The following is a 57,671-nucleotide window of genomic DNA, read 5'->3' as shown; positions in this document are numbered from 1 at the left end:
GAACAAACTCATCCTCGGCATTAATAGATTGTAATAAGGGAATTCCAAACGCAGCTGTTTTCCCTGTACCTGTTTGCGCTAAACCTATGACGTCTCCACCTTCTAAAACAAGGGGGATCGCTTTCTCTTGAATAGGGGTCGCTTCTTCAAACCCCATCTCTGTAATCGCTCTAACAATGGGGAAATCGATGTTTAATTCATTAAATGTAGCCATAATACTCTCCTTTACCTATTTAATCTCTGTTCTTATTATTTTCCTAAACACAGAGAGTCATACAAAGAGAAGCTCCCAAAGTGGGAGCTTCTATGCAACCAATCCTTATTCAAACTTCGTTGGATTACCATCAAATGTTTCTTCAGCAATTTTGATGGAATCAGTAGGACATCCCTCTGCCGCATCTTGAAGATCATCTAATAATACATCAGGAATCTCTGCAGTACCTGAGTTCTCGTCAATGATGTTGAATGCTAGACCTTCATCATCATAATCAAAAATATCTGGAGCAGCCGCACCACATGCTCCACAAGCAATACAGGTTTCCTTATCCACGATTGTGTACTTTGCCATTGAATACCCCTCCTACATTTTTAGGATATGTTATATAAGTTGCTGGGTCAATATCATAATACCCGAATGCAGATGAAATTAAACGGTCGTACCCAACAGACTCATACTATGTATCCATTCAAGTATATTATATAGTTCACCCACTATTTTAGTTTATTTCGATTCAATTAGCAAATATTAATTCTTTATAATTCATTGTTTTTTAGTCAATTTACATCCTTTTTCAAGCACAAAAACACTTTTTTGCGGAATAATAGAAGGATCGTTATAATGAATATAAATGATTTACCCTAGACGATACTAAATAATAGCAATCACTTGGAAAGGTGTTTAGAATATGTACGACGTTATTATAATTGGGGGAGGCCCCTCTGGACTTATGGCTGCCATCGCAGCAGCACAACAACAAGCTAAGGTTCTCCTCCTTGACAAAGGGGACAAGCTGGGTCGTAAACTTGCCATTTCGGGAGGGGGGCGTTGCAACGTAACCAACCGTAAGCCTCTGGATGAATTAATTAAAAACATTCCTGGAAATGGTCGCTTCATGCACAGCCCTTTTTCCATCTTTAATAATGAGGATATTATTCAATTCTTTGAAGAGATGGGGATTAAGCTAAAGGAAGAAGATCGAGGACGAATGTTTCCCGTTAGTGATAAGGCAAAAACAGTGGTGGAAACCCTCCTTAGAAAAATCTCTGATTTAGGGGTGGAAATGCGCACCCACACAACAGTCAAAACCGTACGCTATGATCATGAAAAAGTTCTCGGAGTGACCCTTATAACAGAAGAGGAGATTGATTCTAGAACTGTCATTGTGGCGGTTGGTGGTAAATCTGTCCCGCATACAGGCTCGACTGGAGATGGCTACGCTTGGCAGAAAAAGCAGGCCATACGATTACTGAATTATTTCCAACAGAGGTTCCTATCACTTCACAAGAACCTTTTATCAAGGATAAATCTTTACAAGGATTAGCCCTGCGAAATATCCATTTATCTGTCTTGAATCAAAAGGGAAAATCTCTCATTACTCATGAGGGAGATATGCTCTTTACTCATTTTGGAATATCAGGTCCTACAGCTTTGCGCTGTAGTCAGTTTGTCGTGAAAGAATTAAAAAAAGGGGCTTCTCAGGTTCAGATGGAAATCGATCTTTTCCCAGACCTTTCTTTTGAACAGCTCAATCAATCTACCTTAGATCGACTGAAGCAAGACCCTAAGAAAGCAGTAAAAAATGTTTTAAAGCAAGTGGTTCCTGAAAGGCTTCTTCCACTTCTTTTCGAAAAATCAGAGCTTCCACCTGATGTCACCTTTGATCATCTACCAAAGTGGCGTTTCATGATTTTATTCAATTATTAAAACATCTGCCAATTCAAGCAAATGGGACCCTTTCTATCGAAGAAGCCTTTGTCACAGGCGGAGGAATCAACCTAAAAGAAATCCATCCTAAAACCATGGAATCGAAAAAGATGGAAGGGCTTTACTTTTGCGGTGAAATCCTAGATATCCATGGATATACAGGGGGATATAATATCACCTGCGCCTTTTCAACAGGCTATGTAGCCGGAAAAAGTGCGGGAGAACAAAGTCTTCTGTTGGTATAAAATGCTCTTCCCTAAACCATCTTAAAAGAATCAATGCTATGCTTACCTATGATTCAAAAGGAGGGGAAATAAAATGACCCAACAACATAATCAGATGGAACCGGTCTGGATGAATTCCTATCATTGTGTCTTTGATCGCTCATTTGAGCAGTATGTAGACGAGCTCCCTGCACCAGAAAGCCTGATTCATGAATTACAGAGCAGAAAATACATTTTTTGCTGGTTACACTCGCCGCTCATCGAAGAAGTTATGACAGCCCCAGGAGATACGACAAAAATGGAATTAGTGGGAGCTTCTTATTCCAAGGAAAATGGAAGCCCTGTACAAACAGCCAAATACTATCGATTCGGAAGAACAGGTGATAAGGATTTTCTTATGGTGGCAGAGGATGGAGAGATTCAAGATGGACTTACTTTTCAAGAAATGATTGAAGAGGGTTCAAATATCGATCCCATCCAGAATGATTTGAGGTAGGGAATTCCCTGCCTCTTTGTTTTTCTTTATACATAATGTCCTCTATCTCCCTCCTTTCCTATTACAACACTTTTCATGCTTTTTGTATTCATGTACAATAGATACCGTGTGGAAGGAGCCTGACGATCATGACAATAGAAGCAAAAGAAACTCCCTTACTCTGGGAGATAAACGATATCATACATGGAATTCTCACCTTCGTTCCATTTTTGGTGAGAAAATCTTTAAAGTCCCTCTTGATGCCGGCTTTACTTGCCTAATCGAGATGGAGAAATTACGACAGGAGGCTGTACGTTTTGTAGTGCAAGAGGTTCAGGGGATTTTGCAGGAAAAAGACGAGATGATCTCGTTACCCAATTCAATGATGTGCGAAGCCGAATGCACCAAAAATGGCCTGACGCCAAATACATTGCCTATTTTCAAGCCTATACGAACACCTACGCTCCAGCCGAAGAGCTACGTGAGATGTATGAGGTCATGCTAGAGCAGGAAGGGGTTGTCGGTATCTCGATAGCCACACGCCCAGACTGCCTGCCTGACGATGTGGTGGAATTACTCGCTGAGCTGAATCAGAAAACATATCTCTGGGTCGAGCTAGGGCTTCAAACCTATCATGATCATATTGGAGAATTAATCAATCGTGGGCATGATTATCAATGTTATCTAGAGGGGCTAGAAAAACTAAGAAAGCATAATATACGTGTCTGCTGTCACATTATTTATGGCTTACCTCAGGAAACAGAGGAGATGATGTTAAAGACCGCTCACGAAGTCTCCAAGCTAGATATTCAAGGGCTGAAAATCCATCTGCTACATTTAATGAAGAAAACACCTATGGTCAAACAATATGAACAAGGACTTCTTCAGTTTTTAGAAAAAGACCAATATGTAGATCTCATTGTTCGTTCCTTAGAGATCATGCCACCTGAGCTGATTATTCATAGAGTGACTGGTGATGCTCCCGCAGATTTACTAATAGGACCTCTATGGAGCAAGAAAAAATGGGAGGTACTAAACTCTATCGACCGAGAATTTACCAATAGGAATACCTGGCAAGGGAAGAAATGGAACCCTGCTATTCAAGTGGGATCTGGGAAGGGGATATAGAGATGAGCTTACAAGCGATTCTACCGTTCACACGTTCCCTGTTACAAGAAGTCGTAGATCGAGGTGATACAGTTGTTGATGCGACCATGGGCAATGGCTTAGACACGCTGTTCCTTGCTACTCTTGTCGGGAAAGATGGAACTGTTTTTGCCTACGACATCCAAGAGGAAGCGATTCAAAAAACGAAAGAACGTCTAATAAGAGAGGGGCAGCTCACACAAGCCCAGCTTCTGCTTAAAGGACATGAAACCATGGAAGAAGAGCTCAGCCAACTGACTAAGCCCATTTCTGCGGCAATGTTTAATCTAGGCTATCGTCCTGGGGGAGATAAGGAGATTGTCACGTATCCCAAAAGCACGATCCAAGCTCTTCATATTTTATCTCGCTACTTAAAAAAAGATGGGATCATTACTCTCGTTGTCTACTCAGGTCATGAGCAAGGAAAAGCGGAAAAAACAGCCTTATTAGATGAAATTCGTGCTTGGGATCAATCACTCTATAGCATTTTAAAATACGAATTTATTAACCAGCTAAATCATCCTCCCTTTTTAATCGCCATTCAGAAAAAATAAAAAAACATTAGTAATAAAAAACACCTGTAGGGCATGGCTAGCTACTGCCCCCGCAAGGTGTTTTTTATCAATTCAAGTTGTTTAGGAATCCATATTTTGTTTAATACTTTCAACACTCTTCATTGTTTCGTTTAAATGATGAGCAATTTTCTCATTATCTTCATTTAAATTCTGAATCGTAGCATTCATTTCCTCTAAACTAGCTGTTGCTTGCTGGATAATTGCCGCAAAGCTCATCGTATGCTCCTCAGTCGTAGCCGTTTGTTCTTTTACGTTGGTAGCTAAACGTGTAAAAGTATCTAGATTATGATCAAGCGAGGTGAGAGTCTTATGCACCTGACCGATAATGGTATTGACGATATTCGTTGCCTCTAAGTTATGATAGAAGGCTTCACTACTATTTTTCATTTTATCAGAAGCTTGTTCATTCGCTACATTCACTTCATTTAGATTCAGTGTGATTTGCTCTGTCGTCTTCTGTGTCACCTCAGCCAGCTTTCTAATCTCTTCAGCAACCACAGCAAATCCACGACCATGCTCCCCTGCTCTTGCAGCTTCTATAGAGGCATTTAGAGCTAATAGATTGGTCTGTTCGGTAATTTCTTTAATATTATTTGCTAAGATGTTCGTTTCTTTATTTTTCTCAGTCAGCATGGTATAGACCTTACCCAACTCATCAACCTCTAATTTAAGCTGCTGCATTCCTTCAATTAAAAGATTCATTTTCTCTTTACCTTCTGTTGTAATTTGACTTGCCTCAATAGCATCGCTTTTAAGAACCGTTGAGTTTTGATCTACTTCACCCATCGCTCTCATTGTTTCTTGAGCCATGGAAGCAATATCTGTGATCTGATCGCTTTGCTTGACACTGCCTTCAGATATTTCATTTACTGCCAGCATCATTTCACGTTGTGCTCGCAAATTGCTTTGAGATTGTTTATATATTTCTTCCATATTACTGATCATCGTTTTAACGTCATGCTCTAGTCTTTGTTTTTTACGTTCTTTAGCAATCGCTTCTTGCTCCTGTTGCAGCATGATATCGTTGATACTGCTAGACAGAGTTCTATTTATACTCATGGTGACAAACATAATAATGGCAATATTAATAAAGACTAAAATAAGATTTCCTAATTGATCTTCTAAAAGCATCGTCCCTTTCATAAAAGATTGGATATTAATGCCTAGAAGAACCACTCCCATTGTTGCCCCCGAAATAAACAACGGTCGATAAGCATGAATGGAAGAGAGAACCAATAGATAAAAAGGCAAGATCATTCCGGAAAGAGATGCACCTCTAATCAATGTAATAATGGTAAAAACGATAAACAAGACGACAATAACAATATAAGGAACATACCTTTGTACTTTTACTTTGCTGAATTTATCTAAGGCTAATACAAACAATGTAATGAGAAGTCCAGATAATGCTGTATTATAAATGATAGGAGATGTGTTCTGCACAAAATTATTAATATAAGCTGATAAATATGAAATAATGACAATCACATACAATAACGTGTTCTTTTTAATTAAATCCCTCTGCCTAAGTTCAGAAATCTTAGAATTTTCCATCGATGTCCCCCCTAAAATAGATGAATAATAGTGATGCCTAGAATTGACTCTCTATTCAATATATCGGGAAATGTAAAATATTTATTAAATTAATTTTTTGCTATGATCCCTATCCAAATTCCTATGAAAACAACGTTAACATGGTACAATAAAGACATGAAACATTGACCAAATAAAATGAGGTGCATGACATGATATTGCCGTATAAAGGAAAGGAACCACAAATCGCTTCCTCTGTCTTTTTAGCTAAAGGGGTTGTCGTAACCGGAGAAGTGAGCATCGATGAAGAAACAAGCGTATGGTATAACACAGTCATACGTGGAGATGTTTCTCCAACCATCATAGGAAAACGAGTCAGTATCCAGGATAACTCGACCCTTCATCAGAGTCCTTCTTTCCCACTTATAATTGAAGATGATGTAACGGTGGGGCATAACGCCATTTTACATAGCTGTCATATCAAAAAAGGGGCTTTAATTGGAATGGGTGCCATTATATTAGATGGAGCAGAAATTGGAGAAGAAGCGATGATCGGGGCTGGTTGTTTAGTCCCACCCGGAAAAAAAATTCCGCCTCGAACTTTAGCCGTAGGTTCACCAGCCAAGGTTGTCAGAGAATTAACCGAGCATGATTACTCAGAGTTAAGACGAATTCGTCAAAGCTATGTCGAGAAAGGACAATACTACAAAGAATTAGAGCTAAATTGGAACGATTCAAACTAGCGATAAGATCCTTCAAGGATTTTATCGTTTTTTTCTTTTTTGGAGAAGCTATGAAGTAAGGAATTTTTGCAAATTTTTTCTCAAATATAGTATACAATATATTTTTCAATGTGTTATACTATTTTCATTCACAGAGGAATAACTTAAGCATATATAGTAATTATACCTTACTAAAGAAAGGGATGTTGGATCGTGGGCATAATGAGTTATCCCCTTGCACTTACTTCATTACTAGAAGGAAACGCACATATTAATTTATCAACCGCTGAGTTGATTGAACATAGTGTAAGAAAAAACGAAGGAGTACTTACACCTACTGGTGCCTTAAGCACAAAAACAGGGAAATACACCGGGAGATCCCCTAAGGATAAGTTCATTGTCCAAGAGCCTAGTGTCACGAATCATATAGACTGGGGAAAAGTAAATCAACCAATTTCAGAAGATATTTTTGATAAACTATATGTTAAAGTTCTAAAATACTTAAAAGGTAAAGAAAGATATGTGTTTAACGGCTTTGCTGGAAATGATCCGCGTTATAGCCTGCCTATTCGTGTTATTAACGAATTTGCTTGGCACAATTTATTTGCACGTCAGCTCTTTGTTCGTGAGCAAGCGGGCGAATCGCTCCACGAGCCTTTCACAATCGTATCTGCTCCTGGATTTAAAGCAAATCCTGAAGAGGATGGTACAAATTCCGAAGCCTTTATTATAGTTCATTTTAGCAGACGTATCGTCCTTATTGGTGGAACGGAATATGCTGGAGAAATGAAAAAATCTATTTTCAGTGTAATGAACTATCTCTTACCTATGAATGATGTCTTTTCCATGCATTGTTCTGCTAATGTGGACAACGAAGGACATGTCGCTTTATTCTTCGGTTTATCAGGAACAGGGAAAACAACTCTTTCAGCAGACCCACAGCGCAGATTAATCGGTGATGATGAGCATGGCTGGTCAAAGGATGGAGTCTTCAATATTGAGGGAGGCTGCTATGCAAAATGTATCCAGCTTTCAGAAGAGAAAGAACCTCAAATATGGAATGCGATTCGTTTTGGTGCTGTACTTGAGAATGTAGACTTTGACCCTGAAACCAGAAAGATTGATTATGATAGTAATAAATATACGGAAAATACAAGAGCGGCTTACCCAATCGAACATATCCCGGGAGCTTTGAGCCCTGGTGTAGCGGGTCATCCAAATGTCATTGTTTTTTTAACAGCTGATGCATTCGGGGTTCTCCCTCCCATTTCTAAGCTGACGAAGGAACAAGCGATGTATCATTTCCTTTCAGGCTATACGAGCAAACTAGCGGGAACAGAACGTGGAGTAACGGAACCAGAGGCTACCTTCTCCACATGCTTTGGCGCTCCTTTCCTACCACTTGCCCCTCAAGTCTATGCCGAGATGCTAGGAAAAAAAATGGAGGAACACCAAACAGACGTCTATCTTGTTAATACGGGCTGGTCTGGAGGACCCTATGGAGTGGGGAAAAGAATGAACCTCCCCTTCACCCGAGCCATGGTTACCGCAGCCTTGAACGGAAAACTGCAAGATGTTGACTTCGTTCAAGATCCTATCTTCGGACTTCATGTACCGACTCAATGCCCTGATGTACCAAGTGACGTCCTTCAGCCCAGACAAACATGGAATAACGTAGAAGAATACGATCAGAAGGCAAAAGAACTAGCTCAGCTCTTTATTACTAACTTCGAAAAATTTAAAGACATCTCGGTAGATATTAAAAAAGCTGGTCCTCAATTACCTTCTTAAATATCAGAAAGTGGTCTCTGTTTACAGAGCCACTTTTTTTGTGTGTTTTTTAATCAGCTATTATCAACTCAATGGCTGGTTTTGTGACTAGGTATTCACACATTTCTTTCTCCCGGCATAGAATGCATCATCCCCATATCTATGTCAAAGGAGTTGTCAGTTGAAAATGAAGAAGCTTCGCCTTGGTCTTTTCCTGCTTGTTTTCTCATTGTTCTTCACTCTGCCAGCTTGTTCTGGCAGTACAGATAATCCAACCGTTCGAATTGCCGAAGTAACGCGTTCCATCTTCTATGCGCCGCAATATATAGCTCTCTCCCAGGGATTTTTTGAAGAAGAGGGATTAGAGGTTCAAATAACCACGACCTGGGGTGGTGATAAAACAATGACCACGCTGCTATCAGATGGAGCAGATATCGCTCTTGTTGGTAGTGAAACAAGCATCTATGTCCACCAACAAGGCTCCGATGATCCTGTCATCAATTTTGCTCAGCTTACCCAAACCGACGGTACATTTCTTGTATCTAGAACAGAAATGGATTCATTTTCCTGGGATGATCTAAGAGGCAGTGTCTTTCTAGGACAACGAAAGGGAGGGATGCCACAAATGGTCGGTGAGTACGTACTCAAGAAAAATGGGATTCATCCTGATCATGATCTAGAACTCATCCAAAATATTGATTTTGGTAACATTGCGAGTGCTTTTGCCTCTGGTACAGGACAGTTCGTTCAATTATTTGAACCTCAGGCAACCCTTTTCGAAATGGAGGGAATTGGGCATGTTGTGGCTTCTTTTGGAGAAGAAAGCGGACACGTTCCTTATACAGTTTTCATGGCTAAACAAAGCTACTTAGAAAAGAATCCCGAAACAATGCAAAAGTTCACCAACGCTATTTATAAAGCTCAAAAATGGGTCTATGAACAGCCCAGTGAAAGAATTGCAGAAGCCCTCCTTCCTTTTTTTGAGGAAACGGATGTTCATCTAATTACAGCTGTAGTTGAAAGATACAAAAAACAACAATCCTATGACCCGACTCCTCTTCTCGATGAAGAAGAGTGGGATCGACTACAAGATATTATTGAGGAGGCTGGTGAACTGCATAAACGAGTCGATTATAAGACGTTAGTTAATACAGACTTCGCCAAAAAGGCAATGCAAAAATAAGCTTTGTTATCTCAGTATTTTCCTAATGAGGAGGAATGATATGTCTTCGGTCCCGTTTATTCAATTAGATCATGTGTCTCACACTTATGTAACGAATAAAGAGGCGATCACAGCACTGGATAACATTCACTTCTCCATCACCAAAGGAGAATTCGTCAGTTTAGTTGGACCCAGTGGCTGCGGCAAGAGCACCATCCTATCTTGTCTTGCTGGACTAATAAAACCTACCTTTGGGCGTGTCCTCATTGGTGATCAAGAGGTTCAAGGACCTAGTCATCAGGTAGGTTACATGCTCCAATCTGATTATTTATTTGAATGGAGTACCATCATTCAGAATGTCTTGGTTGGTCTAGAGGTGATGCGCATGGCAACAAAGGAACGAGTTCATTATGCTAATTACCTGCTGCATGAAATGGGGCTGTCCTCATTTAAACAGCACTATCCCTCCCAACTTTCAGGTGGAATGCGCCAGCGTGCAGCTCTTGTTAGAACTCTGGTTTCCAACCCTGAAATCCTTCTTCTTGATGAGCCATTCTCTGCTTTAGATTACCAAACCAAATTAAAGCTTGAGGATTTGGTTTCAGAAACACTAAAAAAGCATAACAAAACAGCCATCCTCGTTACTCATGACATTGGGGAGGCGATTGCGATGAGCGACCGCATTCTTATTTTAGATCACTCCCCAGGGAGAATAAAAGAAGAAGTGCTTGTTCCGGAAACGATTCGTCATACTCTCCCCTTTCGAGCACGAGAAGCGAAGGAATATCATGAACTCTTTCAGCATATTTGGAAGGAGCTTGATCAAGATGAAACATGATTCTAGCTCTATTTACAAGCAATACAGGGAACAAAAAAAGAAAGAAAGAATGAAAGTAATTCTTGTACAGCTAAGCTTGCTTATTGGTTTCTTCGCTTTTTGGGAGATGGCTTCACGTAATCAATGGATCAATCCTTTAATTTTCAGTCAACCCTCCAAGATTTGGACTCTTTTTCTTGAAAAAATAATGGATGGCAGTCTTCTCCCTCATGTATCCATTACCTTATTTGAAACCATCATCGGTTTTATCCTTGGAACTGTTTTAGGAACCGTATTTGCTAGTGTCATATGGTGGTTTCCTTTCTTAAATAAAGTGTTGGAGCCTTATTTAGTCGTTTTAAATAGCATGCCTAAAGTGGCTCTAGGCCCCTTGCTCATTGTTGGATTGGGTCCTGGTTTTTTCTCTATCATGGCCATGGCTTTAGCCATTACAGTTATCATCACCACTATTGTGGTCTATACCAGCTTCAAAGAAGTAGACCCTAACTACATTAAAGTGATTCGTACATTTGGAGGGAATAAAAAAGAGATCTATTCACGGGTAATTTTACCTGCCTCTTTTCCAACGATTATCTCTACCTTAAAGGTAAATGTGGGTCTTGCTTGGGTGGGTGTTATTGTCGGTGAGTTTCTCGTTGCTCAAAAAGGATTGGGGTATTTCATTATCTATGGCTTTCAGGTCTTTAATTTCACCCTTGTTTTGCTGAGCATTTTAATTATCGCTTGCATTGCTACACTTATGTATCAGGTTGTTTTCTTTATTGAAAAAAAATTAATTAAAAATCGATCTAGCAACTATTCCACACTTCTTTACCATAAAAAAAGCCATACCAAGAAGATATGACATTTTAAGTATTTATAAAGGATCACCTGTCTGCCAAAGATCAGGGACCATATGAGAAATGGGAGTCAATTGTACGACATAATAAGCAAATTTAGATTCTAGTAGCCATAAATGCCCTGTTTCCCAAGGAATAAACAGAAGAACATGAATGACGATGAGCAGAATAATCAATACTTCCACAAATCCCAGAACGGCTCCCAACCAACGATTGGCAAAATTCAAAACCGGTAAAAAAGTGACAAGATGCAATAGTCGTCCAATAAGCTTTAAAGCGATCCTCGTCCCAAAAAAAAGCAACGCAAAAGCCAAGACAGAATAAAATAGGCTCTCTACATTAAACCACTGAAGAATCGAGGTTGACCCCACCTCTTGATTGGCAAAAGGATAGGGAACCCACGATTGTAAGTGAGGAGAAACTTCTCTAAAGAAACGATACGCTACAAAATAGGAAACAATAAAACTGCATAAATGGATCACTTGTAGGACAAATCCTCTACGATATCCCATCAGGATTCCGATGATGAGTAGAATGAAGATGACGAGATCAATATTCATGGCTTACTCCTTTGTCAATTCTTCCAACAGAGATCGCAGTTCCTCATGCTCCTTTTGCAAACGGAAGAGTTCATCTGCAATATTAATAGCAGTTAGCACAGAAATTTTTGTGGTATCTAAGATAGGGGACTTTTTGGATATTTGATTCATTTTTTCATCCACATAGGTTGCTACCTTCTGAATATGGTCTGTACTGCTTTCTCCCATTAAGGTGTATTTTTGACCGTAGATATCTACGGTCATTTTGTTTTTAGATTGTTCAGTCACAAAAGAGCCCCTCCTTGGACCTTGCTCTATTAATCCTCTCTTGGCAGCCCATTACTTTCTCAATTGAGCTTCCCATTTTTCCTCCAACGTTTTGACAATGCGGTCATGAACCTCTTGTACCTCTTGATCCGTTAATGTTTTCTCAGGATCTAGATAAAGTAAACTAAAGGCTAAGCTTTTCTTTCCTTCCTCTATTCGATCTCCTTCGTACACATCAAACAATTGAACCGCTTTTAAGAGCGGAGCTCCTGCCTGTTGAATGTCTTGAGTGAGATCGCCAGAGATCACTTCCTTCTTCACGACGACAGCAAGGTCCCTCTGTATGCTTGGGAACTTAGGTAGCGTCGTATATACGATATCGTCTTGAACCTGCTCAACAATTTTATCTAAGCTTAGCTCAAAAGTATAGCTAGGATCAATGTCTAATTCTTTTTGCTTTTGTGGATGAATTTGTCCTAGAATTCCAATGGTTTCTCCACCTGCTATGATGCGGGCGGTTCTCCCTGGATGAAAGCCTCAAGAGTAGCCGCTTCAAATTGATAGGAAGCTATTCCAAGCTTCTCCAGTAAGCCCTCGATTATTCCCTTAGCTACATAAAAATCCACCGGAACCTTGACCTGTTGCCAAGGATGGACTTGCCATAGACCAGTCAATACACCCGCTACTAGTTCATTCTCTTGAGGCAGGGTGGTTAGCTTTTCTTCTTCACTTAAAAAGATATGCCCTATTTCAAATAGCTGTGTATCTAGCTGTTTTCTATTCTTGTTATATCCTACTACTTCAAGCAAATTAGGAATGATGGATGTACGAAGATGACTACGCTCTTCACTCATAGGCATGGCTAAGCTGACTGGGTTAGCTTGCTGTGCAAATATTCCTTTCCATTCTACATTCTTTTTGCTTGTTAAAGAATAGGTTATGATTTGATGCAAACCTGCCCCTTGCAGGAATTTCTTGACGATTCCTCTTATCTTTTGTTTTTTCGTTCTTGAGCCCGGAGTCGTGACTCCACTTGGTAAGGTGGTCGGAATCAAGTCGTAGCCATAGAGTCTTGCTACCTCTTCCATTAAATCCTCTTCAATCGTTATGTCTGGGCGTCGTGTAGGAACCTCAACACAAATTTCATTCCCTTTGTTCTCATATTCGAAAGACAGACGGTCAAAGATTTGCGACACCTCTTCCGTTCTAAGAGAGGTTCCTAATACTTTATTTAAACGAACAATATTTAAGCAGATATCCGCTCTCGGAAAATCCTTCACTTGCTCTTCAGCCATACCGCTGATAATTTGCCCACCTGCTAACTCAGCCAACAAGGAAGCAGCTCGGTTAGCAGCAGCTTGGATTCTTGCAGGATCTACTCCCTTCTCGAAGCGTGAGCTTGCCTCCGAACGAAGCCCCAATAGCTTAGAAGTATTTCTTACTGAATGTCCTGCAAAGTAAGCAGATTCAATAATGACATCCTTCGTTTCATTGGTAACCTCCGAATTAGCAGCTCCCATCACACCCGCCACCGCAATGATTTTTTCTGGATCTGTGATCAGAAGCATTCCACTGGTTAAGGCACGCTCTTGGTCATCAAGTGTAACGACTTTCTCCCCATCAGTTGCTTGACGGACAATAATATGCCCTTCTTTGATTTGAGATGCATCAAAGGCATGTAACGGCTGTCCATATTCAAGCATAACATAGTTTGTTACATCGACGACATTATTTATAGGTCTAATTCCCGCAGCGATCAAGCGATTCTGTAGCCATAGAGGGGAGCGACCAATTTGAACCCCTTTGACCATTTTTGCTACATAATATGGGCATTGCTCCTTCGCTTCGATCGTAACCTTCACCTGAGCTGAAATGCTTTCTTTCTCCTCCTGCAAACGAACCTCAGGTAGACGTACCTCTCGATTTAATATAGCTCCTACCTCGTAGGCAACTCCAAGCATACTTAAACAATCGGAACGATTCGGAGTTAAATCCAGTTCAAGAATAGCATCATCTAAATCCAAATGATCAATGACTGAACTTCCGATGTTTAAGTCCTCAGGTAAGACCATGATTCCTTCCTTAAATTCTGCCGCTACGAGTCGTTCCTCTATTCCTAATTCTTGTGCTGAACAGATCATCCCATGAGAAACTTCTCCACGCAACTTGGCTTTCTTGATTTTAAAATTATCAGGAAGAGTGGCTCCGACTTTTGCTACAGCTACTCTCTGCCCCGTATTCACATTAGGGGCTCCGCAAACGATCTGAACAGGCTCTTCTTCTCCTAGATCTACCTGACAGACACTTAGTTTATCTGCATTCGGGTGCTGCTTTCTCTCGACAACATGCCCAATAACCACGTTTTCGATCCCTTTTCTTCTCTCATGAATCACATCAACTTCGATTCCAGCACGAGTGATCTTTTCTGCTAATTCCTTGGCAGAAACTCCACTTAGATCAATATATTGACTTAACCATTTATATGAAACAAGCATTTTATATTTCCTCCTTCAATCTCTTACACTGAGTAATAATGATGACCTTTCCCTTTAGATCCTATTAAATTGCTTTAGGAAACGAGAGTCATTCGTATAGAAGTGTCTGATATCGTCTACTCCATATTTGAGCATGGCAATTCTCTCTACCCCCATACCAAAAGCAAAGCCAGTATAGATTGCCGGATCATAGCCAGACATCCTTAATACATTGGGGTGTACCATACCAGAACCTAAAATTTCTATCCAGCCAGTCTGCTTACAAACCCTACATCCCGATCCCTTACATAACATACAGGATAGATCTACTTCAGCACTAGGTTCAGTGAAAGGAAAGAAGCTTGGACGCAGACGAATTCGTTGATCCTCTCCAAACATTTCTCGGGCAAATTGCAGTAATATTCCCTTCAAGTCACTCATGCTAATATTCTTATCTACATATAACCCTTCAATTTGCATAAATTGATGTGAATGTGTAGCATCGTCATCATCACGACGAAAGACCTTCCCAGGACAGATAATTTTAACTGGAACCTCCCCCTCCATTTTTTCCATCGTTCTTACTTGAACAGGAGAAGTATGGGTTCTTAATAAAATTTCTTCTGTAATGTAGAAAGAGTCCTGCATATCGCGAGCTGGATGCTCTTTTGGCAGATTTAATGCCTCGAAGTTATAATAATCCGTTTCAACCTCAGGACCTTCAGCGATCTTAAAGCCCATTCCCAAGAAGATCTCCTCGATTTGTTCGACAACAGCTGTTAGCGGATGCGTACTACCTGCATGAACGGGTCTTCCCGGCAAAGTGACATCAATCGATTCAGTTGCCAGCTTTTCATTAAGCTTGGCTTCTTCTATCGCCTCTGCCTTTTCCTTCACCGCTTCTTCTATTTCTCCGCGAACATCATTAACTAGCTGACCCATCAGCGGTCTTTCCTCTGCTGGCAGCTGCCCCATTCCTCTAAGAACCTCAGTGATAGGGCTCTTTTTTCCTAAATACTCTACCTTAACATCCTGTAATTCTTTCTCGTGATTAATTTGAGCAATTTTCGCTAAAGCTTCATCCTTCAACTGCATTAATTTTTCTCTCATCTGCCTATATCTCCTTTTCTCATTCGTTAGAAAACATAAAAAAGCCTCTCCCACCTAAGGGACGAGACTTTCGCGTTACCACCCTAATTAAATATTCTGCTCAAACAGAATATTTCTCTTCATTAAAGGATAACGGGATGTTTTTCCCGGTACCTGCTACATCATCCATTAAGCTGAATGGTTCACAGGACAGCTCCAGAGGGAATTCAATCAATAGATTCCTTAAAAGTGCTCACAGTCTCGACACTTTCTCCCTGAAAAGGATCACAATTGATTTACTCTTCTCTTTCCACGCTGTTACTATTATTTGCTATGTAAAACCAAAATTTTTCTCTATTATATGAAATAAGCTAGGAAAATGCAAATCTTTCGTTCGATTTTTTGTTCTAAACAAGCCATTATTTCTTCAGTAAACTCTGGGTATGGTATAGCAGGATTCCTGTTGCAATGGCAACATTGAGCGATTCTGCCTGTCCCCATATGGGAATCTTAATCTTCTGATTCATTTGCTCTAACAGAGCTTCCTGTACTCCCTCCCCTTCGTTCCCCATCACAATGGCAACCTTGGATTCTGGAGTTATTTCTAATTCACGAAAATCTATGGCATCTGTTAAGCTGGTGCCATATATCTGCCAGCCTTCTTGCTGCAATTGCACGATGTATTCCTGAAGCTCTTTTTCAATAAGGGGCAGATGAAAGGTAGACCCCTGAGAAGAACGTAATACCTTACCTGAAAAAGGATCCACCGTTCCTTTTCCTAATACAACCGCATCTACTCCTGCTGCATCCGCTGTTCGGATCATCGTCCCTAAATTTCCGGGATCTTGTATTTGATCAACAAGTAACATTAATTTGGCTTGTTTCAGCCAATCCTCATTTGTTGGACTTGGACGCTTTTTGATCACGGCAGCAATCCCTTGAGGTGTTTGCGTTTCTGATAGCTCTGAGAAAAGAGGGGCAAGGATTTCTATTTTTTCTTGCATCAGTACAGGATATTTTTTCATCCATTCATCAGGTACACGATACTCGCTGGAAACAATAAAATCAACAATCGCCCAATCAGATTTTAAAGCCTCTTCAACAAGATGCTCTCCTTCGATTAAAAAAAGTCCACTTTCCTTGCGTCCTTTTTTGGTATGTAGTTTTTTCCACTCCTTAAATCGTGGATTATTTTTGGATTCAATCATTATCATGCTATGCCTCCTAAGGATCTTTCCTTCTTATTATGTCATTCATACTATACCAAAATTCAGACCATACTAGTATTGTTAAATGTACAAACCGGAAGGAGTAAACAAGATGAATTTAAATTTAAGGAATGCCATTATTAGTAATATAAATGGGAATGATGAAAGTCAAATTAGGGATACCATTGTAGATGCCATCTCCAGTGGAGAAGAAAAGATGCTACCTGGCTTAGGAGTATTATTTGAATTGATGTGGAAAAAAAGCTCCCCTGAACAGCAGGAACAAATCATTCACAATATTAAAGAAAGCTTGAATTAGGGCAATTGCTCTCAAAAATGAAAATATAGGCTGACTCACTTGAAACCTCATTTCGAAGTTTAGAGAGTCAGCCTGTTTTTCATCCCTGTTATCTTGTTAGGGTGTTTCCTTACCCTTGTTTAAGCTGTTGCACTGTAGTCGCATCTAATTTCTTGATGACTTCTACCAATAGCTGTACAGCATATTCAAAGTCATCCCGATGTAAAATAGCTGCATGACTATGTATATATCTTGTTGCGATCGTTATAGCTAAGGATGGAACTCCATTTCCGGTTATATGCGTGCGACCAGCATCCGTTCCTCCACCAGCCATGGTATCAAATTGGTAAGGAATTTGATGTTTCTCAGCTACTTGAACAACAAAATCTCGTAACCCCTTATGAGCAATCATCGAAGCATCAACAAGAACAATCTGTGGTCCTTGTCCCATTTTAGATAGAGCTTCTTCAGGCTTTACTCCAGGTGTATCTCCTGCAATCCCTACATCTACAGCAAAAGCAATGTCAGGCTGTATCATATGTGCAGAGGTTTGTGCTCCCCGTAAGCCCACTTCTTCTTGTACGGTTCCAACACCATATACCTTATTTGGGTGACTCTCTCCTTTTAACCTTTTGAACACTTCAATGGCAATCGCACAGCCAATTCGATTATCCCATGCTTTAGCCATAAGCATCTTAGGGTTTTTCATCACTGTAAACGGGCATATAGGTACAATGGAATCTCCTGGGCGCACCCCAAACTCTTCCGCCTCTTCCTTACTGGAAGCTCCTATATCGATAAACATCTCTTTAATGTCGACTGGTTTCTTTCTTTGCTCTAGACTTAGAATGTGAGGAGGCTTAGAACCAATGACTCCCTCAATCTCTCCTTTTCTGGTCAAAATGGAAACACGTTGAGCTAGCATGACCTGATTCCACCAACCACCAAGCGTTTGAAAGCGTAGAAATCCCTTTTCTGTGATCTGGGTGACCATTAGACCAATTTCGTCTAAATGACCTGCGATCATGATTTTAGGTCCTGCTTCAATCCCTTGTTTTTCTGCGATAAGGCTCCCCAAATTATCTGTATACGTTGCATCAGCTAGTGGTTCGATATATTTATTCATAACATCCCGAACCGCGTGCTCATGACCTGGAGCACCTGGGGTTTCTGTTAAATCTTTAAACATTTGAAGTGTTACATCTAACTCTGTACTCATTCTAGACCTCCTTATTCCTCTTATAAAGTAGACTTCCATCAAATGGAGTTTTTTTCTCCAGCCGATGGTTAGTACGCGAAAAAGGTATGTATACGTTATCAAGTGAAATTATATCAAATGAACATCGTTTTTCCTAGAAAAATTCGATTATCGAAGGATATTTTTCATTAGGAAAAGAGGGGTTCAGCCTCCCCCTCTTTTTTCAGATTACCAGAAATAATAGTAATCTCTGCCGTTATCAAGTTTAATTGTATTGACAGTGTTCGCCATACGGAAGGTAGCAACAGCCATCTGGGCAATGGTTACTTCCTGAGTAGGGCTAAATTTCTCATTAGCTCCTGTTAAGATACCAAATGCCGAAGCAATAGCTACATGTCCTTTGTATTTAGGATCAATCTTATCTGCATCCTTGAACTCCACATGATAGATTTGAGAATGTTTGGCTACTTCATGTAAACGCAGAGCTTTGACATACCAAGCTGCAAGCTCTTCACGCGTTAATTTGGCTTCAAGATCAAATGTCTTTTCAGTGCTGTCTAAAATCCCCATCTGTACAGCTCTATCCACTACTTCAAATAATGGGTGATCAACTCCAATGTTGTCAAAGGTAGCTTTTGGCTCCTCACCTCTGTAATAACTATGTCCTTCCCAGAAACGAGTGAGAGATTTCATGAGGATCTCCAAAGCTTGCCCTTTTGTCACGACGGCATCTGGATTAAAGCTTTCTTTATCCTTAATTGTCAGGATTTTCGCTTCGAGCATAAAGTTGAGCTCATCCTCAGCCCAAGCATGCTTAATTGTTGGTTTTTCTGATTCTTCTTGAGTCACGGGTAGTGCAAATGTAGGGGCTTCCCACTTTCCAGAAACAGCATTAAAATAGCTTGCCTTCGGAGAATGGTTCATCTCGTACACCAATTTATAATCGTTCTTTTTATCTTTGGACCATTCATTAGCATAGACTAGTTTTAACTCTAAATTTTCAAAGAAGGCTGCTTTTGCCACTTCCACATCCACGACTTTTTCAGGGGAAGGAAGCTCTTTATAATCTGTAGATAAATTATTGAATCCTTGCATACTTCCATCTTCAGCAGAAACGAACACCGAAATTTCATCACCTACAAACTCAATTCCATTCTCTACCCGTGGGAAGGAAATCAGATAACTATTATAATATTCTTCTGGTTCTGTTTCTCCTGAAGGATAAGCATATGTATGCATAGAAGAAGGTGCATATTTTTCAACATAGGCTGCCGCTTTTTTTAGAGCTTCATCATAAGAAAGCTTCACTTCAGGAGCTTTGCTATCTACATAAAAATCGTTGAGGTTAACGTTATGGAAATATAGGATTTCTCCTGTGTTCTTGTTGAATTGTATAGAACTACCACGACCAGAGTTTTTTGCTTCATACATATATTCAACAGAATATACGGTTTGGTTTAGGTGGTTCGTATGTTCATTTACACCCTGAATGACGAGATTAATGCCTTCCCGATCTGTTTTTAATAGTTCTTCCGCCATTTTCTTGGCTTCATTTTTGGTAATGGCTTTTGTCTTCACATCTTTTTTCGTTTCACTTAACATTTTGACTTTCTCAACAGCAGGTAAAGAATCCATAAATTTTCCATCTACATACCACTTTCCAGACGTGGCTTGAACTCCACCGATTCCTGGGATAGGGACATAGGAAAGATAGACATTTCCTTCATTTTTACGATAGTCAAATTCGCTCACATATCTTAATTCTAAGTTTAAGTTTTCCTTGATTTGTTCAAGTGCTTTTTCTGCACCAATCAGATTATTCTTAGGTTCAAAATTTAATTTAGAAGAGTGAGCGCTACTCCAAAACCCTACGATCTCTCCATTTCCTAAGACTTCTATATTTCCGCCTAAGCCACGAACAGGTACTTCATTTTGAATTTTTTCAATAGAAAAGCCATAACGTATAGGTTCTGTAAGTGTTTTATTAGCTTGGTAGTGATAGTCAAATTCAGAGTCTACTACTTCATATTTCGTTCCTTTGTTTACCTTATTAACAAACGCTTGTGCCAGCTCCTTAGCTTGATCCTTACTTACTTTTGCCGGGTAGAAGGCATCTTTTACATCCGAGTTAGTATAGTGAAAAGAAATTAATTGTAGGTCAGATCCAACAAAGCCAAATGAACCATAAGCGTAATTTCCTTTAGAGGTCTCCTTATGGAAATAAAGGCCATGACTTTCTTCCTCTTTAAACCCACCATAACGGAAATGGTTTCCTAATTCTACTCTGAAATCAGCCTCATCTAAGAAAGTAAATTGATTTGGAAATAGTTCATGCACTCTTTTAACTAATTGAGCCTTGGGGATACTTCCTATTTCATCTTGAAGGTTCTGAGTATCTTGTTTTTCAATCACTTCAACAGCTGTTTCATTCACAGATGAGGATGGGTTAGCTACCGTTTCTGCATAAGCTGCAGGTGCTACCGTACTCATGGCAATAGCAGCAGTCAACGTTAATACACCGAGTTTCTTGTATTTCATTTTTGTTTCTCCTCCTTCATACTAAGGGGACACCCCCTCTATATTGAATTACCAGAAATAGTAGTAATCTCTACCGTTATCATAATTAATGGTATTAATAGTGTTCGCCATGCGGAAGGTCGCAACAGTCATTTGAGCAAGTGTTACTTCCTGAGCTGGGCTAAATTTCTCATTGGCTCCTGTTAAGATACCAAATGCTGAAGCTAAGGCTACATGTCCCTTGTATTTAGGATCAATCTTATCTGCATCCTTAAACTCCACATGATAGATTTGAGAATGCTTAGCTGCTTCATGTAAACGCAGAGCTTTGACATACCAAGCTGCAAGCTCTTCACGAGTTAATTTGGCTTCAAGATCAAATGTCTTTTCAGTACGGTCTAAAATCCCCATCTGTACGGCTCTATCCACTACTGCAAATAATGGGTGATCAACTCCAATGTTGTCAAAGGTAGCTTTTGGCTCTTCCCCTCTGAAATAGTGCATTTCTCCTTCCCAGAAACGTGTAAGAGATTTCATAAGAATTTCTAATGCGTCCCCTTTTGACACAGTTGAATCTGGGTTAAAGTTTTCTTTGTCCTTAATTGTCAGGATTTTCGCTTCGAGCATGAAGTTAAGCTCATCCTCAGCCCAAGCATGCTTAATGACTGGCTTCTCTACTTCTTCTTTCTTAGATACATAAGAAGGGGCTTGCCATTCGCCAGAAACAGCATCAAAATAGCTTGCCATAGGAGAATAGTTCATCTCGTACACCAATTTGTAATCGTTCTTTTTACCTTTAGACCATTCATTAGCATAGACTAGTTTTAACTCTAAATTTTCGAAGAAGGCTGCTTTTGCCATCTCCACATCCACGGCTTTCTCAGGGGACGGAAGCTCTTTATAATCACCAGAACTGTTATTGAATCCTTGTAGGCTTCCATCTTCAGCAGAAATAGATACTGAAATCCTATCTCCTATAAACTCAATTCCATTCTCTACACGCGGGAAGAAAATGTAATAACTGTTAGAGTATTCTCCCACTTCTTCCTGTATGGAAGGGTAAGCATATTTGTGCATGTAAGCAGGGGCATACTTTTCAACATATTCCACTGCTTTTTTTAGAGCTTCTTCATAGGAAACCTTCACTTCTGGGGCTTTGCTATTCAAGTCGTAATCTCTGAAACTATTAACGTTATGGAAGGAGAGGACTTCCCCTGTATCTTTACTGAATTCGACTGAACTTCCACTACCATAATGTTGTGTTTCATACATATAACTAACAGAATATACTGTTTTGTCATATGGTTCGTATATTCATCAACACCATGAATGACAAGCTTAACGCCTTCTTGATCTGTTTTTAATAGTTCTTCCGCCATTTTCTTGGCTTCATTTTTGGTAATGGCTTTTGTCTTCACATCTTTTTTCGTTTCACTTAACATTTTGACTTTCTCAACAGCAGGTAAGGAATCCATAAATTTCCCATCTACATACCACTTTCCAGACGTAGCTTGAACTCCGCCAATTCCCGGTACAGGTACATAAGAAAGATATACATTTGTTTCCTTTGTAAGATAGTCAAAATCTCTTACATATCTTAATTCTAAGTTTAAGTTTTCCTTGATTTGTTCAAGCGCTTTTTCTGCACCAATCAGATTATTTTTAGGTTCGAAATTCAGCTTGGAAGAGTGATCCCCAGTCCAGAAACGAACGATTTCTCCATTTCCTAAGACATCGATATTACCCCCTAAATCACGAACAGGCACTTCATCTTGGATTCTATCAATAGAAAAGCGATAACGTACAGGTTCTGTAAGTGTTTTATTAGGTCCATAATGATCGTCAAATTGAGAATCTACTATTTCATATTTTGCCCCTTTGGTTACCTTGTTAACAAACGCTTGTGCCAGCTCCTTAGCTTGTTCCTTACTTACCTTTGCCGGGTAGAAGGCATCTTTTATATCTGAGTTATCATAGTGAAAGGAAGTTAATTGTAGGTCGGAACCAATAAATCCAAATGAACCATAAGCATATTTTCCTTTAGAGATCTCCTTATGGAAATAAAGTCCATGCCTTTCTTCTTCATCCTTAAATCCAGCATAGTGGAAATGGTGTGCTGATTCTATCCTGAAATCAGCCTCATCTAAGAAAGTAAATTGATTTGGAAATAGTTCATGTACTCTTTTAACTAATTGTGCCTTAGGGATGCTCCCTAGTTCATCTTGAAGGTTCTGAGTATCTTGTTTTTCAATCACTTCAACAGTTGTTTCATTCACAGATGAGGATGGATTAGCTACCGTTTCTGCATAAGCCGCCGGTGCAACCGTACTCATGGCAATAGCAGCAGTCAACGTTAATGCACCGAGTTTCTTGTATTTCATTTTGTTTCTCCTCCTTAATACTTTCCAATGTATCTCACATGAACCATATTAACACTATTTGGAAGTGAATTTCTATAATTTATTTCGTTTTTTATAAAAATCATCCTTAGGGACTATTTTTATCCTTTTTTGAAACTTTTTTGTGTAGCTTTACGTCTACAATTTATTTGTATAACTGAACCGAAACGAAAAAATGAGAGCAAACAGTCTATCTATCTCTGGAAAGAGAAAAAAGAGTGCAGAGAAACATAAGGTTTCTCTGCACTCTGAGGGAGGGGACATCCCCTCTTTTTTTGGATTACCAGAAATAGTAGTAATCTCTACCGTTATCATAATTAATGGTGTTGATCGTGTTCGCCATACGGAAGGTAGCAACAGCCATTTGAGCAAGTGTTACTTCCTGAGTTGGGCTAAATTTCTCATTAGCTCCTGTTAAGATACCGAATGCCGAAGCTAAAGCTACATGTCCTTTGTATTTAGGATCAATCTTATCTGCATCTTTAAAATCTACATGATAAATTTGAGAATGTTTAGCTGCTTCATTTAAACGTAGAGCTTTAACATACCAAGAAGCAAGCTCTTCACGAGTCAATTTAGCATCAAGATCGAACGTTGTTGCATCACGGTCTAAAATTCCCATTTGCACAGCTCTTTCTACTACTGTAAATAATGGGTGGTCAACTCCAATGTTGTCAAAGGTTGCTTTTGGCTCTTCCCCTCTGAAATAAGGCATTTCTCCTTCCCAGAAACGTGTAAGAGACTTCATAAGAATTTCTAATGCATCGCCTTTTGACACAACTGCATCTGGGTTAAAGTTTTCTTTGTCCTTGATTGTCAAGATCTTCGCTTCAAGCATAAAGTTAAGTTCATTCTCAGCCCATGCATGCTTAATGACTGGTTTCTCTGTTACTTCTTTTACTTCTGGTGCAAAAGAAGGTGCTTTCCACTCCCCAGTAACAGCATCAAAATAGCCACCGAATGGAGTTGGAGAATAGTTCATCTCGTACACTAATTTGTAATCGTTCATTTTATCTTTAGACCATTCATTCGCATAGACTAGTTTTAACTCTAGATTTTCAAAGAAAGCTGATTTTGCTACTTCTAGATCCACAGCTTTATCAGGGGATGGAATCTCCTTATAATCACCAGTGGAATTATAGAATGATTGTAGGCTTCCATCTTCAGCAGAGATAGAAACTGTAATACCATCACCTAAAAATTCAATTCCATTTTCTACACGAGGGAAGGAAATGTGATAGCCATTGGAATACTCATCACGCTCTAGCTTCATTGTCGGATAAGCATATTTATGCATAGCAGCAGGTGCATATTTTTCCACATATTTAACTGCTTTTTCAAGAGCTTCTTCATAAGAAACCTTTACTTCAGGCTCTTTTGCACCTGGTTCAAAATGTCTGAAATTATAGTTATGGTAAGATAGGATTTCTCCCGTATCCTTGCTGATCTCTAAAGAACCGCCATACCCATGATTTGCTGATTCATACATATAATCCACTGAATATACTGTTTTGTTCATATGATTCGTATATTCATGGACACCATGAACGACTAACTTCATGCCTTCTTCATCAGTTTTTAATAATTCTTCAGCCATTGCCTTTGCTTCTTTTAGTGTAATGGCTTTGGTCTTGACGTCTTTTTTCGTTTCAGTTAACATTTTGACTTTCTCAACGCCAGGTAACTCATCCACGAATTTACCGTCTACATACCACTTTCCAGAAGTAGCTTGAACTCCACCGATTCCTGGAACAGGGACATAGGAAAGGTATAGATTTGTTTCATTTTTACGATAGTCATAATCACTAACGTATCTTAATTCTAAATTTAATTTTTCCTTGATTTGTTCTAATGCTTTTTCTTCACCTATTAAGCTTCTTTTCGGCTCAAACGTCACTTTCTGACCATCGTCACCTGCCCAAAAGCCTACAATTTCTCCATTTCCTAATACTTCTACGTGTCCGCCTAATCCACGAACAGGAACACCATTTTGATTTCTCTCAAAAGAGAAATTATAGCGAATCGGCTCTGTAAGTGTTTTATTGGTAGAATCATAGTAATATGGAGATTCTACTACCTCATATTTTGCACCACTTGTTACTTTGTTAATAAAGGTTTGAGCAATCTCCTGAGCTTGATCTTGGTTTACTTTTGCTGGGTAATATGCTTCTTTCACATCTTTTCCAGTATAGTAAAAGTGGCTTAGTTTAAGCTCTGAACCAACAAAGCCAAATGAACCATGAACATACTTCCCTCTTGAAATCTCCTTGTCAAAAGAAAGACTATATCTTTCTACTTCATCCTTGAATCCACCATAGTAATAGTATCTTTCTGAATCAACTCTAAAATCAGATTCCTCTAAAAAAGTAAATTGATCAGGAAAGATCTCATTGATTCTTTTGATCATCTTGTCTTTTGGAACATTATCTAGTAGTTCTGCTTGGATTTCTGGATCTTTTTCAATTGTTTCAACTACAGTCTCCTTCACAGAAGAAGACGGATTAGCTACAGTTTCAGCATAAGCCGCTGGTGCAACCGCACTCATAGCAATAGCAGCAGTTAAAGTTAAAGCGCCGAGTTTCTTAAATTTCATTTTTGTTTCTCCTCCTTGAATACATTTCTATGTATCTCACAAGAACTATATTAGCACTATCTGGAAGGCAAATGCTATGATTTATTTCGTTTTTTTTAAAAATCATCCTTAGGGACTATTTTTATCCTTTTTTGAAACTTTTTAAAGAAGCTGTACGTCTATAACTATTTTGCCTGTCATTTCGACATTCTGTTCGACAATATTTGACTATTGTGCAACTCTTTAGTGGAGGGAGTCTTATCGACAGTTAGAATGGGATAAAAAAAGTTTTTTTTAGAGTTTTTTTTGAAACTTTTCTCCTTCTTTTTCGTATTTAGCTGTATAGGATATACTAATACTGTAAATGAAGTGCTTTAGAGGGAGGTTTCATTTTAATGGCGATTCTTATTCGTTTTGTTCTTTTTTGCTGGATTCTCATCTTTGCTTACTTAGTGTTGAAATATATTTTTAATCCGAAGAGAAAATTGGAGTTAGCACAACAAAATGGGGAGTTATTTCTTTTAGATAACAGTAACAATGTTCGCGAAAATCTATTACTCACATCAAAAGGAGTGCTTTTCGAAGGTGAAAAATACATGGGGACAGCAGATGATGCGTTTAGAATCATTCATATTAAAATGTCGCCACATCAAAAAGATGCGTTAAACGGATTTAGTAAAGATGATTTTTTGGAAATCGAACATAAGATATTTGAACAATATCCTTATGCAACCATTGAATGGACGAGTCCAATAAAAGAGCTGCTGCGTGATTAGATGAATTTGTACATGTGTTGATATTTTGAGTTTTACATTAGAAATATAGAAAATTATGCTTGGTAGCATAGCAGGACCCCTTCTGCTATGCTACCAAGCATATGTTTATTTTTCTTATTGATCCCGTTCTCCCCGTCAGGTGTAGTACAAACTCCATCTGGTGGAAGTCACTTTACCCTTGAGAATGGGCTGTTGAATGTCGGACCTTTAACTCGTGTTTTAGAATTGTTGGTTCTAAATCTGCTTCTTCATGTTCGATCCAATGAAGTAATTTATCCATTGCCTTATACCCTAGCTGATAAATCCCTATGTTCACAGAGGTTAGTGGAGGAGCAGAAACCTTTGCTACGAGAACATCATTCATACTTGCTACAGAGATATGATCAGGGACATGTAATCCCAATTCATTAAGAGCGCTGATCACCCCTAATGCCATCAGATCGTCCACAACAACTAAGGCAGTAGGCGGATTCCCTAACTTAAAAAGCTGCTTAACTGCTTGATAACCTCCTCGATGTAGGAATTCTTCATGAATCGTTAAGAGTGGATCATAAGCAATCCCTGCCTCTTCAAGAGCTTGATAGTATCCAGCCAGTCGCTCTCGAGTCACGACTAAATCTAATGAGCCCCCTACAAATCCAATCCTAGAGTGTCCTAACTGTACCAAATGTTCAGCCGCTTCTTTTCCCACGGCTACGTTGTTGTTGTCTACATAGGAAATTTTCTCTTCCTCTGAAGCCGGTTTACCTACTAGCACAAAAGGGAAGTTCTGTTTCAGAAGATAGGCTTGAAGAGGATCATTATTTCTGGAATAGAGACTGATGACTCCATCTACTCGTCGCCCCTGCACCATATCCGAAAGTGCTCTCATTTGCTCCTCTTCATTTCCTCCTGTTGATAGAAAAAGAGCATATCCTTTTTCATTCGCCCTCACACTAATCCCACGAAGTACTTCAGGGAAAAACGGATTTAGAAAAGCGTTTTCTGTTGAACGTGGCATAATAATGCCAATACACCTTGTTGATTTTACAGCTAAACTACGCGCATTATAGTTAGGATGATACCCCAATTCCTCCATCGCCTGGAATACCTTCACTTTTGTCTTTTGACTAATTCGATTGCTATTGGCTATGACCCTTGATACCGTGGATGGTGCAACACCAGCCAATTTGGCTACATCTCTTATCGTTATCGACACAGCTACTTCTCCTTTCAGCCAACACTCCTGAGGAAGCATTCTTCCTGTTGTAAGTTTCGAAACATGTCACTAATTCAATCAATTATATAATTGTTTAAAGTAAATTTCTATATGTATAGAATGAAAAAGTGTTCATGCAGCCATGAACACTTTTTGACTTACCCTTTCGTTGCACCTGCTCTTAAACCCTCTACCATGTATTTCTGAGTCAAAACAAACAAGATGGTAATAGGGATAGCGACTAAAACCGCTCCAGCAGCGAACAAAGTAAATTCCGTATTTTGTTGCCCTCGTACCATTTCGAATAGTCCAACAGCCAAGGTTTTGTTCTCATTACTTCGAATCACCAAGCGTGCAAAGATAAAATCCATCCAAGGGGCGATGAAGTTTGTTAAAGCAACAAAAACAAGGATGGGATACGAAAGTGGAAACATGATCTTAAAGAAAATCGTCAGATTAGAAGCACCGTCAATCTTGGCTGCCTCCTCTAAACTTTTCGGTAATCCATCAAAATAACCTTTACATAGATACGCGTTAAATGGGATCGACCCTCCCGCATATACCAGAATGAGTCCCCAATGATTATCCAGTAATCCTAGTTGCATAAGTAAAATATAGATAGCAATCATACCCATGAATCCAGGAAACATTTGCAGGACAAGCATAGCCATTAAACTATGTCTACGACCTGGGAATCTAAATCTAGACAAAGCATAGGCTGTTGTCACAACCAAAAACGTAGAGAGAATCATGGTAAAAAAAGCGATTTTAAATGTATTCTTATACCAGATTATATAATCAGTATTAGCAAACAGATTTCGGTAATGATCGAGGGTAAGATGATCTGGAAACAGCTTAGCACTGAATAAGGTTTGACCTGGATTCATGGAGCCCATAATAACAAAGATAACAGGATAGAGAATCACTATGGTTGTTACAAGTAAAATAGCATAGATACAGCCTAGCCATAGTTTTTCTGAAAGTGATTTCCCTACAAGTGACTTTTTCTGCGTCGTCATTTTATCGTTCATCATTGTATCATATCCTCTTCCTTAAAGGCTTTTGTTCTTCTAAAGTTCCATATAGAGAAAGGTGCAATAATTAAGAATATTAATATAGAAACAACCGAAGCCATGTTAAACTTACTGATATCCAATGTTAACTTATAAATCCAACTGATCAAGATGTCTGTGGAACCCGCATTATAATAAGCTGAATTAGCTGGTCCGCCTTCGGTTAATAGATAAATAATATTAAAATTATTGAAGTTAAAGGCAAATTGCATGATCAAGAGTGGAGCTGTCGCAAACAAGACCAAGGGAAAGGTTAACTTCCAAAACTTATGAAACCCTGTCGCTCCATCCACATCAGCTGCTTCATACATTTCCTTATCGATTCCGGTTAAGACTCCTGTCATTAAAATAAGCCAGAAGGGTAGACCAAACCATACATTAATCATGACAATGGTCATTTTGGCTATAAGAGGGTCCGTTAACCAAGGAATTCGGTCAAGCCCTAAAGCAACTAGATAATTATTAATGGGTCCAAATTGTCCGTTAAATATATTTCTCATAATAAGAATCGTAATAACTTGAGGAACCGCCATAGGTAAGATAAAAATAGCGCGCCACATCTTCTTCAGTTTGACTTTAGGATGGTTAATAATCACCGCATAGAATAGCCCCACAAAATAGGTCGTAATTGTTGCTGCAACAGCCCAGATCACCGTCCAGATAAAGACACCAATAAATGTGCCTCGCCAAGCTTTTAAACTAAAAAGGTCAATAAACGACTTAAACCCAACCCAATCCACTAGGTTTTTCGGGGGTAAATAATTGGGACCGGAATAATTGGTAAAAGCAATGAGAATTCCGAATAACAAGGGTAAAATCGATAGAAAAACAATAAAGAGAAAGGCTGGAGAAATTAAGATATAGGCAAAGCCCTTTTCCCATAAATCTGTCAGAGACTGTTTAATTGATTTTGCTGCAATGCCCTGCTCAATCTGTCTTCCAGTTCTATACGCATCTCGGATGTTAAAAATATAGATTCCGATTAGGATAAGAGTAATGAGTAAGATAATAATTCCTTCAATCATGAGAAAGATAGAATGATCTCCTTCAATAACGACTCTTCCTCTTTGTCTTACCTGTGTTTGTTCCCCTAATGTAATTAAGCCCCACATTCCATCTATGAACGCTTACGCCAAACAATAAGAGTAATAAGTTCTACAATCGCAAAAAAAGCACCTTTCACGTATTGTCTATTATATATCTGACCTAAACCCATAAATAAAAGGGATAACCAAGCACTAATCTTAGCCGAATGTTTTCGATTTGGTGTGTGAGATTGCATACTTTGTGCTGCCACACGAATGCCGCCTTTCTGTATCTAAATGATGTTTCATCATGATGAATAAGAATCAATACCGTAAGAGATATTGATTCTTATTCTATGAATTCCCTCTTTTTTCCTTATTCGCAGCTTATTTCCCTGCTTTAATCGCCTCTTCAATTTGTTTCACTGCTTGATCTAGAGCCGTCTGTGGATCTGCATTGTCATTCCAGATGACAGAGAGAGCTGTCCCCATTGGCGTCCATACTGCTGGCATCTCAGGAATGTTAGGCATTGGTACGGCATGAATAGCTTGGACTAAGAAGGCTGAGGAAACTTCATCCTCTTTGATCGTTGGGTTATCCAACAAAGCCGTACGTGGAGGAAGTTGTCCTGTCATTTCAAAACGTTTTAAAAGCATTTCTTCACTCGTAATAAATTGAGCGAATAGTGAAGCGGCATTAGGATACTTAGAGTAAGCATTGACATAGAAAGAACGAATTCCTGAAAAGCTTGTAGGTACCTTGCCATTATCTAACACAGGGAAAGGAATAACACCAAAGTTAACTCCTGCATCTCTATACCCTTGTACAGCCCATGGACCATTTACATCAAACATTAATTGACCATCTTGTCCTTGAAATAATGAACCCTTGATGTCATAAGAAACATCTGCACTGTTTAATGGAAGAGTGGCTGCTTTTATTTTTTGCATTAATTGTCCTGCCTTCACAGCTCCTTCTCCGTTTAAGCCTACATCTTCAGGATTTGTATTGTTATCTCCAAAGACATAACTACCGTACCCACCAATGAAAGCATACATAAAATAGAAATTTCCTACTTCCGCCATAAAACCATACTTATTTTGTTTCACATCGGTAAACTCTTGTGCCATTTCGATGAGTTCATCCATCGTATTAGGTAGCTCCTGAACTAAATCCTTATTATAGAAAATCGCATATGTTTCAACTGCTGTTGGATAGCCATATAAAACTCCATCATATGTTGTTCCTAGAGTAGCTGCATCCATAAATTCAGCCTCATACTCCTCTGGCCAAAAGTTCTCAAGAACGATGCCTGCAGAAACCATAGCTCCTAAGTGATCATGAGGAGCAGCAAAGACATCAGCTCCTAACCCAGCAGGGCCATCTGTCTGTAATTTAGTAGGCGCATCTTGGAAGCTCACTTCTTCAAATTTAACAGGGATTCCATACTTTTTCTCAAATTCTTGAGCTGCAAATTCTGTAAAGCCTTTTTCTGCTCCACCTGATTCCCATACTGTAAGAGTGGCTCCTTCTTCAGGAATTACTTCCTCATCCACTGCCGCTACGTCTGGCTTTTCATCTGAAGAAGAATCTGGTGTCTGCTCATTTGTTGGGCTAGCACCACATGCTGCCAAAGTAAATATGAGTGCGAAAATCAAAAGTAAATGAACTGCTTTTTTCATGTTAAACCCCACCTTTTTTAATATTTGTATACCATTTCTTGACTTGATTCTATAAAACAGATGTCAATCAAGAAAAATGTACCCACTTCAAAAAAAACAAAATATTCTGAACTAATGAATCGTTTTGGCAGAAAAGAAAGTACCTCTATCTGGAAAATAATTCTATTTGCTTTATGCAAACGGTTGCTCTATTGATTAAAAAAATAATAAGGGTAGTCATATATATGTAGCTGAAAATCTACATATGAAAATAAAACCATCTTTTCACAGAAAGCGCAACCGTTTTCATACCACCATTTAACCATATCTTTTTCTTTTTGAAAAGACCTTTTTTAAAATATAAATGAAGAAAATATGTCGCCTCGATGACAAAATCTACTTTTTAGCTTTTAAAAAAAGGTTCCCTAGAACTGTATTCTAGGAAACCCTTCTTGATCTAGCGACATGAAACAATAGGTCTTATTGACCTTTTGCTTTAGAAGCTAATTGAGCAAATGCTGCTTTATCATTGATAGCTAAGTCTGCTAACATCTTACGGTTGATCTCGATTCCAGCTACTTTCAATCCGTGCATTAAACGGCTGTAAGAAAGACCGTTTTGTCTTGCAGCTGCATTAATACGAGTAATCCAAAGCTTACGGAAATCACGCTTACGGACGCGACGGTCACGGTAAGCATATAAGAATGATTTCATTACCTGTGCATTGGCAGTTTTAAATAAACGGTGTTTAGAACCGAAATATCCTTTAGCTAATTTCAATACTTTTTTACGACGACGACGTGCAACATATCCACCTTTAACTCTTGGCATTGTAATTCCCTCCTAGTAATCTTAAGGTCTTATAGACCTAACATTCTTCTTGTACGGCTGTAGTCACCAGCAGTCATAATAGCTGCTTTACGAAGCTTACGCTTTTGTTTTTGTGATTTATTTGAAAACATATGAGATGTAAATGCGCGAGAACGCTTAATTTTTCCGCTTCCTGTTACTTTAAAACGCTTTGCAGCGCCCTTGTTTGTTTTCATTTTAGGCATGATGAGTCCTCCTTTTATTTCTCTGCTTTCGGCGTTAGGAACATAATCATACTACGGCCTTCCATTTTAGGCTTCTTTTCCACTTCGCCATACTCCGCAATGTCTTTTGCTAATTTTTCTAAAACTTGTAAACCGATCGATGAGTGAGTGATTTGTCGACCACGAAAACGAATCGAACATTTCACTTTATCACCCTTCTCTAGAAACTTAACTACATTACGCATTTTGGTATTGTAGTCATGCTCCTCAATTGTTGGGCTAAAGCGAACTTCTTTAATATTGATGATCTTTTGATTCTTACGAGCTTCTTTGTCCTTCTTCTGTTGCTCGAATTTAAACTTTCCATAATCCATGATGCGACACACAGGTGGTTTTGCTTGTGGTGCAACATTGACTAAATCTAATTCTGCATCCACGGCTAACTGAAGTGCTTCACGTATAGTTAAAATACCAAGCTGCTCACCATTGACCCCAATCACTCGAACCTCACGAGCTCGAATTCCCTCATTGACTAAAAGTTCCTTGCTAATAATTTAACACCTCCATCGTTTTATCTGGACCATTGCAAAAACATAATAAAAAAGTGCGGGCATACCACGCCCGCACTTAGATTAACTTCTCATCTTAACCTGCCAACGTCATTATCGATCAGGTGAGAAGCGGGTCGCTTCTGCTTACATTGTCCGTTTATTTAATTACCTTAACAAGAATAGCATTCCATTCTTGAAAAGTCAAGGGAAAGAACTTATTTCTTTTCTATGATCTCTTCCGTCATCATGGAAATAATCTCAGGAAGTGGCTTGGCTCCTAGATCTCCTTCTCCTCTTTTTCTTATAGCCAGACTGTTGCTTTCCACTTCTTTATCCCCGATGACAAACATGTAAGGTACTTTTTGAAGCTGAGCTTCTCTAATTTTGTACCCGATCTTTTCATTGCGTGAATCTACTTCCACTCGAACTCCACGCTTTCTTAGCTCATCAGCCACTTTTTGAGCATAGTCGGCATGAACTTCTGCAATCGGTAAGATCATGGCTTGAACAGGAGCTAGCCATGTTGGGAAGGCTCCTTTGTATTCCTCAATGAGATAAGCGACAAAGCGTTCCATTGTGGATACCACTCCTCTATGGATCACCACAGGACGATGATGCTTGCCATCTTCTCCAATGTACGTTAGATCAAAGCGCTCCGGTAATAAGAAGTCTAATTGAACGGTAGATAGGGTTTCTTCTTTCCCTAATGCCGTACGCACCTGCACATCCAATTTAGGACCATAGAAGGCTGCTTCTCCTTCAGCTTCAAAATACTCTACTCCAAGATCATCCATCGCTTCCTTCAGCATGCTCTGCGCCTTTTCCCACATCGCATCATCATCAAAGTATTTTTCTTTGTCCTCAGGGTCGCGATATGAAAGACGGAAGCTATAATTATGAATAGCAAAGTCCTTGTATACTTCTGTAATCAGATTGACAACTCGGATAAACTCTTCTTTAATTTGATCAGGTCGTACAAAGATATGAGCATCATTTAACGTCATTCCACGAACACGTTGAAGTCCACTGACTGCCCCGCTCATTTCATAGCGATGCATCGTTCCTAGCTCAGCGATACGAATCGGCAATTGACGATAGCTGTGCATTTCTTGCTTATAAATCATCATATGGTGAGGACAATTCATCGGACGAAGAACCAATTGCTCATTATCCATTTCCATGACAGGAAACATATCCTCTTGATAATGATCCCAGTGACCTGATGTTTTGTAGAGCTCCACACTTCCTAATACAGGTGTATATACGTGACTATAGCCTAGACTCTCTTCCTTATCTACGATATAGCGTTCTATCATTCTGCGCACAGTAGCTCCCTTAGGCAGCCATAAGGGAAGACCTTGTCCCACCTTCTGAGCACTAGCAAATAGGTGTAATTCTTTCCCTAGCTTGCGATGATCGCGTTCTTTTGCTTCCTCTAGAAGTCGAAGGTGCTCGTCAACATCCGCTTGTTTAAAGTAAGCGGTCCCGTATACTCGTTGCAGCATTTGATTATCGCTATTTCCTCTCCAGTAAGCACCTGAAATGCTTAATAGCTTAAATGCCTTCATCTTCCCGGTTGCAGGAAGATGAGGACCACGACAAAGGTCAAAAAACTCACCTTGCTCGTAGATGGAGATCTCTTCTCCTTCTGGCAACTCACGAATTAATTCGATTTTGAGGTGGTCGTTCAATTCTTCATAGATTTTCAGGGCTTCTTCACGCGAAACCACCTTACGTTGGATCGGAAGATTTTCCTTAATAATTTTATTCATTTCCTTCTCAATTTTGGGTAAATCCTCTGGAGTTAGGGATACAGGCAGATCCATATCATAATAGAAACCATCCTGAATGACAGGACCAATTCCTAATTTTACATCATTGAATAACCGCTTAATCGCTTGAGCCATAAGATGGGCTGAACTATGTCTGAGAACTTCAAGCCCCTCTGGAGAGTCCTGTGTGACAATCTCTACTTGATCACCGTTATGGATCGATGTGGTAAGATCTACTACCTTTCCATTGATTTTCCCAGCTAATGCCTTCTTTTTTAGTCCTGGACTAATCGAAGCAGCTACATCCTCTACAGTAGCGCCTAGATTATACTCTCTCTGTGCTCCATCAGGTAGCGAAATAGTTAATTGTGACATTGTTCTTTCCTCCTTTTTTAAATAAAAAAAAACACTCCTCCCAGCAGTAGGGACGAGTGTGGTTTCGTGGTTCCACCCTAATTTCATAGATAACAGGCGTCTAAAAAAACGCACACAAAAATCTATGCTCAAATCATGATAACGGATGTTCCGACTATAGATACTTATGTTCACTATAGTAGCTCTGAGGTGGTAAATCATTGGCATCCTTTAAGGGCTTACAGCCAAGACCCTATTCTCTGTAAAAAGATAATTCAAATGATTCGTGTCCTCTTCATAGCTGATTCATTCAATTCATTATCTAGTATTATAAATAGCAGGTCAGGCTTCGTCAAGTCTTAACCTCTATTCTTCTTTGCTGTTTCCAATCCTGACAATGCGGGCAATGAGTGCAAATGATGACTTGATCCCCAAATATTTTTTTCAGAGTCTGGATCACAGGAAACTCTGGTTCTTCGGTATGAATATGTAATTGCCTTGGATTCATGGTAATCAAGGTACTGACAATAATGTCATCATTACCAATCGAATGCTCAGACCATTCTGTCATATAGCTCTCTACTTCTGACTCCGCGATCCTCTTCCCTCCCCCATCAAAAAGTAAAAATTGATGTCCTCCTCTATGGTAGACGTGGAGAAAAGGAACCTTTGATTCCTGTTTCGAGATAAAATAACGCAAAAGCTGTATAAATTCCTGATACTCTTTATCTAGAATATACTCGTCGACCGCGTATTCAATCACTTCATCCAATTCCTCATAGTATTCCTTTAAGCGAAAGCGAATGAATCCTTCTAAATCGACATCTCGCTCTTCTTCTAAGTACTCGTAGGCTCGTTTAAATACTTTACACTTTCGCTCAACAATCTTCGGTTCATTCCTTGTTTCATGATCTTCCTCCAAAAATAAAAAAAAGTTGCAATATCGATAAATATTTTCTATTTGAACAGGGTCCTCAAAGCAAAAGTCGTACTCAATTTTCTGGCGAACGACTTCTTCTTCCACATGCTCCACAATAAATTCTGACATAGCCGTGCTGAAATAATGCCTATATGTGTCTACCACTTCTAGGGCAGATAAATGATTAGGGTATGTATCGCAGCATAAACTAAGGCGATAATCTTCACTCTTTTCAAATGAAAAAGTAAACTGATCTTTCTCTAAGCATTTTAATTCTTTTTCTAAAAAAGAAATAAATTCATTCCACAGGGTTCCTGATGCTGGTACAATCCTCAGTATTTCCACAATACCACCACCTATCTAAATAATACATTGCCTCTTTCTCTAGTGTATGGTTCTAGTGTGTGGAGTATACATTTTCGATTGTCATCACCGCCAGAAACATTTACAGCGCATAAAATAGAAAAAAAAGACGGCAATACTGGAAGAGTTGTCCCTGTCTACTAAAAAGGGCCCCTATCCAAGCTACCGTCTTTTTTATGGTGTTTAATTCTGCATGACAAAATCTTTTTCTACCTGATCTCCCTCTTGGAAGATACGCAGGATATCATATTTCGTGTTTCGTTGAGCTGGGATTTTCCCCGCTTCTCGAATCAATTGGATAATTTGTCCTGTGTTTACTTTATAAGTACAAGCTGCCGCAGAAACAACATTCTCTTCCATCATGGTTGAACCAAAATCATTGCAACCAAAGGAAAGAGATTTTTTCCCTATCTCAGGTCCCATGGTAACCCAAGAGGATTGGAAATTAGGAATATTATCTAAGACAATTCTAGATATGGCTACATTTTTCAAGTACTCCTCAGGTGGGGTTTTTTCTGCTCTAAGGTTGGTATTCTCAGGCTGAAACGTCCATGAGATAAACGCCAAGAAGCCATTTGTTTCATCCTGCGCTTCCCTTACTCGGTGCAGGTGCAGTGCTCTTTCTTCTAACGTTTCGCCGAATCCAATCACCATTGTGGCTGTCGTATGCAAGCCAACCTTATTGGCAGTTTTCATACAATCCATCCAGTCTGTCCATGAGCCCTTCAGACGGCTGATTTTCTTACGAGTACGATCATCGAGGATTTCTGCCCCTCCTCCAGGAATGGAGTCAAGTCCTGCCTCCTTCAATTCACGTAAGACCTGCTCCAGCGATAAACCCGATACCTCAACCATTTTCCAAACCTCCGCAGGAGAGAAGGAGTGCATATGAATGTCAAAGCGTTTCTTAATATTTCTTAGTAAATCGGTATAATAGGAAAAGGGAAGATTAGGTTGGTTCCCCCTTGCATTAGGATTTCCGTTCCTCCAACATCTATTGTTTCCTGAATCTTCTTATATACCTCTTCATCTGGAAGAACATATCCTTCAGCACTGCCTGGTCCTCGGTAAAAAGCACAAAACTTACAGTAGACATCACATATATTCGTATAGTTTATATTTCTCCCAATGACAAAGGTAGTAATGGGCTCAGGATGCCACTTTTGCATAATTTGATTTGCCGCATGCCCCATTTTTTCAATTTCGTTACTCTCATATAAGCGAAGGGTGTCCTCAAATGTTGCTCTTTCTCCAGCTAACACCTTCGTTAATATTGCATCGATACTCATAGGTAACCTCCAATACTGGATTCCGTGTATTCATTCATTATCTTTTTTATCCTATCATATAATCGGTTATTTGCCCATGTTTAGCTACACGAAAAAATACCTTTTAGCGCAAACCTGATGAAGGCTACAGCTAAAAGGTATAATAGCTATTCAAAGTCAATATTCGATAGCCTGTCTTATCTTCCCGATTTATCGTATGGTGTGACTAATGTCTACACAAACTGGACCAAGGTTAATGATTAAGAGGACTGCCATGTTTCGTCACATCCAGAATGATTTTAGAGTGAGGTAAGTATGTAATCTCATAAACGCCTTTAGTCCTAAAATCAAACTTGTTGTACATATTAATAAAATCACCATGATCTCTAGTAATAACAATTCTTTTAAACCTTATTTTACTCCCACCATTTCTAGTATCGATCACTTCTACTACTTGACTTTCGTGTTCCTCAAACGAATCTAATATCACTGGATAAGATGCGAGAATTGACCATATTATGAAGAACACACCCAACGGTTTACCAAGTTTCGTTTTCTTTCCCTTCCATCTAAATTCCTGCTTACCAATTATAAATGTGATTCCCACACAGAACATGGTTCCAGCCACTACCATATAAAAGATAATTATTTGAACAATATAGATACTCATCTGCAATCCTTTCTATCCTATCACATCATCTGTACTGTACTCATGTTTAGCTACACGAAAAAATACCTTTTAGCGCGAACCTGATGAAGGCTACAGCTAAAAGGTATAATAACTACTCAAAGTCAATATTCGATAGCCTGTCTTATCTTCCCGATTTATCGTATGGTGTTCCTAGCGCTGAAGGAGCAACAGCACGTCCTACAAAGCTAGCCAAAGCGATAATTGTAATCAGGTAAGGGAACATAAAGAGAAACTCTTGGGGCACATAATTGGTTAAACCAAAGCTTTGTCCTGTAATGGCTAAGGCATTGGCAAAACCGAAGAATAATGCTGCTCCCATCGCTCCTGTTGGATGCCACTTACCGAAAATCAAGGCGGCAAGAGCCATGAAACCTTGTCCTGAGATGGTATTATGAGAGAAGTTTCCAGAGAAAGTTAAGGGATAGAGAGCTCCACCAAAAGCAGCTAACGCTCCACTTAGCATAACTCCAATATATCTCATTCTTAATACCTTAATCCCCATGGTATCAGCCGCTTTCGGATGTTCACCCACTGAACGAAGTCGAAGACCAAAAGACGTTTTATAAACAACATAAAAGATAATAGCCACAATCGCAAAAGCAATATAGGTTGTCGGATAAGCTGTAAATAAGACTCTCCCAAAAAACGGAATGTCACTTAGTACAGGAATCGTTATTTTTTCTAATCCCGATAAGGTAGGTGTCTGACCTCTGCCGCTAAAGATTGACTTTACTAAGAAGATAGAAAGTCCAGCAGCTAAGAAGTTAAGCGCCACCCCACTAACAACCTGATCTGCTTTAAATGAAATCGAAGCAACCGCATGAGGTAGTGAAAACAGGATTCCCATCAGCACGGCAACCAGAATCGCAAACCACGGGGCAAAAGCTCCTAGACCCCACTCTGCACCAAATAGCGTGAAAATGGCTGCACTGAAGGCTCCCATAACCATGAGGCCTTCAAGACCAATATTAACAACCCCAGAACGCTCAGAGAATAGGCCACCTAAAGCGGCTAGCATAATCGGTGTAGCAAAAATAAATGTATTATGAAGCATCGATGCTAAAATATTAATATCCATCTCTACGTAACCTCCCTCTGTTCCTTCTTTTTCCTTTTACTCAATATCCATTCAACCACATATTTAGAAGCTACGAAGAAAATAATCAGTGCAATTACAACATCGATAATTTCCGTTGGTACTTTTGATACTCCTTGCATCGTAAGCGCTCCAACCTGTAAACTACCAAATAATGAGGCAGCTAAAATAATACCAATGGCTGCATTTGCACCTAGAAGGGCTACAGCGATTCCGCTAAAACCAATTCCAGTAAATCCTGCTCGAATAGGCATATAGCCATACGTTCCTAATCCTTCAACCGCACCAGCAATTCCAGCAAAAACACCACTGATCATCATAGACAAGATGATGTTTCTTTTTACATTCATCCCCGCATATTCGGATGCGTGACTATTAAAACCTACAGCTCTAAGTTCAAAGCCCAGTTTAGTTCGAGTTAAAATAAACCATAATGCCAACGCACCTAACAGCGCGATAAAAATCCCAATATGAATCCTTGATTTATCGAACAGATCCGTTAACCATCCTATTTGCAGAGAAGCAGATGGAACAATTCTTTCTGTTCTTTCAGAAGAAGATTTCAAAAATTCTCTGATTATATAATTCGCGGTATTCAAGGCAATATAGTTCATCATGATGGTTGTGATAACTTCATGAACATGAAGCTTTGCCTTTAAGAAACCAGGAATGAAAGCCCACAGTGCTCCTGCTACCCCTGCCGCTACGATTGCCAATGGAATGTGAATGACAGCCGGTAAATCAAATGTCACTCCCACATACACGGCAGCTAGCCAACCGACAATTAATTGACCCTCTACCCCTATATTAAAAAGACCCGTTTTAAAAGCAAACGCTACTGCTAGTCCTGTTAATATAAGCGGTGTAATTGCTCTTATTGTTTCCCCTAGTACATACATATCACCAAAGGCACCTTGGAATAGGGAAACATAGGCACCTAATGCATCAAAGCCAAAAACCCACATAATGATGGCTCCCGCAAATAATCCCAGGACGACGGACACAAGCGGAACAGTGATGGAGAATAGTCTATTGTTCATCTAATGATCACCTTCTTTGCTTAACAGTACTTCCAGCCATTAATAATCCTAATTCTTGTTCAGTCGTTTCCTTCGGATTGACAATCCCTACAATCTTTCCTTCATAAATAACAGCGATTCGATCACTTAAATTCATAATCTCATCTAGCTCTAGTGAAAGGAGTAAGACCGCTCGTCCACGATCTCGTTGTTCAATAATCCGTCTATGAATGTATTCAATGGCTCCTACATCAAGACCTCTTGTTGGTTGAGCAGCGATTAAGAGTGCTGGATCTCGATCCATTTCTCTGGCTATAATCGCTTTTTGCTGGTTCCCTCCTGAAAGGGCTCTAGCAGGTGTTAATTCTGACGGAGTTCGCACATCAAACTCTTCAATCAATCGTCTAGCGTGGCTATAGATTTGAGCATAGCTTAAGATTCCATTCTTTGAAAAAGGAGGTTGATGGTACGTTTGAAGTACAATATTCTCTCCGATGGTAAAGTCTAATACTAACCCTCTTTTATGTCTGTCTTCAGGAATATGCCCTAGCCCTTCACCATACATATCTCGAGGCGTGTTTCCTTGAATGGATTTACCTTTGAGTTTAATTTCTCCTGAGTGGACCGACTGTAGCCCTGCAATCGCTTCAATCAACTCTGATTGCCCATTTCCATCTACCCCAGCAATACCCAGGACTTCCCCTTCAAACAATTCCAGACTTAATTGATCAACCGCATTGATGCCACGATGGTCTTTGACCACAAGGTCTTTGATCTCTAGTACCTTTTCACCTGGTTTGCTTTCCTGCTTGTCCACCTTAAAGGTAACTTCACGTCCCACCATTTTAGCAGCCAGATCATCTTCATCCGTTTCACTTACAGAAAGACTGCCAATCCATTTTCCTCTTCTTATAATGGTAACTGAATCGCAGACTTCCATAATTTCTTTGAGCTTATGAGTAATAAGAATGATGGATTTCCCTTCTTTGACAAGCTCTTTCATAATTTGAATCAATTCTTTAATCTCCTGAGGAGTTAGCACCGCTGTAGGCTCATCAAAAATCAGGATCTCTGCTCCGCGATATAGCGTTTTCAAAATCTCTACTCTTTGCTGCATCCCCACAGAGATATCTTCGATCTTTGCTCTTGGATCTACTTTAAGACCATATTGGTTCGAGATTTTCTCCACTTGCTTGATGGCTTCAGCCATGTTTATTTTTCCGTATTGACTAGGTTCCATACCAAGAATGATGTTTTCAGTCACGGTAAACTTATCTACAAGCATAAAGTGCTGGTGAACCATGCCTATCCCTAAATCATTCGCCACATTTGGATCAGTAATCTTTACTTTTTGACCTTTTACATGAATTTCTCCACCCTCAGGCTGATAAAGCCCGAACAAGACATTCATCAAAGTTGATTTTCCTGCTCCATTTTCACCTAGGAGAGCGTGGATTTCTCCTGGTTTTACCTTGAGATTAATGCCGTCGTTTGCCACAATTCCTGGAAACACTTTCGTAATCTCTCGCATTTCAATGATGTATTCCATCACTTGTCACCTCCCAAAGCTTTGTTCAGGCTTCCTATAAGTGCAAAACAAGGCTAGACCAGCTAGCCTTGTTATTTGTTTATAATGAAAAACTTCATTACTTAAGGAAAAGCTTATCTTATTTTAACGTTTTTTCATACTCTGCGTATTCTGCTTCTGTTTGAGGTACTTTGATCTCACCGTTAATGATTTTTTGACGGAATTCTTCCACCAATTTAAGCACGTCTGCTGTTAAGTTCGTTTGAGTAGCAGCGATTCCTACACCATCTTCAGCTAAACCAAAGCTTCTGATTTGTCCACCAGGGAAAGCAGTATCTGCTGTTTCTTGAGAAACGCTATATACTGCGTTATCTACGCGCTTAACCATAGATGTTAACGTTACTTCTTCTCCTAAGAAGGATTGGTCTTTATCTACACCAATAACCCACACGCCATTACGTTGCTTCGCTTCGATGAAGACTCCATCTCCTGTACCACCTGAAGCATGATAAATAATATCTGCTCCTTGATCATACATCGTAGAGGCAAACTGTTGACCAAGATCTGCTTTATCAAAAGCACCTGCATAGTTTCTAATCACTTCAACATCTGGATTCGCAGCTTTTACTCCTGCCATGAATCCGTATTCGAACTTCTCGATAAGAGCAAATTTAACTCCACCTAAGAAGCCCACTTTATTTGTTTTTGTCATATGACCAGCAATAAGTCCTACTAAGAAAGAACCTTCATGCTCATCAAAAGCAACACTTACTACGTTATCAGGTATTGCTAAGTTTCCATCATTATCTGTGTAAACAAAGTCTACGATTGCAAATTGAGAATCTGGATTCGCAGCAGCTACTTCTGCAATATCGTCAGCCATCATAAAGCCAATTCCCCAAATCAAATCATTTCCTTGTCTTACTAATTGATTTAAGTTTGGTTGGTATTGGTCATCAGAAGTAGATTGTAAGTAAGCTACTTGATACCCTAATTCCTGTTCCATTCTTTCATGACCTTCCCATGCAGATTGGTTGAAGGAATTATCGTCCACTCCACCGACGTCAGTTACCATTGCTACTTTGAACGCTTCACCTGTTTGCTCTGCTGGTGGTTGTTCTGGTGCTTCGGCACCTGGTGTTGCTTCTGGCTCAGCAGGCGCTTGTCCGCAAGCTGCTAAGACGAGCCCTAACACTAACATTAACACGAGCAATTGACTAAAAACTTTTGCCTTCTTCATTAGTATGTACCCCCTAGTTTAGTTGATGTAAGGTTTTAAAAAACATTACATAAAGAATATAGCATATACTGTCTTAAAATCAAGTCAATATATCTCACACTCGTTATGCGTAGGACGTCCAACCTCTATCTCCAAGTATAAGATATTTTAGAAAAATGTAAACCCTTTCTTGAAAGATTTTTTGACAAAATATTTACAAGATCGACAATAGTAAATATTATTGAAAAAACTGTATAATTCGATCGGCAAACAACCCGCCTAAATAAACACCAAGAACCCCCATCACACCCGCTAACACTGGCGGAGCTGGGAGAGGGAGCTTCAAAACCTTAAATAGGAGCCCGACCAAAAAACCAGCGAGCAGTGCTAATAATACTTCCCTCATCTTCTCACTCCTTCCATCTTCGTAATCAGTTAATAAGGTATCACCTTATTGTACTCTATGACAAGGTAAAAATATTCACTATCCATCATAGATAAATATCTACTATATCGTGAAACGAAATCCATTCAAATTCGCCCTCTTCAAACTCTAGTTTTACTCTTTTGATTAAAGGGTCCATCTTCGTAATCTTCCCTCTGACGTCCCGATCTTCAAACTCACCATAGATCGTCAAGAAAAGTGGAATATTACTTTGAATATAATCTCGTAGCATTCTCTGAAACTCTTCTAGTTGCTGTTCATCTAGTTCTGGACGCTTCTTTCTACGACAGTCTAAGCGATACTGCTGTAGCTGGGTGACATGCTCTGGCAACATCATGCGACTCGCTTCCCACTTCAGATTCTGTCCAGGGGTTAGTTTGTTTGGTTTCATTTGAGAATCTTCCTTTCTTAGATGAATTAAGAACATATGTTCTTGTTTCATTATATGCGATTCCCTGCACTTTATTCAAGTTCATTGATTTTTTACAATACAAAATAATACGGTAAATATTACTATATCCTTTAAAAAGGATTTTGTATAATTGTGTCGAATTTGTGTATTTAATACCATTGTGATCCTTATGCTCCTATTTTGCATTCAATGACCTGCTCAATTAATGATAAGGAGGCGATACGATGAGAAATATCAGAATTTTTAAAACAAAAAAACTTCTTCTTTTTATCCAACAATTAAGGATCTCCAGATTACGGTTTAGAAATTTAAAAATAGGAATGAAATATGGTGTTGGTTTCATCATTAGTCTTCTCCTATTTATGATATCCACTGGAGTCATCTACTTCCTCTTATCGAATACTCAGCACAGCTTTACAGAGATACGTGAAAAATCAAATCAAGCCGTGAAGATCATGGAACTAGGTTCACTATTTCAAGTCGAGTATGGTTACATCGCCGAATATCTAAATGCCCCTAACCAAAAGCCCATAGAAGATTTTAAAAAAGCCAATCAAACCTTTTCACAGTTAATGAATGAAATTCATTTAAGCTCCGAAGAACTGCAAGTTTTATTCTATCAAGTCGAACAAAAACAAGAAGAGCTAATTGACGTTTTCCTCAATGAAATTCTCGTCTATCACGAAATGGGCGAAACCGCAAAAATTGGTACATCCCGTATCAAAGCCAATCGTATCCGAACAGATAATATTGCTACTCTTCAAGAACTGCGTACTGTTCTAGAAAATGAACGAGATCAATCCCTCCATAATGCTTATGAAAGCTTATCCTTTACCATGCTTATTCTGGTTATAGCTATTGTTGCTTCATTAGTGATAGGAAGTACGATCATCTGGTTTGTAAATCGAGTCGTTCGTGTCAACCTAAATAAGGTTGTTGATATTAGCAGTCAAATCGCTCAAGGCAACCTCAATGTTGAGAAGATTGTTTATACAGGTAGGGATGAAATCGGTAAGCTTGCAGCAACGATCAATACCATGAGTGAGAATCTTTCCTCTATTATCCACTCCATCAAAGATGCGTCAGGTGTCATGAATGAGCAAAGTCAAGTCCTAGAAAACACTGGGGAACAGGTTAAAATCGGTGGGGAACAAATTGCTTTAGCCATGTCTGAGCTCTCTACAGGCGTTGTCCATACTGCTTCTCTCTCGACAGACATTGCTGAGCATATTACGAAGTTCAATCAACAAATTGTGCAGGTTGGCGAAGAGGGTCAACTATTGAAAAATTCTTCAGAAACTGTACTAAAAATGGCTAGTCAAGGGCAGCATCACATGGATACTTCCCTCAATGAAATGCAAAACATTCATCAGGTTGTAATGGATTCTCTCATTAAGGTGCAAGGATTGCATCAAAAAAATCAAGAGGTTTCTAAATTAGTAGAAGTAATACGTGACATTGCCGATCAAACGAACTTATTAGCCTTAAACGCTGCCATCGAAGCCGCTAGAGCTGGAGCAGCTGGAAGTGGTTTCGCTGTAGTAGCAGATGAAGTAAGAAAGCTATCTGTTCAGGTCGCTCATTCGGTAACCAATATTACAAATATTATCAAGGGAATTCAAGACGAATCTAAGGTGGTAACAGACACACTACAACACGGATATGAACGTGTAACGCAAGGGAAAACACAAATCCAAGAAACAAGCCAATACTTTCATTCGATCAACGGAGCGGTCGAAGAAATGTTTGGGCGAATTCAGAAAATTTCAGAACGGCTAAATGAAAATATGAATAGTAGTGATGAAATCAAGAGCTCCATTGAGCAAATTGCTTCTATAGTGGAAGAGTCTGCGGCTGGAGTAGAAGAAACAACTGCTTCAGCTGATGAAGTGAGTCATTCTATGAACAGTGTTGTGGACCATTCCTCTAAATTATCCGCCATTGTCCAAAACTTAAACAGGATTATTTCACAGTTTAAGCTTTGATCTGAACAGCAATCTTATTGGGAGGTGATGCCGATTAAATCACTCATACTGTAAAACCCTTTGCTAAAAAACTTTACGAAATCATTCCTTATCAGCCTTTTAACAGATGAAAATTTTCACCAAAATAAAAGGAGGGTTCTTATGCTTCAAAAAATAAAAACAAAACGCCATCATTGGGGAACACTTATCCTTATTCTATTATTAGTCATCATGACTGCTTGTTCAGGTAGCAGTAGCACTCCAAGCACTCCTTCAACTGACAATACGAAAACAGAAGAGGCTCCAGCAACAACTCCAGCAAGCTCCAGAACCATTATATTCGGCGACGCCGGCTGGGACAGCGTACGATTCCATACCTCTGTGGCACAAAAAATAATTGAGCATGGTTATGGATATCGCACAGATACCATAACTGGTTCTTCGACTGATGTATTAACAGGACTCTCTTCAGGAGATATAGATGCCTTAATGGAATTATGGTCTAAAAATAATGATGATTATCAGGCAGCGCTTTCTGCAGGAGAGGTTTTTGAAGTTTCTCATAATTTTGATGGACAAGAAGGGCTATATGTACCAACTTACCTAATTGCTGGAGCGGATGCATTGGCTCCAACCTTAACTTCTTTACTTGATTTACCACAATATTGGGAATTATTTAAGGACCCTAATGATTCTAGCAAAGGAATTTTAACAAGTGCACTCGATTCTTGGTCGGCACATGGAAAAATAGCGGCAAGTTTTGAGGAATATCAGCTTAATCAATCCTTTAACTATCGAAATCCTCCATCTGATTCCGCACTAGCAAATGAAATTAGCCAAGCACTCGAGGCAAAACAACCATGGGTTGGCTACTATTGGGAGCCCACTGCTCTTATGGGGAAATATGACATGACATTATTACAGGAACCAGCAGATCAAAATAAGTTCCCACCTTCAGAAGTATTGGTCGCAGCTCATCTAAATCTGAAAGAATCGGCTCCTGAAGTATTCGATTTCTTAAGCAACTATGTAACAGGAAGTCAATTGACAAGTACTGCTTTATTCTATATGGAAGATAACGGACTATCCGCTGATGATACAGCGATTTGGTTCTTGCAAAACTACGAAGACGTTTGGACCAAATGGGTTCCAAATGATGTAGCTGAAAAAATCAAAGCTGCCATACAGTAAAGTGTTTAAGTAAAAAAAAACGTGACTTCCCCCATACAAAAAGCTACCTTATGTAGATTGTCAAAAAGACCTTACGTAAGGTAGCTTCTGTTTTAGCAATAGATTTATTCAATCTCTGCTCTTTTTTTCTTGGTCAGCGAATTGAAAACCAATCTATAGGAGTGCTCAATGAGCTCTTCAATTAACTCCATAGGAACCCTACCATGAGTATAATAGATTGAATTCCAATGTTGTTTATTGAGATAGTACCCAGGAACAATATCCTCGTATTGTTGACGCAAATGTTCCGATTCAACAACATCACACTTCAGTGATATTAACGGTTTTTTCTTGCTGTCACTACTTATAATCGCAAACATTTTTTCTCCCACAGTATACTTAAACGCTCCCCAATCTTCCATGTACTTTTCTTCAGCACCTAATTTAGAACAGCAGTATGCTCTTAATTGTTCAACCATATGTCTATTCTCACCTCATCTCTATCCTATCTCAATACTTCAATGATTCATTGTAAAAATCGGACATGTTCCCCAAATAAACGCCAGGAGTCACTCCCATAAAGCTAGCAAAACTTTTGATCATATGGGATTCATCATAGTACCCAGACTCAAAAGCTATGTGTGCCAAGCTCAGTTTATGAGGAGATTTTATCAGCTTAATCGTATGATTCAATCGAACAATATGAGTGAAGGTTTTGACATTCACTCCAATATACTCGTGAAAGAGCCGGTGGAGCTGCCGTTCACTCACATATTCGCCAGTAGCTAGTTCTCTAACCGAAAGTCGCCCGTGCTGCTGCTTCACTTTCTCCAAACACGACATGACAATCGGATTTTGTTTATTATGACTCTCCAATAACCCTAGCATTAGATGATCAACATGAGATATGAATGGATGGATATGTGTTGACAATGTAAGATACATTTTCAAAAGAGAGGCTGTTCGATCTAAGACATCATGAAAAGAAAAAATAGCGTCTGAAACTTCAGTCTGATGAATACCCGTTAACGCTCTCAAGCCTCCCGGCAAAAACTCGATAAAAAATAAATCATCCCTTTGTCCACATCATTCTTCACTTGTCGCATCTGCGAAGTAGGTCCCCAGAGGATGGAATGAATCTCATCCTGAGTGCATTTAAAAACAATACAGCCACTGGCATCTGGTACTATGCTTAGATGAGTCTGTTTTCGCTCTACTGGATGAACTGTATCCTCATCAGAGAAATAAAATACGTAATGAGAAATGTATTTTTGCAGAAGAGGATGGGGAGTCAAAAATAATCGGTGTCCTTTGGCTCTGAATACGATTTCTCTTTTTAATGCGGCATTGAGCAATAGTAGTCCCTCCTAACCTAGCGTTTCCTTCATCATGTCCGATTTTTACAATTCCTTTCTGTTATTTTGAATGATAATCAAAAATGAACATAATGACAATCTGTTAAGAGGGTTTAACGATTAACCGTTAAAATAACCTTTCCAGTCAAAGCTCCGCTTTCCATTAGACGATGAGCAGCTTGTACTTGAGATAACGGAAAACGTTGCTGAATCACTGGCTTGATTTTTTGCTCCAAAAGCAGCTGAAAAAGCGTAGATAAATCATCCTTTAATAACTCTGACTTTTTCCTGCTCTCAACGACAATACTGTAGAATTTCGCTTTCTTCGAACTAAGTTGAAGATTTAAACTCATTAATTTTAATAGACTTGTCAGGATCTCTCTCTTAGAAGAACTGCTCTGAAACCCGTACCCGATCAACCTTCCCTTCTTATGTAAGGTTTTGAATGAACGTTGGAAATACTCCCCTCCAATCCCATCGAAAACAGCGTGAATTCCCTCTGGAGAATTTTTTAAGGCTTCTGCAACAAAATCTGTTTGTTTATAATCAATAGGAACGGCTCCTAAACGGGTAAGCAAAGGATGCTTAGAAACGGAAGCCGTCCCTAGCATGTCGACTTGAGCAAGTTTCCCCAATTGCAGCATCGCAGTCCCTACTCCCCCAGCAGCTCCGTGAACCAAAATCATTTCACCAGCCTTCACTTTTGCCACTCGATGAAGCATCTGATAAGCAGTCAAATAGTTAAGAACCAGACTGGTAGCCTCATCAGTATCTATCCCTTCTGGTAGAGGAACAAGCTGATCCTGTTTCAGACAAATATACGCTGAATATCCTCCTGTAACCGTTAAAGCAGCGACCCGTTGGTTGAGTTGAATCCCCTGCACATGTTTCCCTGCTTCTTTCACTACGCCCACAACCTCAAAACCAGGAGTAAGTGGAGATTTTTGAAAAGGGGAACGAGCCAAACCTGTTCTCATCATGAGATCACCATGAGCAACCCCCGTCGCCAGAACTTGAATCAGCACTTCATCTGGAGCAGGTTGAGGAATCGGTTCTTCTATCAGCTGCAATACTTCAGGCCCTCCATTTGTAGGGATCACCACACGTTGATTTTTTAGCATAAGATCACTCCTCTTCATTTAGTTAGTAAGTACTAACTTTAAGTTCTAATAAAAGGGCTATGAAAGCCCAATTAAACCTTTAAATCGTTGTTGAATTTCTGCCATATTCAAATCTCTCTCTGTCATCACCTGATTATCGATAAAAACAGCTATTCTCAAAAGTGCTCCCATAAACAATACAGCGGTTAAACGTACGTCTTGTTGTGGTAGAACGCCTTCTTCTACCCCCTGAGCAATGAACTCAGACAAAGCGGTAAAAGGCAAGCGGTTCTGTTGCGCGATTTGCATGAACACCTTATGGCGCTGATTCAACAATAAAATACCGAAATGGTCTTCACACATCCTTTCGATTATATCTTGAATGAAGCTTTCCAGCTTTTTCGCAAACGACAGGGATTTCTGTGAGGCATGAAAATCAATCAATTGAGTGTAGAACCCAGAATAATAAGAAAACACTTCAACAGCAAGCTCATTTTTAGTGGAAAAATGCTTATAGAGGGCTGCATCCGTCACCCCTGCTTCAATTCCAATTTCCTTGACACTGGTCCCATCAATCCCTTTTTGGGAAAAGAGGCGAATCGCAGCCTTCAGAATTTCTCCTTTTTTACTATCTGAATGTGTATTATTTTTCATACGACTTATAGTAAGTGAATACTAACCAAAAGTCAAGAAGAAGGTATTCATTGGAGGGCATAAGGAGATAAGCACAAGATTTAGCTATTTAAATACATAAAATGTAAATAAAATGGAATGCTACATAGGGGAAAAATGGGGATTCGTTCAGAACACCAAAAAGGGGACAAATGAGGGATGATGATCTTGAGTAAGCATATCAATATTCAAGCCAATCTAGAAACATATATTCTTTTAACGGCTATAGGGATCAGTATTCTGGCACTGATCCCTCTATTAAGATTAGATTGGAAACGCTACGGTGGATTATTTCTAGCAAGCGCTATTGTTGGGAATGTTCTCTGTTATTTATTTGTTAGCTTAGATTTTTACTCTTTTCCCTATCGTTTGTTTCCTAAGATATCGCAAATGCCAGTAACCGCCATTACGCTCTTCTTTCCCGTGCTTGTTTTACTGAGCGTAAGGTACAGCCCTCGCTCATGGCTGTGGAAAATTCCTTTTTATTGGGTCATCGTTCACCTAGGAATGTTCTTAGAAATCCTTTTTTTACTTAACACACGTCTTATCCAATATCATCATACTTGGCATTTGTGGGATTCCTACACCTGGTGGTGGATTTACCTTCTCGTTTTTGAGTGGATAGGTGGAAAAGTCATACCAGAGTCATTAAGAAAACCGCTGAGTAGAAAATACTTGCGCTATGGAACTATTGGTTGGGTAGTTATACATTTTGTTCTCATCTTAACCATCTTCCTAGGAGGATATTTCTTAGGATTGTTACGAAGGTAGCAGAACAACCAATGAGTTCCGTGTCTAGTGTATCGCTTCAACCATTCGTTTCTAATGTGATCACGTAGGAGGTCATTTGCTTTATTTTTTCATTTTCCAGTGTATCTAAAAGATAAACATCACAAAAAGCATACCTCTTGGCATCTCCAGATTGACTTACCATTGTAAATATACCATCGACAGCAACGGTATGTTCATCTGTAATGATATTTGAGATCGTTAATTCGTGTGTTTCTCCGTTGGCCATCGTTTCTAACGCTTTACTGAACTCAACTTTTCCTTTGATAGGGGGTTCCCCTACCATCGTCCACTGAATATCCTCTGTCACATGCTCTATGATGAAATTGATATCCCCTTTGGCAAAAGCCTCATTAAATTGCTGAAAAAACGTTTTGTTTGAACTCATAATTAAAATCTCCCTTCCTCACCTTTACTAGTATCATTCATCTTGATTCTAGCATGTGAGAGAAAAGGAGATTTCTTGTGGATTGCTATCTTGTATTAGCATCGCTTTATTCTGTTTCGGTCTTTGTGCTCCCCTCACCTAGTATTTTAGGGCAAAGGCAAGAATATATAAGGGTTCCAGTCTATTTCCCCATACCAAACGGGAAAAGAGCAAGCTGAGAAAGCCAAAGAAGAAAAAACTTCCTCGCTAAAGTAGTTTGTTGGAATTCATAAAAAAACATCCAATGTACCTATTAGGTATGTTATAATTAGTTTAACTACTTATTAGGAAGTGTATATGATGGAATTTGTGATTCTGGGACTGTTAATGATTCGCCAAATGTCGCAGTACGATATTAAAAAAATACTACAACAAAAAATATCCCCTTTTTTTAGTCCTAGTCTTGGGAGTATTCAATCCGCCTTAAAAAAACTGATGGATAACGGTCATATTGAATTGGACGAAGTTGTTGAAGGCGGTCGTCAACAAAAAAAATTATTCAATAAACCAACGAGGTAAGAACTATTTTATGGATTGGATGACCTCCCCTGTCGCTCCAAATCGATTAGAGCAAGATGCAACAACACGATTGTTTTTCTTAGGATTTATGACACGAACTGAACGATATGCGATCATTTCAGCCATCATCAATCAACTTGAAACCATCGTTCAAGAATTTGAAGAAGCTGCTATTGAAGCCCATAAAAAAGACATTCCCGAACACCTGAAGATTGTAGTTGAATACCAACTTAAAACATTAGATATGGGGCTTCATAGCCATCAAAGTATGCTGGGGTGGTTTAAAAAAACATTACTTGAACTGGAGGAAAAGTGCGATGATTGAAACTGTGAAACAGGTCAAAAAGCTCATTTTTAATAGCGCCACAATCTCTTACTATATGATAGGAGATAGAAAGAAAGAAACGATCGTGATGTTGCATCCAGCCTTTGCTGACCATCAGATTTTCGAACCTCAAATAGAGCATTTTAAACATAACTATCAGATTATCTTAATCGATATGCCTGGTCATGGAAAAACTCAAGTTGCAGGTTCTAAGGTCACACTAAGAGATATGCCTGAGATCCTAGATCAATTGCTAGCTGAAAATGATATTCCCTCCTGTCACCTTGTCGGAGTTTCTTTAGGATCTCTGATAGCACAAGCATTTGCAGAAAATTATCCCAATCGGGTAAAATCAGTCATGATTGTCGGTGGGTATTCCATTCATAAAGCCAATGAGCGTGTCTTGAAGGCACAAAAAAAAGAGGGGTTGAAATGGATCTTTTATACCCTACTTTCCATGAATAAGTTCAAACGTTATATCATTTCTGGTTCATGTCATACAGACCAAGGACGTGATCTATTTAGTAAAGGAGTGGAGCATTTTACAAAAAAGTCTTTTTCCGCTATGGCAGGCATGAATCGTTTTTTTACCAAGAAGGCTAAGCCAATGCCCTATCCTCTTCTACTCGTTATAGGTGAGCATGATCTTCCCCTTATTCAAGAAGCTACAATGGAGCTCCATAAATTAGAGCCCCATTCACAACGATTGGTTTTAGCAGGAGCAGGACATTGCGCTAATGTAGATGCTCCTCTTGAGTTTAACCAAATCGCAGAGCGTTTTTTGAGCGATTGTGATCTCTAAGTATTAATCTATGCGGATTATTCTTCCCTCTTGATACATATATTTGGCTCGCAGACCACGCTCAAAATCGTTGTCAATCACAGCATTCAATTGAAGAATAGATTGATTGTTCTCTTCAGATAGGAGAGCAGAACTAAGCTGAAAATGCGGGACTTGTAGAATGCTCTTAATTGAATCACTCACCTCAAGTCCATTGTTAGCCCAGCGATAAATCGTAACATCTGGAAAATTAAGATGCAGACCTTCAAATTGGTGAACAAGCTCAATGCTTCCATCTCCATCCAAATCAATGAGATAAGGAGAGCCCCACTGTTCGAAGCCATACCACTTCTGCTGACTCGCATCATAATAAAAAAAGAGCATTCTGCCCGGACCATTAGCGCTTAACTCCACCGCTCCTTGTAAAACAAAAGATAAATCTTGATGTGAGTATTCATGTTCTAATAAATAGATAGAACGATGCTCTGCTGACTGTTCAGTATCTACAATACTGGTGGAAAAGCAGTCATTATATGCATAGCTCTTCCCTTTATGCTCAAGTAAAACAATCCGTTCGTAATCAAAGCTACATAAATGATTCGAATCTGTTTCCTTATAGACCGAAAGAGTGACTGAATCACCAGCTACAACACCAAAAGGGATCGATTTTATAAATTCCCAGCTCTCTCGCACATCTTCTAGAGCAAGTTCTGTTGGTTCAAGAGATGAAAAAACAAGTTCAACAGAGTCAGGAAATTGATAGTCTAGCTTGAATTCCTGTATAGGGGATTCTATTTGTGATTCTTTGGTGAGATCTACTACAGTATCCTCTTTCTGATGAATCACTCCACAAGAAGTAAGAAACATAGAAACGAAAAATAATAGTAATATCACCCGTATATTTTTTCCATTCAGAATTGCTTCTCTGCACATAACCATTTCCGTCATCTCCCATTTTTCCTCATTCCTACATTTTTATTAATATTGTACTACCAAAGAAAAAAGAGTGCTAGCTGCACTCTTAACCAACTTATGATCCAACCCTTATGATCCGTTCTTAGGATTTTTAGGCACAGTGGCTCTTGATTTCTCTCTTCTTTTCTTCGTTGCTCCGCTTTTTTATAATCAGGATTTCCCGACTTAAATCTGGCTGCATCCATTCCATCCACAATATTAGTCACGCTATCTCCTCCTTTCAGCTTTAGTATTGCCATTCTTCTGATCTGTATGAGGACTCTTTGACTTCACTCTTCTATAACCATTTCCTGTACAATCTTTAAAAAATCTCTAAAAAAATATGGTATGATATTTTTAGAGATTCGTAGAAATAGGAGGAAAGATGAAAAAGATTCAAGCTACATGTATCATTCTCATTATTCTTGGAATCATCGTATTGGAATATACCAAGCCCGATTTAGAACAACGTGCAATCTCAGTTGTCGAAGAAATGATAGAAGCATATTCTATAGTGGACAAGGATAGGCTCGAACTAACGGTAACAGAAGAAATGTTTACCGTTCTAGAGAAAGACTTACCAAATGACCCTACAACAGAAACACGTCTGATTTTTACCATCACTGACATACATATCACAGAAATAACGGACAATACAGCAAAAGTAGAAAGTGTCATTGAGGTTTCAGCTACGGATTGGACAGAAACGGAGCAGATCAATGTCATATTTACCTTGGTTAGATGGAAAAACACCTGGAAAATTGCAGCCATCGATTCTTAACTTTGAGGAGGAAACAAAATGGGGTACAAAAAAGCATTAGAACAATATATTAAAGCGACGAATACTCATGATTTTTCTAACGTAGCGCAAGTACTACACGAAAAAGCCGTTTATTGGTTTTCAGATAAAACATGTACCTCCATGAGTGAGATACAACAGTATTTTGAAAACTCATGGAACATGATCCAAAATGAAATTTATTCCGCTTCTAATGTAGAGTGGATTACGACTGATCTACATTCTGCAACATGTCTTTATACCTATCAATACGAAGGTTATCATAATGGAAAATTTGTTTCAGGCAAGGGAAGAGCCACGAACGTCTTCGTAAAAGTAAGTGAGGATGAATGGAAATTAATTCATGAACATTTGAGTAGTTTCTAATTGAATCATAATTGAAGCACTGTTAAAAAAACTCAGATTATTCTTTATTCCTTTCACCTTTACTTTGTTTAATTACATTACATGATAACGAGATAACTGATAATATAAGCAATGGGAGCATGATATAAATATAGACCGTCCCTGTTCCATCTACAAGCAGTAGAGAATAATCCATTATTATAATAGAAACTATTAATAACAATAGTATATTAATAACTTTGTTTTTTATGAAAAAGGGTATAACCTGTGAATCCAAAAAACTTTTTAACATTTAAGAAACACCTCTTCTTTATGGTAATGTTTCGGTTACATCCACTATACCATAAAAAGAGGTGTTTATTCAATCTATTACCATTTTTCAAAAGTATTGCATGAACTATTTATCATGTAGAAAAAAGACTCTTTTTTCCTTGCTGCTCTGAAAAGCAGCATGAATCATTTCAATTGTTTTTAACGCTTCTTCTGCCGGAACTGGGCATGGCTTCCCTTGACGAATATGCTCATGCACTTTTTCATAATAGGTCAAATAGGAACCCGGGAGCGTTTCAACAACCTCCTTCTGATCCTCTCCGTCTTTTTCAGTAAATAAGTGACCATACTGGTCTGGGTGATCCCTTCCCCAATCAGCATCCAGCGGACTTTTTCCTTTAAGTAAATCACCTTCCTGTACATCGCTGCCATATTTAATATAGCTGCCCTTGCTGCCATGAACTTTATATTTAGCCCCCTGTTCCTTCACAATCGAGCCTGAATGCAAGATGACACGTAGTCGCTCATATCCCAGAACCACATGAAAATAATCATCAACCTCCGAGCCCTCTCTCTGAGCAAAAACATCTGCCATGACAAACTGAGGGACACCAAACAAATGTAAGGCTTGATCAATAAGATGGGAGCCTAAGTCATACAACATCCCAGAACCTTCTATTGGTTTTTCTCTCCAGCGATCTCGCACCTCTGGACGGAATCGATCATAACGTGCCTCATAGGTAGATACTTCACCTAAAGCACCCTTCTCGATTAAATCTTTGATGGTCAAAAAATCACCATCCCAGCGACGATTTTGGTACGCACTGAGCATGACATTCTTTTCTTTGGCTAGCTGAATAAGCTCTTGTCCCTCTTTTAGGTCGATCACCATTGGCTTTTCTATGATCACATGTTTCTGATGCAATAAGCTCTTCTTCGCCATGTCATAATGTAAGGTGTTGGGAGTCGTGATGACTACTAGCTCAACCTCTTGATCTTCAAGGATTTTTTCCAAGGAATCAACGATCTGTACATCTCCCAAATCCTTCTGTACCTTCTCCTGATTCGAAGACATGACTTTAACAATCTCATATTTTTCCGAAGCCTTGAGAAAAGGAGCATGAAAAATCGCTCCAGATAGTCCATAGCCAATCAATCCTACTTTAATTTTTTTCATTTTCATCCCTCATTTCTTCTTGAGTCACGTGATGAATAAGAACCAGTTCAATCTGCTGTTCTTCTATCTTTTGTTTCACTTTTTCAGGTGGCTCTTGATCGGTAATAATGACATCCACGTCTTCCAGTCCACAAACCTTATGAAAAAATTCTTTTTCGAATTTTGTATAATCTGCAAGAACAATCACTTTTCTAGCTGCTTGGATCATGCTTTTCTTCACAAAAGCTTCTTCCTCATCAGGGGAGGTTAAGCCTTCTTCTCCAATTCCACAGGCTCCAATAAATAATGTATCTACCTTGTATTTTCTTAGCTCTTCCACTGTGTGACATCCTACAAAATTTCGCTGAAACGGATTAAATTTTCCTCCAGTAAGATACACGGTAATCTCTACTTGCTCACTCAATGTATTGACAATGTCTATTGAATTGGTTACTACCGTTATCCCCTTACCCGTTATATACTGAGCCGTCAATTCTACTGTGGTCGAAGTATCCAGAAGAAGATAATCGTGATCATGGATATAGGTGCAGGCTTTTTGGGCGATTTTTTCTTTTGCTCCCGTAATCTCTCTTCTCCTGTACTGTACGACTTGACTGCCATGTGATGAAAGAATGGCTCCACCTTTGATTCGGACGATTTCTCCTTGCTGTTCAAGCTTGACTAAATCTCGTCTAGCTGTATCACGGGAGATAGTAAATTGATTCATCATTTCTTCTAGGCTAATTTCCTGTTGAACCTTCAACCATTCTAGGATTTGAACTAAACGAGATTTTTGCGACACAAATCACCCTCCTTATAAAGATTTCCTCTCCTTAGCGTAAGCCATCCCGAAGCAAAAAACAATCAAAAA

The 57,671-nt window shown here is 39.2% G+C and carries 56 protein-coding genes, 4 pseudogenes and 3 other annotated features (1 of these 63 running past the window's edge); of the genes and pseudogenes, 19 read left to right on the top strand and 41 right to left on the bottom strand.

Annotated features, from left to right (window positions below; translation table 11 throughout):
- Together cshA and JCM10596_RS00295 are read right to left on the bottom strand one after the other, a co-directional pair.
- Positions 1-214: the 5' portion of a degradosome RNA helicase CshA gene (gene cshA, locus JCM10596_RS00300; RefSeq protein ID WP_025025441.1), read on the bottom strand. The gene continues 1,271 nt to the left of window position 1, outside the view; 214 of the gene's 1,485 nt are visible here — the first part of the coding sequence; the start codon lies at positions 212-214; the stop codon falls past the left edge of the window.
- Between the two features lie 105 nt (positions 215-319).
- Positions 320-568, bottom strand: coding sequence for a ferredoxin (locus JCM10596_RS00295; RefSeq protein WP_025025440.1), 249 nt, complete (start codon positions 566-568; stop codon positions 320-322).
- A 337-nt stretch (positions 569-905) separates the two neighbouring features.
- Here JCM10596_RS00295 and JCM10596_RS22970 point away from each other — a divergent pair.
- From JCM10596_RS22970 to mnmM, 4 genes and pseudogenes are all read left to right on the top strand, one after another.
- Positions 906-2,169: pseudogene (locus JCM10596_RS22970) on the top strand (BaiN/RdsA family NAD(P)/FAD-dependent oxidoreductase).
- A gap of 73 nt (positions 2,170-2,242) precedes the next feature.
- On the top strand, positions 2,243-2,644 hold the full coding sequence (locus tag JCM10596_RS00285; protein ID WP_025025439.1) for a hypothetical protein: 402 nt from the start codon (positions 2,243-2,245) through the stop codon (positions 2,642-2,644).
- A gap of 106 nt (positions 2,645-2,750) precedes the next feature.
- A pseudogene (gene mnmL, locus JCM10596_RS22965) lies at positions 2,751-3,751 on the top strand (tRNA modification radical SAM protein MnmL/YtqA).
- A 2-nt stretch (positions 3,752-3,753) separates the two neighbouring features.
- Complete coding sequence (gene mnmM, locus JCM10596_RS00275) at positions 3,754-4,323, top strand: tRNA 5-(aminomethyl)-2-thiouridylate-methyltransferase MnmM (RefSeq protein ID WP_025025438.1); 570 nt, start codon at positions 3,754-3,756, stop codon at positions 4,321-4,323.
- Positions 4,324-4,404: 81 nt separating this feature from the next.
- Here the strand turns inward: mnmM and JCM10596_RS00270 are convergent, their stop codons facing one another.
- A complete protein-coding gene (locus tag JCM10596_RS00270; RefSeq protein WP_025025437.1) occupies positions 4,405-5,898 on the bottom strand; it encodes a methyl-accepting chemotaxis protein in 1,494 nt (497 codons plus the stop codon).
- A gap of 191 nt (positions 5,899-6,089) precedes the next feature.
- Between JCM10596_RS00270 and JCM10596_RS00265 the strand changes: the two genes are divergently transcribed.
- The 5 genes from JCM10596_RS00265 (at position 6,090) to JCM10596_RS00245 (ending at position 11,213) form a co-directional block, all read left to right on the top strand.
- Entirely contained in the window at positions 6,090-6,620 is a 531-nt protein-coding gene (locus JCM10596_RS00265; RefSeq protein ID WP_025025436.1) for a gamma carbonic anhydrase, read from the top strand.
- A 201-nt stretch (positions 6,621-6,821) separates the two neighbouring features.
- Positions 6,822-8,390 (top strand): phosphoenolpyruvate carboxykinase (ATP), encoded by a 1,569-nt coding sequence (pckA, locus tag JCM10596_RS00260; RefSeq protein WP_034680189.1) that lies wholly within the window; start codon positions 6,822-6,824, stop codon positions 8,388-8,390.
- Between the two features lie 166 nt (positions 8,391-8,556).
- Complete coding sequence (locus JCM10596_RS00255) at positions 8,557-9,552, top strand: ABC transporter substrate-binding protein (protein ID WP_025025434.1); 996 nt, start codon at positions 8,557-8,559, stop codon at positions 9,550-9,552.
- A 40-nt stretch (positions 9,553-9,592) separates the two neighbouring features.
- The gene (locus JCM10596_RS00250) at positions 9,593-10,369 is read left to right on the top strand and encodes an ABC transporter ATP-binding protein (protein ID WP_025025433.1); all 777 of its coding nucleotides are present in this window, start codon (positions 9,593-9,595) and stop codon (positions 10,367-10,369) included.
- Positions 10,359-11,213, top strand: a complete 855-nt coding sequence (locus JCM10596_RS00245) for an ABC transporter permease (protein ID WP_051541082.1) — start codon at positions 10,359-10,361, stop codon at positions 11,211-11,213. Before JCM10596_RS00250 ends, JCM10596_RS00245 begins: the two co-directional genes overlap by 11 nt.
- Before the next feature lie 12 nt (positions 11,214-11,225).
- On the opposite strand, the gene JCM10596_RS00240 is transcribed toward JCM10596_RS00245, so the two are convergent.
- The 5 genes and pseudogenes from JCM10596_RS00240 to JCM10596_RS00220 form a co-directional block, all read right to left on the bottom strand.
- Positions 11,226-11,768, bottom strand: coding sequence for a CvpA family protein (locus tag JCM10596_RS00240; protein WP_034680163.1), 543 nt, complete (start codon positions 11,766-11,768; stop codon positions 11,226-11,228).
- A 3-nt stretch (positions 11,769-11,771) separates the two neighbouring features.
- Complete coding sequence (gene zapA / locus JCM10596_RS00235; RefSeq protein WP_025025430.1) at positions 11,772-12,035, bottom strand: cell division protein ZapA; 264 nt, start codon at positions 12,033-12,035, stop codon at positions 11,772-11,774.
- A 51-nt stretch (positions 12,036-12,086) separates the two neighbouring features.
- Positions 12,087-14,509: pseudogene (pheT, locus tag JCM10596_RS22960) on the bottom strand (phenylalanine--tRNA ligase subunit beta).
- 54 nt (positions 14,510-14,563) lie between these two features.
- Complete coding sequence (gene pheS, locus JCM10596_RS00225; RefSeq protein WP_025025429.1) at positions 14,564-15,598, bottom strand: phenylalanine--tRNA ligase subunit alpha; 1,035 nt, start codon at positions 15,596-15,598, stop codon at positions 14,564-14,566.
- Positions 15,599-15,652: 54 nt separating this feature from the next.
- Positions 15,653-15,899, bottom strand: a binding site (T-box leader).
- A 97-nt stretch (positions 15,900-15,996) separates the two neighbouring features.
- Complete coding sequence (locus JCM10596_RS00220) at positions 15,997-16,791, bottom strand: TrmH family RNA methyltransferase (protein WP_025025428.1); 795 nt, start codon at positions 16,789-16,791, stop codon at positions 15,997-15,999.
- 106 nt (positions 16,792-16,897) lie between these two features.
- On the opposite strand from JCM10596_RS00220, the gene sspI reads away from it, so the two are divergent.
- Positions 16,898-17,104 (top strand): small acid-soluble spore protein SspI, encoded by a 207-nt coding sequence (gene sspI / locus JCM10596_RS00215; RefSeq protein WP_025025427.1) that lies wholly within the window; start codon positions 16,898-16,900, stop codon positions 17,102-17,104.
- A gap of 109 nt (positions 17,105-17,213) precedes the next feature.
- On the opposite strand, the gene JCM10596_RS00210 is transcribed toward sspI, so the two are convergent.
- The 5 genes from JCM10596_RS00210 to JCM10596_RS00190 all read right to left on the bottom strand — a co-directional run bounded on the left by JCM10596_RS00210 (position 17,214) and on the right by JCM10596_RS00190 (position 25,790).
- Entirely contained in the window at positions 17,214-18,302 is a 1,089-nt protein-coding gene (locus JCM10596_RS00210; RefSeq protein ID WP_025025426.1) for a M42 family metallopeptidase, read from the bottom strand.
- 207 nt (positions 18,303-18,509) lie between these two features.
- Positions 18,510-20,819 carry a PepSY1/2 domain-containing protein gene (locus JCM10596_RS00205; protein WP_025025425.1) on the bottom strand — a complete coding sequence of 770 codons (2,310 nt, stop codon included), beginning with the start codon at positions 20,817-20,819 and terminating at the stop codon, positions 18,510-18,512.
- 48 nt (positions 20,820-20,867) lie between these two features.
- Complete coding sequence (locus JCM10596_RS00200; protein WP_081791828.1) at positions 20,868-22,070, bottom strand: S-layer homology domain-containing protein; 1,203 nt, start codon at positions 22,068-22,070, stop codon at positions 20,868-20,870.
- On the bottom strand, positions 21,962-23,179 hold the full coding sequence (locus JCM10596_RS00195) for a hypothetical protein (RefSeq protein ID WP_025025423.1): 1,218 nt from the start codon (positions 23,177-23,179) through the stop codon (positions 21,962-21,964). Before JCM10596_RS00195 ends, JCM10596_RS00200 begins: the two co-directional genes overlap by 109 nt.
- A gap of 298 nt (positions 23,180-23,477) precedes the next feature.
- The gene (locus JCM10596_RS00190) at positions 23,478-25,790 is read right to left on the bottom strand and encodes a PepSY1/2 domain-containing protein (RefSeq protein ID WP_025025422.1); all 2,313 of its coding nucleotides are present in this window, start codon (positions 25,788-25,790) and stop codon (positions 23,478-23,480) included.
- 374 nt (positions 25,791-26,164) lie between these two features.
- Here JCM10596_RS00190 and JCM10596_RS00185 point away from each other — a divergent pair, with 374 nt between their 5' ends.
- The gene (locus JCM10596_RS00185; protein ID WP_025025421.1) at positions 26,165-26,545 is read left to right on the top strand and encodes a hypothetical protein; all 381 of its coding nucleotides are present in this window, start codon (positions 26,165-26,167) and stop codon (positions 26,543-26,545) included.
- A gap of 172 nt (positions 26,546-26,717) precedes the next feature.
- Here JCM10596_RS00185 and JCM10596_RS00180 read toward each other — a convergent pair whose 3' ends face one another.
- From JCM10596_RS00180 to JCM10596_RS22935, 18 genes and pseudogenes are all read right to left on the bottom strand, one after another.
- Positions 26,718-27,743, bottom strand: coding sequence for a LacI family DNA-binding transcriptional regulator (locus JCM10596_RS00180; RefSeq protein WP_025025420.1), 1,026 nt, complete (start codon positions 27,741-27,743; stop codon positions 26,718-26,720).
- 158 nt (positions 27,744-27,901) lie between these two features.
- Entirely contained in the window at positions 27,902-28,777 is an 876-nt protein-coding gene (locus JCM10596_RS00175) for a sugar ABC transporter permease (RefSeq protein WP_439644791.1), read from the bottom strand.
- On the bottom strand, positions 28,774-29,928 hold the full coding sequence (locus JCM10596_RS22955; protein WP_234410353.1) for a carbohydrate ABC transporter permease: 1,155 nt from the start codon (positions 29,926-29,928) through the stop codon (positions 28,774-28,776). Before JCM10596_RS22955 ends, JCM10596_RS00175 begins: the two co-directional genes overlap by 4 nt.
- 5 nt (positions 29,929-29,933) lie before the next feature.
- On the bottom strand, positions 29,934-30,113 hold the full coding sequence (locus tag JCM10596_RS29845; RefSeq protein WP_234410352.1) for a hypothetical protein: 180 nt from the start codon (positions 30,111-30,113) through the stop codon (positions 29,934-29,936).
- 115 nt (positions 30,114-30,228) lie between these two features.
- Positions 30,229-31,524, bottom strand: coding sequence for a sugar ABC transporter substrate-binding protein (locus JCM10596_RS00165; RefSeq protein WP_025025418.1), 1,296 nt, complete (start codon positions 31,522-31,524; stop codon positions 30,229-30,231).
- Between the two features lie 459 nt (positions 31,525-31,983).
- Positions 31,984-32,334, bottom strand: a complete 351-nt coding sequence (rplT, locus tag JCM10596_RS00160) for a 50S ribosomal protein L20 (RefSeq protein WP_025025417.1) — start codon at positions 32,332-32,334, stop codon at positions 31,984-31,986.
- Positions 32,335-32,363: 29 nt separating this feature from the next.
- Positions 32,364-32,558, bottom strand: coding sequence for a 50S ribosomal protein L35 (rpmI, locus tag JCM10596_RS00155; RefSeq protein WP_025025416.1), 195 nt, complete (start codon positions 32,556-32,558; stop codon positions 32,364-32,366).
- A gap of 14 nt (positions 32,559-32,572) precedes the next feature.
- Positions 32,573-33,091, bottom strand: coding sequence for a translation initiation factor IF-3 (gene infC, locus JCM10596_RS00150; protein WP_081791827.1), 519 nt, complete (start codon positions 33,089-33,091; stop codon positions 32,573-32,575).
- 38 nt (positions 33,092-33,129) lie between these two features.
- Positions 33,130-33,240, bottom strand: a sequence feature (ribosomal protein L20 leader region).
- Between the two features lie 63 nt (positions 33,241-33,303).
- Positions 33,304-35,235: a threonine--tRNA ligase gene (thrS, locus tag JCM10596_RS00145; RefSeq protein ID WP_025025414.1), complete on the bottom strand. Its 1,932-nt coding sequence runs from the start codon at positions 35,233-35,235 to the stop codon at positions 33,304-33,306.
- Between the two features lie 45 nt (positions 35,236-35,280).
- Positions 35,281-35,522 (bottom strand) — a binding site (T-box leader).
- Positions 35,523-35,566: 44 nt separating this feature from the next.
- On the bottom strand, positions 35,567-36,478 hold the full coding sequence (ytxC, locus tag JCM10596_RS22950) for a putative sporulation protein YtxC (protein ID WP_025025413.1): 912 nt from the start codon (positions 36,476-36,478) through the stop codon (positions 35,567-35,569).
- 201 nt (positions 36,479-36,679) lie between these two features.
- Positions 36,680-37,785 (bottom strand): annotated as a pseudogene (mqnC, locus tag JCM10596_RS22945) (cyclic dehypoxanthinyl futalosine synthase).
- A gap of 232 nt (positions 37,786-38,017) precedes the next feature.
- Complete coding sequence (locus JCM10596_RS00130; RefSeq protein WP_025025412.1) at positions 38,018-38,440, bottom strand: hypothetical protein; 423 nt, start codon at positions 38,438-38,440, stop codon at positions 38,018-38,020.
- Between the two features lie 136 nt (positions 38,441-38,576).
- Positions 38,577-39,533: an ABC transporter permease gene (locus tag JCM10596_RS00125; RefSeq protein ID WP_025025411.1), complete on the bottom strand. Its 957-nt coding sequence runs from the start codon at positions 39,531-39,533 to the stop codon at positions 38,577-38,579.
- Between the two features lie 2 nt (positions 39,534-39,535).
- Positions 39,536-40,591: an ABC transporter permease gene (locus JCM10596_RS00120; RefSeq protein ID WP_025025410.1), complete on the bottom strand. Its 1,056-nt coding sequence runs from the start codon at positions 40,589-40,591 to the stop codon at positions 39,536-39,538.
- Between the two features lie 7 nt (positions 40,592-40,598).
- A complete protein-coding gene (locus JCM10596_RS00115; RefSeq protein WP_025025409.1) occupies positions 40,599-42,119 on the bottom strand; it encodes an ABC transporter ATP-binding protein in 1,521 nt (506 codons plus the stop codon).
- Between the two features lie 118 nt (positions 42,120-42,237).
- Positions 42,238-43,338 carry a BMP family lipoprotein gene (locus JCM10596_RS00110; RefSeq protein ID WP_025025408.1) on the bottom strand — a complete coding sequence of 367 codons (1,101 nt, stop codon included), beginning with the start codon at positions 43,336-43,338 and terminating at the stop codon, positions 42,238-42,240.
- A gap of 217 nt (positions 43,339-43,555) precedes the next feature.
- Positions 43,556-43,723, bottom strand: coding sequence for a XapX domain-containing protein (locus tag JCM10596_RS22940; RefSeq protein ID WP_034680158.1), 168 nt, complete (start codon positions 43,721-43,723; stop codon positions 43,556-43,558).
- An 85-nt stretch (positions 43,724-43,808) separates the two neighbouring features.
- A complete protein-coding gene (locus tag JCM10596_RS22935) occupies positions 43,809-44,153 on the bottom strand; it encodes a YolD-like family protein (RefSeq protein WP_159102286.1) in 345 nt (114 codons plus the stop codon).
- A gap of 245 nt (positions 44,154-44,398) precedes the next feature.
- Here JCM10596_RS22935 and JCM10596_RS00095 point away from each other — a divergent pair, with 245 nt between their 5' ends.
- Both JCM10596_RS00095 and JCM10596_RS00090 read left to right on the top strand, forming a co-directional pair.
- A complete protein-coding gene (locus JCM10596_RS00095; protein ID WP_025025406.1) occupies positions 44,399-46,159 on the top strand; it encodes a methyl-accepting chemotaxis protein in 1,761 nt (586 codons plus the stop codon).
- Between the two features lie 141 nt (positions 46,160-46,300).
- Positions 46,301-47,329 (top strand): glycine betaine ABC transporter substrate-binding protein, encoded by a 1,029-nt coding sequence (locus JCM10596_RS00090; protein ID WP_025025405.1) that lies wholly within the window; start codon positions 46,301-46,303, stop codon positions 47,327-47,329.
- Between the two features lie 104 nt (positions 47,330-47,433).
- On the opposite strand, the gene JCM10596_RS00085 is transcribed toward JCM10596_RS00090, so the two are convergent.
- From JCM10596_RS00085 to JCM10596_RS00065, 5 genes are all read right to left on the bottom strand, one after another.
- Positions 47,434-47,787, bottom strand: a complete 354-nt coding sequence (locus tag JCM10596_RS00085; RefSeq protein ID WP_025025404.1) for an MmcQ/YjbR family DNA-binding protein — start codon at positions 47,785-47,787, stop codon at positions 47,434-47,436.
- 31 nt (positions 47,788-47,818) lie between these two features.
- Positions 47,819-48,346 carry a helix-turn-helix domain-containing protein gene (locus tag JCM10596_RS00080; protein WP_051541080.1) on the bottom strand — a complete coding sequence of 176 codons (528 nt, stop codon included), beginning with the start codon at positions 48,344-48,346 and terminating at the stop codon, positions 47,819-47,821.
- Positions 48,343-48,663, bottom strand: coding sequence for a hypothetical protein (locus tag JCM10596_RS00075; protein WP_025025402.1), 321 nt, complete (start codon positions 48,661-48,663; stop codon positions 48,343-48,345). Before JCM10596_RS00075 ends, JCM10596_RS00080 begins: the two co-directional genes overlap by 4 nt.
- A gap of 113 nt (positions 48,664-48,776) precedes the next feature.
- The gene (locus JCM10596_RS00070; RefSeq protein ID WP_025025401.1) at positions 48,777-49,784 is read right to left on the bottom strand and encodes a medium chain dehydrogenase/reductase family protein; all 1,008 of its coding nucleotides are present in this window, start codon (positions 49,782-49,784) and stop codon (positions 48,777-48,779) included.
- 57 nt (positions 49,785-49,841) lie between these two features.
- A complete protein-coding gene (locus tag JCM10596_RS00065) occupies positions 49,842-50,417 on the bottom strand; it encodes a TetR/AcrR family transcriptional regulator (RefSeq protein WP_025025400.1) in 576 nt (191 codons plus the stop codon).
- 186 nt (positions 50,418-50,603) lie between these two features.
- Between JCM10596_RS00065 and JCM10596_RS00060 the strand changes: the two genes are divergently transcribed.
- Entirely contained in the window at positions 50,604-51,206 is a 603-nt protein-coding gene (locus tag JCM10596_RS00060) for a CBO0543 family protein (RefSeq protein ID WP_234410351.1), read from the top strand.
- Between the two features lie 37 nt (positions 51,207-51,243).
- Here JCM10596_RS00060 and JCM10596_RS00055 read toward each other — a convergent pair whose 3' ends face one another.
- Positions 51,244-51,612 (bottom strand): nuclear transport factor 2 family protein, encoded by a 369-nt coding sequence (locus JCM10596_RS00055; protein WP_025025398.1) that lies wholly within the window; start codon positions 51,610-51,612, stop codon positions 51,244-51,246.
- 339 nt (positions 51,613-51,951) lie between these two features.
- On the opposite strand from JCM10596_RS00055, the gene JCM10596_RS22930 reads away from it, so the two are divergent.
- Genes JCM10596_RS22930 through JCM10596_RS00040 form a run of 3 tightly spaced genes read left to right on the top strand, consistent with a single transcriptional unit; the run spans position 51,952 to position 53,297 of the window.
- A complete protein-coding gene (locus JCM10596_RS22930; RefSeq protein ID WP_025025397.1) occupies positions 51,952-52,170 on the top strand; it encodes a PadR family transcriptional regulator in 219 nt (72 codons plus the stop codon).
- Positions 52,171-52,180: 10 nt separating this feature from the next.
- Entirely contained in the window at positions 52,181-52,495 is a 315-nt protein-coding gene (locus JCM10596_RS27205) for a hypothetical protein (RefSeq protein ID WP_025025396.1), read from the top strand.
- Positions 52,488-53,297, top strand: a complete 810-nt coding sequence (locus JCM10596_RS00040) for an alpha/beta fold hydrolase (RefSeq protein ID WP_025025395.1) — start codon at positions 52,488-52,490, stop codon at positions 53,295-53,297. The genes JCM10596_RS27205 and JCM10596_RS00040 overlap by 8 nt, the downstream gene beginning before the upstream one ends.
- 3 nt (positions 53,298-53,300) lie before the next feature.
- Here JCM10596_RS00040 and JCM10596_RS00035 read toward each other — a convergent pair whose 3' ends face one another.
- Positions 53,301-54,215: a hypothetical protein gene (locus JCM10596_RS00035; protein WP_025025394.1), complete on the bottom strand. Its 915-nt coding sequence runs from the start codon at positions 54,213-54,215 to the stop codon at positions 53,301-53,303.
- A gap of 50 nt (positions 54,216-54,265) precedes the next feature.
- A complete protein-coding gene (locus tag JCM10596_RS00030; protein ID WP_025025393.1) occupies positions 54,266-54,457 on the bottom strand; it encodes a hypothetical protein in 192 nt (63 codons plus the stop codon).
- Between the two features lie 158 nt (positions 54,458-54,615).
- Here JCM10596_RS00030 and JCM10596_RS00025 point away from each other — a divergent pair, with 158 nt between their 5' ends.
- Both JCM10596_RS00025 and JCM10596_RS00020 read left to right on the top strand, forming a co-directional pair.
- Positions 54,616-55,011, top strand: a complete 396-nt coding sequence (locus tag JCM10596_RS00025; RefSeq protein WP_025025392.1) for a hypothetical protein — start codon at positions 54,616-54,618, stop codon at positions 55,009-55,011.
- A gap of 18 nt (positions 55,012-55,029) precedes the next feature.
- Positions 55,030-55,395 (top strand): YybH family protein, encoded by a 366-nt coding sequence (locus tag JCM10596_RS00020; RefSeq protein WP_025025391.1) that lies wholly within the window; start codon positions 55,030-55,032, stop codon positions 55,393-55,395.
- A gap of 376 nt (positions 55,396-55,771) precedes the next feature.
- On the opposite strand, the gene JCM10596_RS00010 is transcribed toward JCM10596_RS00020, so the two are convergent.
- Entirely contained in the window at positions 55,772-56,821 is a 1,050-nt protein-coding gene (locus JCM10596_RS00010; protein WP_025025389.1) for an oxidoreductase, read from the bottom strand.
- Complete coding sequence (locus tag JCM10596_RS00005) at positions 56,808-57,602, bottom strand: DeoR/GlpR family DNA-binding transcription regulator (protein ID WP_025025388.1); 795 nt, start codon at positions 57,600-57,602, stop codon at positions 56,808-56,810. The genes JCM10596_RS00010 and JCM10596_RS00005 overlap by 14 nt, the downstream gene beginning before the upstream one ends.
- Positions 57,603-57,671 lie beyond the last annotated feature (69 nt).

The sequence above is a fragment of the Caldalkalibacillus mannanilyticus JCM 10596 genome (genome assembly GCF_000615945.1).
GTDB lineage: Bacteria > Bacillota > Bacilli > Caldalkalibacillales > JCM-10596 > Bacillus_AT > Bacillus_AT mannanilyticus.
Note: the sequence above shows the minus strand (reverse complement) of the source record. Positions and strands in the feature narration are given on the sequence as shown.

What these genes read in the sequence shown, in the direction of transcription:
- JCM10596_RS22930 (WP_025025397.1), top strand. Translation starts at nt 51,952, where the DNA reads ATGGAATTTGTGATTCTGGGACTGTTAATGATTCGCCAAATGTCGCAG.
- JCM10596_RS00255 (WP_025025434.1), top strand. Translation starts at nt 8,557, where the DNA reads ATGAAGAAGCTTCGCCTTGGTCTTTTCCTGCTTGTTTTCTCATTGTTC.
- JCM10596_RS00020 (WP_025025391.1), top strand. Translation starts at nt 55,030, where the DNA reads ATGGGGTACAAAAAAGCATTAGAACAATATATTAAAGCGACGAATACT.
- mnmM (WP_025025438.1), top strand. Translation starts at nt 3,754, where the DNA reads ATGAGCTTACAAGCGATTCTACCGTTCACACGTTCCCTGTTACAAGAA.
- JCM10596_RS22955 (WP_234410353.1), bottom strand. Translation starts at nt 29,928, where the DNA reads ATGTGGGGCTTAATTACATTAGGGGAACAAACACAGGTAAGACAAAGA.
- rpmI (WP_025025416.1), bottom strand. Translation starts at nt 32,558, where the DNA reads ATGCCTAAAATGAAAACAAACAAGGGCGCTGCAAAGCGTTTTAAAGTA.
- JCM10596_RS00270 (WP_025025437.1), bottom strand. Translation starts at nt 5,898, where the DNA reads ATGGAAAATTCTAAGATTTCTGAACTTAGGCAGAGGGATTTAATTAAA.
- pheS (WP_025025429.1), bottom strand. Translation starts at nt 15,598, where the DNA reads ATGAGAGAAAAATTAATGCAGTTGAAGGATGAAGCTTTAGCGAAAATT.
- JCM10596_RS00035 (WP_025025394.1), bottom strand. Translation starts at nt 54,215, where the DNA reads ATGGTTATGTGCAGAGAAGCAATTCTGAATGGAAAAAATATACGGGTG.
- JCM10596_RS00095 (WP_025025406.1), top strand. Translation starts at nt 44,399, where the DNA reads ATGAGAAATATCAGAATTTTTAAAACAAAAAAACTTCTTCTTTTTATC.
- JCM10596_RS22940 (WP_034680158.1), bottom strand. Translation starts at nt 43,723, where the DNA reads ATGAGGGAAGTATTATTAGCACTGCTCGCTGGTTTTTTGGTCGGGCTC.
- JCM10596_RS00190 (WP_025025422.1), bottom strand. Translation starts at nt 25,790, where the DNA reads ATGAAATTTAAGAAACTCGGCGCTTTAACTTTAACTGCTGCTATTGCT.
- JCM10596_RS00010 (WP_025025389.1), bottom strand. Translation starts at nt 56,821, where the DNA reads ATGAAAAAAATTAAAGTAGGATTGATTGGCTATGGACTATCTGGAGCG.
- rplT (WP_025025417.1), bottom strand. Translation starts at nt 32,334, where the DNA reads ATGCCAAGAGTTAAAGGTGGATATGTTGCACGTCGTCGTCGTAAAAAA.
- JCM10596_RS00205 (WP_025025425.1), bottom strand. Translation starts at nt 20,819, where the DNA reads ATGAAATACAAGAAACTCGGTGTATTAACGTTGACTGCTGCTATTGCC.
- JCM10596_RS00025 (WP_025025392.1), top strand. Translation starts at nt 54,616, where the DNA reads ATGAAAAAGATTCAAGCTACATGTATCATTCTCATTATTCTTGGAATC.
- JCM10596_RS00295 (WP_025025440.1), bottom strand. Translation starts at nt 568, where the DNA reads ATGGCAAAGTACACAATCGTGGATAAGGAAACCTGTATTGCTTGTGGA.
- JCM10596_RS00195 (WP_025025423.1), bottom strand. Translation starts at nt 23,179, where the DNA reads ATGAAATACAAGAAACTCGGTGCATTAACGTTGACTGCTGCTATTGCC.
- JCM10596_RS00065 (WP_025025400.1), bottom strand. Translation starts at nt 50,417, where the DNA reads ATGAAAAATAATACACATTCAGATAGTAAAAAAGGAGAAATTCTGAAG.
- JCM10596_RS00175 (WP_439644791.1), bottom strand. Translation starts at nt 28,777, where the DNA reads ATGATGAACGATAAAATGACGACGCAGAAAAAGTCACTTGTAGGGAAA.
- JCM10596_RS00185 (WP_025025421.1), top strand. Translation starts at nt 26,165, where the DNA reads ATGGCGATTCTTATTCGTTTTGTTCTTTTTTGCTGGATTCTCATCTTT.
- JCM10596_RS00125 (WP_025025411.1), bottom strand. Translation starts at nt 39,533, where the DNA reads ATGGATATTAATATTTTAGCATCGATGCTTCATAATACATTTATTTTT.
- sspI (WP_025025427.1), top strand. Translation starts at nt 16,898, where the DNA reads ATGAATTTAAATTTAAGGAATGCCATTATTAGTAATATAAATGGGAAT.
- JCM10596_RS00090 (WP_025025405.1), top strand. Translation starts at nt 46,301, where the DNA reads ATGCTTCAAAAAATAAAAACAAAACGCCATCATTGGGGAACACTTATC.
- JCM10596_RS00245 (WP_051541082.1), top strand. Translation starts at nt 10,359, where the DNA reads ATGAAACATGATTCTAGCTCTATTTACAAGCAATACAGGGAACAAAAA.
- thrS (WP_025025414.1), bottom strand. Translation starts at nt 35,235, where the DNA reads ATGTCACAATTAACTATTTCGCTACCTGATGGAGCACAGAGAGAGTAT.
- JCM10596_RS00040 (WP_025025395.1), top strand. Translation starts at nt 52,488, where the DNA reads ATGATTGAAACTGTGAAACAGGTCAAAAAGCTCATTTTTAATAGCGCC.
- JCM10596_RS00085 (WP_025025404.1), bottom strand. Translation starts at nt 47,787, where the DNA reads ATGGTTGAACAATTAAGAGCATACTGCTGTTCTAAATTAGGTGCTGAA.
- JCM10596_RS00070 (WP_025025401.1), bottom strand. Translation starts at nt 49,784, where the DNA reads ATGCTAAAAAATCAACGTGTGGTGATCCCTACAAATGGAGGGCCTGAA.
- JCM10596_RS00210 (WP_025025426.1), bottom strand. Translation starts at nt 18,302, where the DNA reads ATGAGTACAGAGTTAGATGTAACACTTCAAATGTTTAAAGATTTAACA.
- JCM10596_RS00110 (WP_025025408.1), bottom strand. Translation starts at nt 43,338, where the DNA reads ATGAAGAAGGCAAAAGTTTTTAGTCAATTGCTCGTGTTAATGTTAGTG.
- JCM10596_RS00240 (WP_034680163.1), bottom strand. Translation starts at nt 11,768, where the DNA reads ATGAATATTGATCTCGTCATCTTCATTCTACTCATCATCGGAATCCTG.
- JCM10596_RS22935 (WP_159102286.1), bottom strand. Translation starts at nt 44,153, where the DNA reads ATGAAACCAAACAAACTAACCCCTGGACAGAATCTGAAGTGGGAAGCG.
- JCM10596_RS00055 (WP_025025398.1), bottom strand. Translation starts at nt 51,612, where the DNA reads ATGAGTTCAAACAAAACGTTTTTTCAGCAATTTAATGAGGCTTTTGCC.
- JCM10596_RS00285 (WP_025025439.1), top strand. Translation starts at nt 2,243, where the DNA reads ATGACCCAACAACATAATCAGATGGAACCGGTCTGGATGAATTCCTAT.
- pckA (WP_034680189.1), top strand. Translation starts at nt 6,822, where the DNA reads ATGAGTTATCCCCTTGCACTTACTTCATTACTAGAAGGAAACGCACAT.
- JCM10596_RS00165 (WP_025025418.1), bottom strand. Translation starts at nt 31,524, where the DNA reads ATGAAAAAAGCAGTTCATTTACTTTTGATTTTCGCACTCATATTTACT.
- JCM10596_RS00265 (WP_025025436.1), top strand. Translation starts at nt 6,090, where the DNA reads ATGATATTGCCGTATAAAGGAAAGGAACCACAAATCGCTTCCTCTGTC.
- JCM10596_RS00115 (WP_025025409.1), bottom strand. Translation starts at nt 42,119, where the DNA reads ATGGAATACATCATTGAAATGCGAGAGATTACGAAAGTGTTTCCAGGA.
- JCM10596_RS27205 (WP_025025396.1), top strand. Translation starts at nt 52,181, where the DNA reads ATGGATTGGATGACCTCCCCTGTCGCTCCAAATCGATTAGAGCAAGAT.
- JCM10596_RS00200 (WP_081791828.1), bottom strand. Translation starts at nt 22,070, where the DNA reads ATGTATGAAACACAACATTATGGTAGTGGAAGTTCAGTCGAATTCAGT.
- JCM10596_RS00120 (WP_025025410.1), bottom strand. Translation starts at nt 40,591, where the DNA reads ATGAACAATAGACTATTCTCCATCACTGTTCCGCTTGTGTCCGTCGTC.
- JCM10596_RS00220 (WP_025025428.1), bottom strand. Translation starts at nt 16,791, where the DNA reads ATGATAATGATTGAATCCAAAAATAATCCACGATTTAAGGAGTGGAAA.
- JCM10596_RS00250 (WP_025025433.1), top strand. Translation starts at nt 9,593, where the DNA reads ATGTCTTCGGTCCCGTTTATTCAATTAGATCATGTGTCTCACACTTAT.